The organism is Limnohabitans sp., from assembly GCF_046052765.1.
Taxonomy (GTDB): Bacteria; Pseudomonadota; Gammaproteobacteria; order Burkholderiales; family Burkholderiaceae_C; genus Limnohabitans.
Genome location: NZ_JAVLFQ010000066.1, coordinates 57,672 through 114,523, shown reverse-complemented (window position 1 = coordinate 114,523; position 56,852 = coordinate 57,672). Strand labels below are relative to the sequence as shown.

Here is a 56,852-nt window from a genome sequence, read left to right as displayed (position 1 = left end):
ATCAGGGTGCACAATCATTCTTCGATCAAATTCGCAAGCGTCCATAGAGACCACGATGATTGCAGCCATCCGCCAATGGGCGAAACGCGTCAAGGAAAATACCGTCATGCTGTGGTTTGCCCAACGCGACCCGCGCACACCTTGGTTGCCCAAAATCATTTGCATGCTGGCGGTAGCGTACGCCCTGAGTCCGATTGATTTAATTCCAGACTTTATTCCTGTGCTGGGGTTCTTGGATGATGCCATTCTGTTACCCGCCTTGATCTGGCTCGCAGTCAAACTGCTGCCATTGGATGTGGTTATCGATTGCAGACAACTGGCGCAAGATTGGATACACGCCAATGAGGGCAAACCCGTCACTCGCTGGGGTGTGCTGTTGGTTTTAATGGTGTGGGCTCTGTGCGCATGGATGCTTTTCTAATCTCCACTGGCGTGGTGGCACTGGCCGAAATTGGCGATAAAACACAATTACTGGCATTCATCCTAGCGACCCGTTTCAAAAAACCTATCCCTATCATTGCTGGCATTCTCATGGCTACTTTGGTCAACCACGGGCTGGCTGGAGCCTTAGGCGCATGGGTCACGGCCATGGTTGATCCTTTCATCATGCAATGGGTACTCGGTGTTTCATTCATTGCCATGGCTGTTTGGACATTGATTCCCGACAACATAGAAGAAGAAGAAACCCAGATTGCACTCAAACTTGGCGTATTTGGGGCAACGCTCGTCACCTTTTTCATTGCAGAGATGGGCGATAAAACACAAATAGCCACTGTCGCATTGGCAGCCCACTACGGCTCACCAGTGTGGGTGGTGGCTGGCACCACCCTGGGCATGTTGATTGCTGATGTGCCAGCCGTATTCATTGGTAACAAACTGGCTGACCGCATACCGATGACTGTGGTTCACCGCATAGCTGCCGCTGTTTTTGCGTTACTGGGCATAGCCACATTGCTGAATGCAAGTCAGGGGTTGTGGTCCTACTGATCAGGGTGGCGGGTGCAACTTCTAAATACTTCAGAGTACATACGCAAACGCTCTTTGTCAGAAGGTGCATTGTCTGAAATCAAATCGGCTATCTCGCTGGTGATACGCAAGAAATCCGGATGGCAGTGGTGCCTGATATTGTTTGTATAAATTGACTGCGCTGTCCACTGGTTTTCCTGCATCAACATGGCGTAATGGGTCAGTTCATGACCGAATGCCCAATTCACCATGGATCTGCTCCAAGATTGCAAGGTTCGTGGCGACACATTGATTTGTAATTTGTTTTCCGGTTGCTCTTCGGAAGGAAACTGAAACACCATGCGGGCATTGGTGGGTAAGTTCGGCTGAATCACCAAGCGAGGCATCGTTGCATCTTCAGGTGCGTCAGTTTGCGTTTTGATGTACCGCCAGATCTGCTCCAGCATGGCCACGTCAAAGCTATCTTGTCCCAGTGGCTCAGCAGATTTATCCATCTGTACTGCTTTTGAAAACTCAATCTCCAGCTCTTTGACTTTGACTTGTGCAAATTTGACGTTCATCATGCAAAACTCTACGTCCAAGCTCAGCGGAGGTACCATCAAATTTTTATGCCTAAGCAAATTTTCCTGCATCTGCTGATTGAATGCGTTCCTAAACTTTTGTTGCTGATTGACCGCCTGTTGTTGGGAAGCGCCTTGCTTGATACTCAAGAAATAGCCTATACGGGCAAACGTGTCGCTGCGGGCTAAGAACGTGTTCGCACTGCGACGTTGCTCTTCGTGAATAGGATGGGCGGCCATGTGGTTACCTATCAACTCAAACATGGTGGCGCAGTGGCTGGCTACGTAGGCCAGTTCTGTCTTATCTTGTTTCCATTCAGAATGTTCTTGCGCCCATTCAATCAAGTTTGGCTCTGTTTGCGCGTTTGCACTGAAGGTCGCGCCAAGCGCAATCAAAAATAAAGCGATGCAACGCATGGATATCAGCCTCGATTCTTCAAAAACGTCAAGCCATATTAAAGCAGTCATAAGGGCCGAACATCTGGATATTGAATCTACCCTAGGTTTAAAGGGTCAAATGGCTCAGGAAAGTAACCACCTGTTAACGCTCGTCATAGCTCAGGGTGAGCGATTCGCTGGTGGGTATGGACTGGCACGACAACACAAAACCTTGCTTGGTTTCCCAGTCTTCGAGTGTGAAGTTTTTTTCCATGGCCACGCTGCCTTGCATGACTTTGGCGCGACATGTGCAACAAACACCGCCACGGCAAGAATAGGGCAAGTCCAAGCCTGCGGCGAGACCGACATCAAGTATTTTTTGCCCTGCCGCCATGCGCAATGTATGCAACTTGCCGTCAAGCATAATATTTAATGCTATAGAACCTTCAGCAGCAAGTGGTAAGTGCTTGTCAGCTTTAGGCGCGGTACGAGAAGAACCAATGGACGATGCAAAGCGTTCACTGTGAATCACATCAGCAGACACGCCAGCTTTCAATAAGGCCTGCGATATATCTTCCATCATGCCCTCAGGGCCGCAGATAAAAACTTCTTCCATGCTGCTGACTGGCAAGACGGATTGCAGCAATGCAGTGACTTTGGCGGCATCCATGCGTCCTTGCCATAAATCTATTTCCTGTGCCTGACGCGACAGTATGTTGATCAATGTCAGTCGACCGGTATACCTGTCTTTCAAGTCTTGTAGTTCCTCATTGAACATGACAGAGGCCATGTTGCGATTGCCATAGACCAAAGTGAATTGATCGTCTGCTTGCTGCTGCAAGCTGCTGGCCATGATGGACAAGATGGGTGTGATGCCAGAACCTGCAGCAAATCCGACACGATGACGGGCAGAGGCATGTTGAACCACAAATCTGCCCTGCGGGGGCATCACAGAAACAGCCACACCTGCTTGAAAATGGGTCATCGCCCAGTTGGAAAAAATACCATCGGGCACGGCTCGAATGCCAATCTCCAGTTCAAGCTTGGCGTCAAAATCTGGGCGACTGCTACAAATGGAATAGCTGCGACGTATGTCTTCACCATCGATCATGGCTTTCAAGGTCAGGTATTGACCAGGTTGAAAAGCAAATACATGTTCAATGGCGGCAGGCACTGAAAAAGTGACCGCTATGGATCCAGTGGCCTGCGGGCGTACACGCAAGATTTTTAATTCATGAAATCTTTGAATATCGGACATCAGGCAATGCAATCAATAGGGTTTAAAGTAATCGAACGGTTCTAAGCAAGCCAGACATTTGTACATAGCCTTGCAAGCGGTCGAGCCGAAATGTGAAGTCTCGGTGGTATCGTCAGCCCCGCATTGAGGACAGACCACATGCAACACCGTTTTTTTTTGAACCAAACGAATGCGGTCTTGACCTGCTACGTTGGTCTGATGGTGTGGCGGCGCGATGCCGTAAGCCAACAACTTGCCTCTGGCCTCATCAGTGATCCAACTGCTGGACCAGGCGGGCGACAAACGCGTGATCACTTGGGCTTGCAAACCCGCCTGTTGCAAGCAGGTTTGTACATCGTCTTGCATTTGCGCCATGGCAGGACAACCGTTGTAGGTGGGTGTGATGACAATTTGCCACCCTTGACCAACGGGGTAGATCGCACGCAATACACCAATTTCACGCAGAGACAGCACTGGTATTTCAGGGTCGCACACTGACTCTAACATTTGCCATACGGCATAGGCTTCATCTTCCGTCGAAGGCATCGCCAAGGGTCCATCTGGCAAAGCCCTGTGAGTGTCTATCATTGGCCTTGAAAGATTCACCATGCAGCACCAGGAAATTGACGGGCCAGGCTTTGCATTTCCGCCAGCAAATAAGACATGTGCTCAGAATGCACACCTAAATGTCCTTGCGTGACATACCCCTCTGCTGATGGAAATTGCAAACCAGCTTGTGACACTGCATCTGAGACCATCGCTGTCCAATCTGCATGTAAGTGATGCAAGTCGCCCAATACCATTTCAGAACCTGGCCATGAGTTCCAAAACTCTTGCGTATAAGGCATCAAAAAATGAAGTGCCATCTGCGCTTTAAGGTGTGATTCGTCAGTGCCATCGCCAAAGCGCACCAACCAATCTGTGGCATGTTGGAAGTGATAGTCAACTTCTTTGATGGATTTGGATGCAATGGCCGCCAGTTGCGTGTCTGCATGATGTTGCAATTGCCGCCATACCAGCAACATATATGCGCTGAATAAAAAATTTCGGACTATGGTTACTGCATAGTCACGCTCGGTCTTAGCTGAAGGCGCCAATGCCGTGTTGTGTGGAAGCTCCAGCATGGTGAAATTCAGAAAATCTTGCTGGTCTCGAAAATAAGCCAATGCGTCTTCATGACTGCCATCGTTGCGCAATTGGGCGACATGCTGATACAGCAACCTGGCTTGACCAATCAAATCCAGTGAGTTGTTAGCCAGTGCTAAATCTTCCTCCAAAATAGGACCGTGTCCGCACCACTCCGCGTTGCGCTGTCCCAATATCAATGCGTTGTCTGCCAAATGCAGCACATAGTCGCTTAGTAAATTCACATATGCCCCACTTCGTCTGGAATCACAAAAAAAGTGGGGTGTCGATACACCTTGTCTTTGGCAGGTTCGAACATGCTGTCTTTATCGTCAGGGTCGCTGGAAGTGATAGAAGCTGATGGAATGACCCAAATGCTCACGCCCTCTTGTCGGCGCGTGTACACATCGCGGGCCATATGCAACGCCTGTTGCGCATCAGCAGCATGAAGACTTCCGCAGTGTTTGTGTTCTACGCCTTGTTTGCTTCGGATAAACACTTCCCACAAAGGCCACTCATTAGCAAGACTTGTTTCGGTACTCATGCAGCCTCCTGAAGCTGTGTTTGACGAAGTCGCTGTTTACGCGCATAGGCCATGGCAGCGTCCCGTACCCACTGGCCGTCTTCGTGCGCTTTGACACGCGTGGCCAGTCTTTCTGTGTTGCAAGGACCGTTTCCGTTGACTGTGGCCCAGAATTCATCCCAGTCAATTTGCCCGTAATCATGGTGTCCTCGCGCTTCGTTCCATTTCAATTCCGGATCTGGCAAAGTCACACCCAGCACTGCGGCTTGAGGCACAGTGGCATCAACAAACTTTTGGCGTAAATCATCATTGCTGACGCGTTTGATACCCCAGCGCATACCCTGAGTGCTGTTGGTACTGTCAGCGTCTGGGGGACCGAACATGGCCAAGCATTTCCACCACCAGCGATTGACCGCGTCTTGCACCATAGACTTTTGCTCCGCGGTACCTTGCATCATCACCATCAAAGACTCAAAGCCTTGGCGCTGGTGAAAAGATTCTTCTTTGCAGATGCGGACCATGGCGCGGGCATAAGGACCGTAACTGCAACGACACAGCGGAATTTGATTCATGATGGCCGCGCCATCCACCAGCCAACCGATCACACCTACATCGGCCCAGGTGAGCGTTGGGTAGTTAAATATTGAGCTGTATTTGGCGCGTCCCGTGTGTAACGCATCCAGCATTTGATCGCGGGTGGTGCCCAGCGTTTCTGCCGCGCTGTATAAGTACAAACCATGACCGCCCTCGTCCTGCACTTTGGCAATCAATATGGCTTTGCGTTTCAAACTGGGTGCCCGGCTGATCCAGTTGCCCTCGGGCAACATACCCACAATTTCGCTATGCGCGTGCTGACTGATCTGGCGAACCAAAGTTTTGCGGTAGGCATCCGGCATCCAAGCCTTGGGTTCGATTTTGCCGTCAGCATCAATGATTTGGTCAAAGTGCAACTGCGCCTTGGCCATGGATTCTTGTTCAAACTCAGTCAGAACAGGCTGAATGTCGCGATGCTCGGATTGGACGTTAGGTGCATCAGGCACATTGAAAGACTGTGTGTACATGGTCGTTTCCTTGTTCAAAGATGCCCGCATCATAATCGATACAAAAAAATATGCAAATCTATTTTTTATGTATCATATTTGAATGTCTGCTACCCCGTTTCAATCCAGCGCTTCGCTCACCCCTGTATCGGATAAACGCATCTTGCAATTCTGTCGACAAGACCGAATGCAAGCCGGATCCCTGATCATTTCTTTGTTCGGGGATGTTGTCTACCCGCGCGGGGGAAAGGTTTGGCTGGGCAGTCTGATCCAATTACTGGCCAACTTAGGGGTCAACGAAAGATTGATTCGTACGGCAATATTTCGCCTGGTTAAAGAAGATTGGTTGCAATCTGAGACGCTAGGCAGGCGCACGAACTATGCATTGAGTATCAATGGCATAAAGCGCATCGAGGAAGCATCTAAATACATTTATGCCCCAAGCTCCCCTGAATGGGACAACACATGGCGCATATTGATGTTGTCGTCAGCGATTCCTGTCAAAGAGAGGGAGCGCTTACGAAAAGCGCTGGTATGGCAGGGTTTTGGTCAATGGCCACCCCATGCTTTTGTTCACCCTGGTGCTGACCTGGCCGTGACCATGGCATTGCTCAAACGAGAGGGTTTGGGGCATTTGGAACCCTATTACTGGCCGCTGATGGCACAAAGTTTGGCCTTGGAAAAAAGTCAAACTGACCCAGAAGTGGTCGCACAAATTTGGGATCTCAAGCAACTCGCCCACAGTTACAAAGCGTTTTTCAGTACTTACCAACCTTTGCTTGACGAATGGTTTTCTGTAGAAGCCAAGCTCGACAAAGACCACACAGAAAAAGCTTTTTTATTACGTTTACTTCTGATTCATGACTTCAGACGTTTGTTATTGCGAGACCCTTCTCTGCCACTCAAGCTGCTTCCCACCCGCTGGCCTGGCCACGCTGCCAGACAAACCTGCCTGCAGCTTTATGACATGTTACGCCCAGCATCCGAAAAATATTTGGATATGCAATTGCAACTTGCGGATGGAAACATGACCAGAACTGGCAAAGTATTCGCAAAGAGGTTTAAAAATGCTGATAATCAACCCATCATAAAAAACCTCGGTCACAAGGTGCCTGGCCTTTGCTGACTCTATTGAAAGTAAGAGATGTCGTTTAATGTTGTGGGCTTGGCGCTTAAGCGTCCTTATACGTTTGTGGTGATGGCCTTATTACTGCTGATATTAGGGCCGCTGGCAGCACTCAAAACACCGACCGATATTTTTCCTGAAATCCGTATCCCTGTGATTGCAGTTGCATGGGCATATACAGGACTTCCACCTGACCAAATGGCTGGTCGGATCAGCACGCTATACCAACGTGTCCTCACCACCACGGTCAACGACATCGAACATATTGAAGCCAATTCCTATGCAGGTGTTGGCATTGTGAAAATCTTTTTTCATCCCGGTGTCAATATCGCTATTGCCAACGCTCAGGTCACTGCCATTTCACAAGTTCTGATTCGGCAAATGCCGCCAGGCACCCTGCCCCCTTTGATCGTCAACTACAACGCCTCCACAGTCCCCATTCTTCAACTCGCATTGGCGGGTCAGGGTTTATCAGAGCAGAATCTGGCCGATATTGGATTAACCCAAGTTCGAACACCTTTGGTGACTGTGCCTGGTGCTGCCATCCCTTTTCCATATGGCGGTAAATCTCGCCAAGTGCAAATCGATTTGAATCTGCCCCAACTGCAAGCACGCGGATTGGGTGCACAGGATGTGGCCAACGCATTGGCTACCCAAAACATCATCACGCCGGTTGGCACGCAAAAGATTGACAATCTGGAATACACCATCAGCTTGAACAACGCGGCTGTCACCATCAAAGACTTGGGTGATCTCCCCATCAAAACTGTCAATGGCGCCATGGTGTATGTGCGAGACGTAGCCAATGTGCACGACGGAAATGCGCCACAAACCAATATTGTTCACGTGAATGGCAACCGCTCGGTTTTGATGTCAGTACTCAAGAACGGCACAACCTCTACCTTGGCTATTGTTGATGGTGTTTTGGAAAAACTGCGCTCCATCAAATCTTCTTTGCCTGAAGCGCTGACAGTGCAGCCTATCAATGACCAATCTTTATTTGTTCGCGCAGCTATTCAAGGTGTTGCGTTTGAAGGCTTGATCGCAGCAGGGCTGACCAGCTTGATGATTTTTTTGTTTCTCGGTAGTTGGCGCTCCACCATCATCATCGCTCTGTCTATTCCTTTGTCCATCATGGGCGCGGTACTAGGTCTGTATGCATTGGGCGAAACCCTGAACATCATGACCTTAGGCGGTTTGGCTTTAGCGGTAGGAATTTTGGTCGACGATGCCACGGTCACGATTGAAAACATCAACTGGCACTTAGAACAAGGCAAGGATGTGGTCACCGCTATTTTGGATGGTGCTGACCAAATTGTTGCGCCTGCGTTTGTCTCACTGCTGTGTATCTGTATTGTTTTTGTGCCGATGTTTTTCCTAGATGGCGTTTCCCGCTTTCTGTTTGTGCCCATGGCCCTGTCGGTGATGTTGGCCATGACCTTTTCCTTCTTTTTGTCGCGTACCTTGGTGCCGACGATGGCGAATTACTTGTTGAAACCCCATGCACCGCATACCGACATGCATGGCAACAACACGAGTTTGCCACCCACGCGCAACCCCATCATGCGTTTTCAACGCAGCTTCGAATCCGCCTTCGAAAGTTTCCGCTCTGGCTACAAAGATATTTTGCAACTCGCATTGGTCAATCGCTGGCCTGTTGTCATAGGGTTCATGGGCTTTGTCATGGCCTCATTTGCTTTGGTCCCTTATTTGGGTACCAATTTCTTTCCCGACGTTGATGGCGGTCAAATCTTGATCCACGCCCGCGTACCCGTTGGCACCCGCGTTGAAGAAACGGCCGCGCGTTTTTCCGGCATAGAAAAAGCGATTCGTCAGGTTATCCCCGAAGAAGAAATCACTACCTTGGTTGACAACATCGGTTTACCCCCCAGTTGGATCAACCTCATCTACAACAACACGGGTGTGATAGGCACCATGGACGGGGATATTCAAATCGCCCTGCGCAAAGACCATCGCCCCACTGCAGAGTATGTGAGGGAACTGAGAAAAACCCTGCCCTTGGCTTTTCCAGACACGGTTTTTTCCTTTCCTCCTGCTGATATCGTCAGTCAAATTTTGAACTTCGGTGCACCTGCTCCGATTGATATACAAATTCGTGGCGCCAACCTAAGCGGTAATTTTGAATACGCCAATAAATTACTCAAAGAAATACGACGTATTCCCGGTGTTGCAGATGCACGCATTCAACAATCTGCCAAAAGTCCTGTGCTTGAAGTTAATCTTGATCGCAGCCAGGCGCAAGACATGGGTATCACGCCCAAAGATGTCACTAACAACCTGGTCGTCAATTTGGCCGGCAGCAGCCAGGTCGCACCAACCTTCTGGCTCAACCCCGCCAACGGCGTCTCCTACGGGGTAGTCATGCAAACACCACAATACAACCTAGACTCGCTGAATGCGCTGTCGAATCTGCCCGTAGGCGCCAGTGGCAGCAGCAACCAACCCGTGCTTGGTGCCCTGTCCACCATCAATCGCACAACAAGAAACGCCGTGGTCAGTCAATACGATATTCAACCGCTGGTCCAGATCAATGCAACCACACAGGATACAGATTTAGGCACCGTGGCGCGTGAGGTTCGACGGGTACTCGCTGCCACCGAAAGCGATTTACCCAAAGGCAGCAAAGTGTTTTTACTCGGTCAAGTCCGCACCATGGAAAAAGCTTTCTCAGGTCTGCTCTGGGGTTTGCTTGGTGCAGTCGTGTTGATTTATTTCTTGATTGTGGTTAATTTCCAATCGTGGCGCGATCCGTTCGTCATCATCAGTGCATTGCCCGCCGCACTGGCAGGCATCGTCTGGATGTTGTTTGCCACCCGAACTACTTTGTCTGTCCCTGCATTAACGGGCGCCATCATGTGCATGGGCGTAGCAACCGCCAACAGTGTGCTGGTGATCAGTTTTGCACGTGAACGACTGGATCAATTAGGTGACCCGATTGCTGCCGCGTTGGACGCTGGCTTTGTCCGGTTCAGACCGGTGCTCATGACGGCCTTGGCCATGATCATCGGCATGGTGCCCATGGCGCTGGGTTTGGGTGAAGGTGGTGAACAAAACGCCCCGCTAGGCCGTGCTGTCATCGGCGGACTGATGCTTGCAACTGTTGCCACATTGGTCATCGTTCCTCTTTTATTCAGTATGGTGCACGGACGCATACGCTCCGCTGCCTCAACAACGTTTTCTTCTGGAGTCAGTCATGTCTAAGCCGTCAGTTCCTTTCGTTTCACGTGGTTTTCTATGGACGTCATTGGCTGCAGCTGGCGTGTTGGCTGGCGCTGTCGTTTTCAATGGTTTGCAGGCGCGCGCCAAAGACGGCGCACAGCTCAAAGCACTGGCTGACAAACAGTCAGCAGTCACCGTCAGTGTCATCTCACCTGGCAGCAACACAGACGCAGTTGCGTTGAACCTACCCGGTCGGATCGAAGCCAATGCCAAAGCGCCTTTGTATTCGCGCATCAGCGGTTATTTAAAGAGTTGGAAGGCCGATATCGGTACGCCAGTCAAAGCGGGTCAGTTATTGGCAGAAATTGACACGCCAGATCTCGACCAACAAATATTGCAAGCCAAAGCGGAGCTAGCCAGTACTCAGGCCAATGCCGCGCTCTCCGAAAACACCGCCAAGCGTTGGAAATCGCTAGAAAGCGCAAATTTTGTATCTGGCCAAGCGGTTGAGGAAAAAATCGGGGACCTCAACGTCAAAATGGCGGTGGTCAACGCATCTCAGGCCAACGTCAACAGGCTACAGGCAATGAAAAATTTCGCCCGCATCGTTGCGCCCTTTGACGGTGTGGTCACTGCCAGAAACACAGACATTGGTCAATTGATCAATATCGGCGGCGCTCCTGGTAGCGAATTGTTCGTGGTCTCTGATGTCAAACGACTTCGCTTGTACGTCAACTTACCCCAAAATCAAATCGCTTTTATACAAAAAGGCACCGTGGCGAAATTCAGTGTGCCAGAACAACCTGGACAGGTTTTCACAGCGACCGTTCAATCTATGTCTCAAGCGATCAACAGCACCTCCGGCAGCATGTTGGTGCAACTGTCAGCCGAGAACAAACGCGGTGAGTTGTTGCCTGGCGGCTATGCCAGCGTCAGCTTCCATATCCCCGCTCAGGCGGATCGGCTCAGCGTACCACCCAGCGCCTTGGTGTTCACCAAGGCCGGCGTGCTTGTTGCAACCGTCAATGCAGAAAACAAAGTCGTCATGAAGCCAGTGGTGATTGCCAGAGACTACGGCAACCGCCTAGAATTACTTTCAGGCTTGCTACCCACAGACAGAGTGATCGAGAATCCACCCGATGGCGTCACTGAAGGTGACGTGGTTCAGGTCCGCACAGTTCAAGCAACGCATTAACTTTGACCTGCATCTCTTCGGCGTGTGCAAAACCCAAGTTGACGTGTCGTTGATTTGCAAATTTGCACAATCATCTAATTCAATAAATTAATCATTTCTTGACTCTATATGATAAATACCTTGATAATTCCAACAATTATTTTTTAGCGCTTGATGACACACCAACGTTTTTTTGAACTGATGGTCAACCCAGACGCACAAGCAGAGATGGAGATGCTGCGTGCTTTTTGACCACTGTGCGCAATGTCAACGATGCTGCAATGTGGAGGCGGGGTATCCGCCACTTGAAATCACATTAACTGATAGTGAGCAAAAGAAACTAGGCTCTGTTTGTATCGAAACCCGTTGCACGCACCTAGGCCCAACAGGCTGCACCATGGGCGACGACAAACCTTTCGGCTGCACGCTCTACCCCCTCAGTTACAACCCTCATAACAAAAGTTTTTACTTCGATACCGACTGTCCTTTGATGGACGATTACATACACGGCTTGTCAGAAGAAAACAGTGACGCGAACAAGCACCTAGGCAAGGTGCATGAAATGATTGTTCAATTGGAAAAGACAGATCCGGTTTTTTTACAAACCAACCACGAAGTAGATATTTCTTACTTTGATCTCAAGCGTATTCCTGCTGTACATTTCAACCCAAAACAAAATAAAAAAAAATCAAACATTTAAAGGCAACACTATGAATGGCATGCTCTATCAATTCAAACCAGCTCATCAGGTTTCTTCAGCCGCCAAGGTTCATGAAGTCGGTTACCAGAGTTGGACAGAAGACAACCTTCTGGTTGAAAGTGAGCACAACGACATTCTTTACTACACCACACGTTGGGATGCTCTGTGTCCCTACATCAATGTGACCAAGGAAATGCTGACTGCTGCACCACGGCCCTTTGTGGTTTACGCGCTGCCCCCAGACAGCCCTTTTGGCGTACCCATCAATGACAAGTACGGCTTGGTCAACACCATGGACGAAGCCTTTTGGTCAGAACCGCGCCGCGAACGTAAATTCCGCGAATACGACAAACAATATAAAAACTTTGTTTACACCGAACAAGTGATTTCTGGCTCTCAACTGACGGTTGAGGATATGTTTGAAATGGGTGGTGAGCACTTCGCCAACTACTATATTGATGACCGCGAAGTGGAGGGATTTGTTGACTATGTGCGCCACTTAGACGTACTGATTTTGCGTGTACACAGCCCCGAAGGCGAACTTGTGCTGACTGATGTATCCATCTTGTTACCCAAATACAACCAACTGTATGGCAGTTTTTGTCAGTGGAATCGTGATTACAAAAACCGTTCACCTGGCATATACGCCTGTTTACAAGCTTGCCGTTGGGCGCAGAAAAATGGCCTGCGCTATTACAACCTTGGGCCAGTCGATGACTATGGGTACAAAGCATTGTTTGTGACCGACTTTGAACCTATTTACGCATTGGCGCTGATTGATCCACAACACCCATTGGCAACAGACCCAACCTCACCTTTGATCACTGACTTCAAGCCGCACGAACTCAACCAGATTTACCGACATTCGCCGGTTGTTCAGCAGGTTGAGCGCCAAGAGCATATCTTGGCGATGGCTGGCTGATCAAAAGTAGTGCTTTTCGCCAAAACTGATGTCGTAATCGATAAACAGTTCTTCACCTTCGGCGATATTCATCAGGCTTATCAAAGTGCCATTTTTCTTGAAGCGCAAGTTGGGGCGTTTGGAATGGTTCAGATAAACAGCCAAATCAAATGAATTCAAGCCATTGACGGGAATACTGACACTGCGCCTGTCGTAATAACAAAACATATCTATTTGATTACGTACTCCTTTGGGTAAATGCTTGATATCTTTTTTGGATACATCAATTTCCCTAGAACGGATATAGCTTTTCAGGGGATTGATCCCTTTAGGAATCGGTTTGATTGCAAAAACCCCAATGCCATGGATGGGAGAAATACCAAGTTTGCAAAACACCTCTTCCTCAAGATGCTCGATGATTTTTTTCTTGGTGGTAGGCATGGCTATGACTTTCTCAGTTGGGCTTTACTATAACGAATAGACAAAGCCGTGAAGGCGACTGCTTACAATCGTTGCAATGATGCCGCTCACAAACGAACTACCTACGCGTCGCTTGCGCTTTGTATTACTTTTTTTTTCTTCTGCTTTTATTTTCGGTGGCGTGCTCTTATCAAAGACCGATGTGAACCAGCAGTGGATGATTGCTATCAATCAATCTGTGAGCGGCATCGACTCCTTGTGGTCAGTCCTGACCCAGTTTGGTGAAGGTGGTGTTGCCCTTTTACTGCTGCTGGTATTTGCCCGTTTCAGTCGCAACGGCACCGCATTAAGTTTGAAGTGTTTTTTGATCGGGTCTGTGCTGTCCCCTTCTCTCAAGGCAATCTTTGCCCACGCCAGGCCTTTGAGCGTTCTGGATGCTGGGTTAATCCACACCATAGGCTACCCTCCCACCGCGGCCAATTCCATGCCCTCAGGCCACAGCATGACGGTAATAGCTGCGGTCACGCTGTTATGTCTTTGCTTACCAGTCGGGTCAAAGTTCAAACCGGTCGCCGCCTTACTGGTGGTGTTCGGCAGTTTGGTAGCGTTGTCCAGGATCATGGTGGGTGCGCATTGGCCTTCAGATGTATTGGCCGGCGGCGGGCTGGGCATACTGATCGTTTGTCTGGCTGTGCAATGGGAACAGTTCCAACCCTGGAGCAATTACCTTAAGCAATCAAAATCCCAATGGGGTTTGATGTTGTGCGAGCTGGGATTGGTGATTTATTTATTCAGATTACATGCTGAAACACCTGCGTCACAATTGGCAATTGATGTGATTGCCACCCTAGGAATCGCTGGACTCATGTCTAGATTGAGTTTGTTGCGGAAAAAGGAGATGCCTTGAAAGCGCGATCTAGAGACTCTTTTTATGCTTTGTCCATGCTGGGTGTGAGCATGGTGTTTTTTTTAAGCTATCCAGACATTGATTTACAGGTCAGCAAGCTTTTTTATGATGCCAACACACTCAGTTTTCCGGGCAAGGAATGGCCATGGGTGAAATGGATTTATATCTACACACCCGAAATCAATAAATGGATATCGATTGGGGCAGCGATATTTTTATTGTTTAGTTGGATTCGACCCAACAAGGGCTACAACATACTGCGTCGACGTTGTATTACTTGGTTGTTGACGGTCATCATAGGCATTGGTTTTATCGTCGATTGGGTATTGAAAGACCATGTCGGCAGACCTCACCCTTACCAAACTGTCAATTTCAATGGCACGGACGCGTTTGTTCCTGTGCTGCACTACCAGCCATTGTGTGAGGAAAATTGTTCATTTGTCAGCGGCCACGCTGCTGGCGGTTTTGTATGGATGGCCTGGGGCATGTGGTCGCGAAGACAGACTCGCCGCCGATGGATATGGGCTGGCATAGGTGCTGGCAGCTTGATAGGCTTGACTCGCATGCTTCAAGGTGGTCACTTCCTAAGCGATGTGGTGTTTTCTGGCTGGTTTATCTGGTTAACTTACTGGCTTATTCGAAGTGTTTGGATACGCTGGCGTTGGTACCAAGTCCATCGCCTGCATCAACCCCAAAATCTCTAAGTTTGAAGCACATAGGCTACAGTCTCAGCTTTTCAATGATTCATCAAAAATATATATGGAATTACTGACCGACCCGCATATGTGGATGGCGCTGGCCACATTGACTTTGCTCGAGTTGGTGCTGGGCATAGACAACATTATTTTCATCTCCATTCTTGTCAGCAAACTCCCCAAAGCACAGCAAGAATTGGCCAGGCGGATCGGCTTGTTCATGGCCATGTTTTTGCGTATTGCTCTGCTGTTATTGCTGTCATTCATTATTGGACTGGTAGAGCCATTGTTTACAGTGATGACACAGCCCTTCTCTGGGCGTGATTTGATTTTGCTGGTCGGTGGATTGTTTTTGATCTGGAAAAGTACAGGCGAGATTCACCAATCACTCGAAGGCGAGGACGAAAGCGATGGTGCCCATGCCAAGCCCCAAGTCAACCTGATCGCCACCATTGCCCAAATCATCGTTATCGACTTGGTGTTCTCGTTGGACTCCATCATTACCGCTGTCGGCATGGTCGATGATGTGCGCATCATGATCACCGCTGTCATAGCTTCGTTGGGTCTGATGATGTTGTTTGCCCGAGCCATTGGAGAATTTGTCGACGCTCATCCTTCCATCAAAATGCTGGCCCTGAGCTTTTTAGTGGTGGTAGGAGTGGTCTTGATCGCAGAAGGATTTGGTCACCACGTACCCAAAGGCTATATCTACTTTGCCATGGCGTTCTCGTTTGGTGTTGAATTGCTCAACATCCGTTTTCGTCAATCGCGCAGTAAGCCAGTCAAGCTGCGCGACGCTGTGATTCCTGGTGACGACCCCCATTGAGTACCATTCATACCCACTCGAAATACCAAATCATTCGGCACAATCTGGCAAAACAGCTATTGCTATTGGTGCTATTGGGCGCGGGATTGTCAGTCCGTGCCAATGAGATAGATACGACTGCTCAAAACGCAGAATGCTCGCGCAGTGCCAGCTATTTCGCAGAGTTTTATGTCGGCTTACAAACCATGCACAGCCACGGATTGAAAAACTTTACGCCCGGCTCTGCTGATGCTAATGCTTATTTCATACAAGTTCAAAAAAACGGCGAAAAAGTTGAAATGAATGTATTGAAAAATTTACGCTCTGACGGTACGTTGAGCCCATCAGTCAAAGATTCATTGATCAAGCTGAACCAGTCAGTCGCTCAGAGCATGCGGCGAATGGCCGAACAGGATGCACTCGCCCAAGTGCTTCGCGATAAAGAGGTGGTGAAAGCTGACCTGACCAAAGTTTGCAGCCATTAAGCATTGCTCATGCATCAACACCCGCTGTCATTCAAAGAGCCGTCAGGCATGACAGTTTTGCAAAATTTCGCATCATCGAGTTTGGCACCATCCATTTTTGCGCCTTTCAGATTGGCGCCAGCCAGCACAGCACCTTTCATGTTTGAAAGAAGCAGCACTGCATCACTCAGGTCAGCGCCGGTTAAATTGGCTTCTCTTAAGTAAGCATTGGTGAAGTTTGCCAAGTGCAAATTGGCACCGCTTAAATCGGTACGACGCAAATTGGCGTCTTCAAAATTTGTCACCAAGGTGCGCTTTTCCATCGGACGCTCGGCCAAGTTGGACTTGGCCATGACCGCGCCTGACAGGTTGGCATTTTGAAAATCAGCACCTCGCATGTCGCGTCCACCCAACGGGGCATCACTCAAATCACAGTATTTGCAGACATTGGTGGTTTTGAAGTCTTCCATCTTGCCGGCGTCAAATGCCCCGGCGGCCCAAGGCCAGATACAGCAACCCGCAACCAGTACCATGGGTAACAGTTTGAAACTTTTGTGAATAACAGCCACTACCAACCCCTTTAAAACCCTAAGATTTACCATGGCTAATAATAACCAACTACTTGGAAATGAATTCCCATCCCGCCAGTACCCTTTTTGTCTCGACATGCGATGATCCGGGTATCGAAAGGCTGTCATGCATTTTTTGTACCCCATCGCTAACCCAGCGCGGCCAAGGATAAGCCTGATATTTTTGGCACTGGTTGCTTGCTTGTTAACCAGCCAAAGGGCTTTGGCCTACACATTGACCTGCGATGTCCAAGGGTCATTTCCCGAAATGGACAAAATCAGCGTAGAACCAGCCTCAGTCAAAGTTGACATCACCTCTATTGGAGACCATTTGTATATCAAGATGGATGGCCCCAAGCTGTACACTTTTTTCGTCAACACGCTCAGAACAGCTGAGTTTGAGGGAATGGATTTAACTTCCAAAACCAGTTTGTGGGTAAAACGCAAAAACCTGCAAACCATGGAAGAATCTGAGATCAAAATAAACCGTGAACCGGTGAATATCAAGGCCATCAAAGATGTTCAAAGATATGGCAAGAAGTTGAAGTTTTTCGTCACCGGTCCTTGTCAACTGCCACCAGGATGAACACCATGAGCCAACTTACGATCAGACAATTGTTAATTGATTTAGACCGTCCTTTTTCACTGCGATGGAACGGCGATGATGCATTCACGTCAGCTTTCTTTAATGCATTGTCCATGAGTTTTCCGGTGGGCGAGCAATTTTTTCTCGACAGTGTGCGCCAAGGGCTTTCGCGTCTAACGGCCGAGCAGCAAGCTTTGTACAAAGATGAGGTCAAAGGATTTGTCGGGCAAGAGGCCACACACCGCCGCTTGCATACCCTGTACAACCGACATTTGCTTGACCAAGGCATGGTTAATCATTGGGAAAAACGTGCACTCAAGCGCATAAGCTTCATCCAAAAAATCGATATCCGCCACTCTGTGGCAGCAACCGTTGCAACTGAGCATTTCACGGCTGTGTTTGCACATTGGTTGCTGTCTAACGAATGGTGTTTTGAACATGCCGATCCCCGCTTAAAAACCATGTGGTTATGGCATGCCAGTGAAGAAAGCGAGCATCGTTGTACGGCTTTTGATTTATACAAAGCGATGGGTGGCAATGAGGAATGGCGTTTGCGCTGGATGCGTCGCGTTACCTGGTTTTTCCTCACAGATTTGTTGCTCCAAACCGTCAACAACTTGTGGCATGAGGGAAGCCTTTTCAAAACATCCACATGGGCCAGCGCTTGGAAACATTTGTTTGCCAAGGGTGGGTTATTTCGGGCGAGTTTCAACCTATGGCGTGACTATTTCAAGCCCGAATTTCACCCCTCCCAACATCCTGATGATTTGTCTCGGGCGTGGTTACAAACACACCAAAACGCTTATGTGCCGGTGGGTCAGACCACGTAAGCTCGATGGGTGGGCCATTTTTATTGGAAAGCAGCATGCTAGATCCCCAAGCACAAACACTTTTACAACTGATGGTCGAACGAGGCGTACCTGCATTCAACGCCCAGACACCTATAGAAGCCCGACAAGCCTATTTGATGCGAAAAGGCTTTACCCAGCCTGAGCCTCCCGCTGTCTCACGTAGTCATGATCACCTGGTGTCACTCAATGGTGTACAGATCAAAATCCGCGAATTCAGGCCTCAAGCTGTTGCATCCACAGATGTACTACCCGCGCTGGTTTATTACCATGGAGGTGGTTGGGTCATAGGTGATATTGATACACACGATGTACTTTGCCGACAGTTATGCCAAGCCAGTGGCTGTGCAGTGTTCTCAGTGGATTACCGGCTTGCACCCGAGCATGTGTTCCCGGCTGCTTACGACGATGCACAGGCTGCTTTCCAATGGGCGGCTTCTCATGCGACCAGTTTGTCAATTGACGCGAAGCGCATTGCTGTCGGTGGCGACAGTGCCGGCGGCAATTTGGCCGCCGCAGTTTGTCTGGGCGCCAGAGGCGGCTCACATCAACCTGCTTTTCAATTGTTGATCTACCCTGCCACGCTGATGTACCCGGACACACAAAGCTACCGCGACAATGGCGAAGGTTACGCATTGACGGCCGAAGTGATGGACTGGTTTATGAACCATTACCTCCCTGAGCCTGAGGATGCGCACGATTGGCGTGCCTCACCATTGAAAGCCGGTTCTCATGCAAACCTGCCCCCAGCTTTGGTTATCACAGCCGGCTTTGATCCGCTGCGTGATGAAGGCCGCTTGTATGCAAACGCATTGTCGGCAGCTGGGAGCAGTGCCGAATACATTTGCTTTGAGCGACAAATCCACGGCTTCATCACCATGGGTCGTGTCATACGCGAAGCGCATACCGGTGTAGCCATTTGTGCTGATGCACTCAAACGTTACCTTTGTTAAGGATCAGTACCCATGAAATTGCATATCAACGGACAAAGCCATACGCTGGATGTTGAACCAGAAATGCCACTCTTATGGGCATTGCGCGATGAACTTGATATCAAAGGCCCCAAATACGGTTGCGGCATTGCCCAATGCGGCGCTTGTACCGTTCTACTCAATGGCGAACCGGTTCGTTCATGCAGTTACCCTGTGTCCTCTGCTGATGGACAGCAAGTAGTGAGCATTGAAGGACTGGCCGACAAAGGCAAGCTCCATGCTGTGCAACAAGCTTGGATTGACCATCAAGTGCCGCAATGCGGCTATTGCCAAGGCGGTCAAATATTAGCTGCAGTGTCTTTGCTCAAGAAAAAGCCCAAGCCCACTGACCAAGATATAGATGCTGCCATGACCAACATCTGTCGCTGTGGTACCTATGCTCGTATGCGCACGGCGATTCATGCTGCTGCGCGACAAGCTGGAGGCAAATCATGAGCTTGACACACCTGAATCGTCGTGTTTTTTTACAAGTCAACAGCGCCTCAGCAGCCGCCCTCAGTCTGGGGTTTTTGTGGCCTGATGCTGGCTTGGCAAACACCAACGCAGAAGTGAATGCGTGGATTGAAATCAATACCGACGAATCCGTTGTCATACGCTACGCCCGCACAGAAATGGGCCAAGGCAGTCGCACCTCCGCACCTATGTTGATCGCAGAAGAATTAGAAGCAGATTGGAAAAAAGTACGGGTAGTAGATGTGCCGGCACATGAGAATTTACGACGCAAACGCGTTTATGGTGACATGGCCAGTGTGGGTAGCCGCACCATACGCATGTCGCAAGAGTATTTACGCAAAGCCGGGGCCGCTGCCCGCATCATGTTGATCGAAGCCGCAGCCCAGCGCTGGAGCGTACCTGCCAACGAATGCAAGGCATCGCTGGGTGTGGTCTTTCATTCTGGCAGCGGTAAAAAACTCAGCTTTGGTCAATTGGCTGCAGATGCCGCCAAACTCACACCACCCAAAGACATTCCCCTGAAAGACCCCAAGACCTGGACCATCGCTGGCAAACCCATTCCGCGTCTGGACATCACTGACATCGTCACTGGAAAAATCCGCTATGGCGTGGATGTTCAATTGCCTGGCATGCTGCATGCTGCCATCGCTCAATCACCCGTCTTTGGCGGCAAAGCCAAATCAATCGATAGCAGCAAAGTCGACAACCGGCGCGGTATTGTGAATGTGATCAACCTCGGCGAATTTGTTGCCGTGGTCGCAGACAACTGGTGGCGCGCGAAGGAAGCTTTGCGCGACGTATCCATCGATTGGGATAACGGCAAAAACGGGGCAGTCAACAGCGCCAGCCTATTGCAGTATTACCGCGAAGGACTGACCCAAAAGGAACAAGCCGTAGCCCGCAATGACGGCGATGCAGTTGCCACGCTTGCCGCATCACAAGTGATCGAAGCGGATTACTACACCCCTTATTTAGCGCATGCCACCTTAGAGCCCATGGTTTGTACGGCCTTGCTCAATGGCGAAAAGCTTGACATTTGGGCATCGACGCAAAACCCTGAATCCACCCTCACCTCGGCGGCCTCTACAGCAGAAGTAGCGCAGGAAAACGTCCGAGTTTTTGCCATGCAAATGGGCGGCGGTCTGGGTCGCAAAAGTCCTCAAGATTTCACGCGTCAAGCAGTCGCCATCGCCATGCAGCTGCCCGGCAAGCCAGTCAAGTTGATGTGGAGCCGTGAAGAAGACACGCAACATGATTTGTATCGCCCTGCCAGTTTGGTGCGCGTACGCGCAGCCTTGGACGACAACGGCAAACCACACGCCATGCATATTCGAGTGAGTGCACCTTCCTTGTTTTCACAGTTATTGCGCATGCCATTGCAAAACGGGGTTGATCAACAAGCCGTTGCCTGTTTTAACGATCACCCCTATGCCATTCCCCATACCTTGGTCGACTTTGCCATGCGCAGTGCCCACGTACCTGTTGGATTTTGGCGCACAGTGGGTCACTCCCAAAATCCCTTTGTGCGCGAATGTTTTCTGGACGAACTTGCGCATGCTGCCAACAAGGACCCTTTAGCCTATCGTCTTGCCCTCTTACCGGACAATGAAAAAGCTAACCGCGATAAAGGCATATTGCAAGCTGTGGCCAAAGCGGCTGACTGGGGCAAACCGTTGCCTGCCGGTGTTCACCGCGGCATCGCCAGTGTGGACGGCTATGGCAGTTGGACCGCCTGTGTGTGCGAGGTGTCTGTCAGCCCACGCGGCGAAGTGAAGATTCACCGGATTGTGATCGGTATCGACCCAGGATACGCCGTCAATCCTGACAATATCCAAGCCCAATTGCAAGGCAGCGTGGTTCACGGATTGACTGCTATTTTCTGGGGTGAGATGACTGTGAAAGACGGTCGCGTTGAGCAATCCAATTTCCACGACTACCGCATGATGCGCATGAACGAAATGCCCAAAGTGGAAACGGTGATTGCACCCAGCGGCGGTTTTTGGGGAGGTGTGGGAGAACCCGCTCAAGCTCCGCTGGCACCAGCACTAGGTAATGCGTTGTTTGCTGCCACTGGCAAACGTATTCGCTCACTCCCCTTGAAAAACCATGGCCTGACTTTGGTGAAAGCATGAAACGCTTGTTGTTTTCTGCGGCTTTGTGTTGCGCTGCGGTGGTTGTATCAGCGAGGGACGGCATGCCGCCTACGCCTTCTGAACGTACCGCTGAAGTCGAACGCGGGCGCAAACTCCTACTCAACCGGCAAGAAACCGGTTGCGTTCTGTGCCACACCATTCCTGGTTTAAAGGATGGCGGCGAAATGGGGCCTAACCTCACTGGTCTGAGTCAGCGATTAACGGCAGATCAAATTCGCATGCGTATTGCCGACCCCAGGTTAATAAATCCACAGTCGTTCATGCCAGCCTACTTCAGCACAGAAGGATTGCATAATGTGGCCAAACCGTTGATCGGTAAAACCGTTCTCACCGAGCAAGGTCTGGAAGATATCGTGGCCTATTTGCTAGAAGCCACCAAAGGTCCTTGATGTTATTTTCATTATCCAGACGCGATTGGTTATCCCGATTTCTCAAAGCTTCTGTGGGTGTTTGGGGGATGGGCTCTGGTATGTCGCATGCGCAGGATATGTCTGTTTTAGGTCGAGTACAAGACATGACAGATGCACGACTGCGTCAATTTGACGAAATGATTGCGCCGTATGTCGTGCGCCAATCTGTCAAGCAAGGTGGCATTACCTTGTCATTGCCGATGCTGGCAGACAACGGCCACTTGGTGCCCTTGAGTCTGAAGGTCGACAGTCCCATGACGGAGGAATCCCACGTCACCCATATTTATGTGATTTCGCAACGCAACCCTGTTCCATTGATGGCCATGTTTGTGCTGGGTCCCTGGAACGGTAGGGCCGAACTGAGCATGCGCGTTCGCCTGTCGGGCACGCAAATGGTGGTGGTGCTCGCGCGCATGTCAGATGGCACTTTCCGATACGAAACGCAAGAAGTGGTCGTCACTGAGGCTGCCTGCATTGACAACGGATAAGCCATGACTACTGCACGTTTACAACTTCCCGCTCGCATTGTTGAAGGCGATGTGTTCAAGTTGCGCTTGCTGGTTCAGCATCCAATGGACAGCGGTTTTTTGCGTGACCTCGAGGGAGTTTTGGTTAAACGCAATGTCATCCGTCACCTGCAATGTATTTTTCACGACAAAGAAGTCTTTCGGGTTGAACCCACCACAGGCACGTCAGCCAATCCCTTGTTTGAGTTTTATCTGCGCGCCACCAAATCGGGCGAGTTGTATTTCAGATGGGTTGATGACAAAGGGTACATCGGAGAACTTCGTCAAAAATTGGTGATCGAACCTGCCAACCAGTCCAAAGCTTCTAAACCCTAAGTCATGCAGATATTGTTGAATTCACAGCCAATGTCTGGCCCGAAACTTTGCTTATGGGGACTGTCAAGATGTTTGATTTATTTTCTGTTGCTCAACGTGTTCGGCCTGTTGTTTCATCTTCCCATGGCTGTGGCGCAACAACGTTTGATTGCCTTGGACAAATTGCAATCCGGTTTGGCTTTCACTGGTCCTGAAATTCTTGATTTGCAAGGTGACGACTTCGCCAACCCTGGACTGCCTTTTTTGGAGAAAGGAGCCAAGTTGTGGAACCAAGTCTCAGGCAAGAACGATAAAAGCTGTCAATCCTGTCATGGCGAATTGAAAAGCATGAAAGGTGCGGCAACCCGTTATCCTGCCATCGATAAAGCCAGCGGACATTTGTTTAATTTAGAAGACCGTATTCGCCATTGCCGCCAAAAGCGTCAAAAAGCAGCTGAATGGCCGCTTGAGTCTGAGGAATTACTTTCAATCACGCTGTATGTCACCTCAGCCTCGAACGGCATGCCCATCAAGGTATCCATTGATGGCAAGGCACAATCACATTTTGAGGCTGGTCAGAACATATTCACTACCCGCCAAGGTCAGATGAATCTGGCGTGTACGCAGTGCCACGATCAGCGCTATGGCATCAAACTGTTCACAGACAAACTCAGCCAAGGGCAGCCTAACGCTTACCCGGCGTATCGGATTGAATGGCAACGGTTGGCATCATTGGAACGGCGCTTGCGTTTTTGTTACACGGGTGTCAAAGCAGAAATTCCAGCGTGGGGACACGAAGATATGCGCGATATCAGTCTCTATTTGATGTGGCGGGCTCAGGGATTAAAGATTGAAGTGCCCTCGGTACGCAAGTAGATTAAAGCGTAGCCAAAACTTTTCTCCATAAGTCAGGTGTGACCTCGGGCATCACACCAAACCATGCAGCAAACCCAGGACGTGCCTGATGCAACAACATACCCAAGCCGTTGACAACAGGATTTCCTCGAAGTTTGGCGCGTAACAACAAATCGGTTTCCAACGGTGTGTAAACAATATCAGAGACGACCGCGCGCGTGGGCAACGCAGATATATCGATGTCCAACGCCGGTTGACCTTGCATGCCTTGGGTGGTGGTGTTGACCAACAAAGCAGCATCGGCCAGGGCAGCGTGGCGTTGTGACCAGTCGAAAGCATGCACGGGTGAACCGAATTGTGAGGCCATGGCTTGCGCCTTTTCTGGGCTGCGATTGAGCAATCGTATCTCTTTGACGCCTGCATCTGCCAAGGCCCAGACAATGGCGCGCGCTGCACCCCCCGCACCCAACACCACCGCTGGCCCACTGTGTGCAAGCCAATCAGCTTGTGATTCGCGCAGACTTTGTATGTATCCAAAGGCGTCCGTGTTCGTACCACTCAAACTGCCATCAGCTTGCACGATGACCGTGTTGACCGCACCGATGTGCTGTGCCACATGGTCTATGTGGTGGACAAACGGCAGTGCATCAACCTTATGAGGCAAGGTGAGGTTACAGCCAGCAAATCCCAATGCTGACAGCCCTTCAAGCGCATCAGCCAAGTGCGCGGGGTTGACAGCCAAGGGGACATAATTGCCACGCAAACCCATCTGCTCTATCCAGTGACCGTGTATCACTGGCGAGCGAGAGTGTGTAATGGGCCATCCCATGACCCCGGCGAGAACGAAAGTATGTGAGACTTTTTGAATCATCGTTTGACAAGCATAGCGTTTTTGCAAAGGCAGGGGAAATAGATCAGCAAGAGCTTGTTAAAAAATCCTGCATTACTGTGAAACAATTGCCACTTCATTTGAAATGCGCTCTGATGTACGAAGCAAACAAGACTAACAGTCAAACACTGCACCAGTTTCTGGCCGCTATGACCAGATTGGTAGATAGTGCCCCCGCCGAGCAAGCCTTGATCGCGCAGGTGCAAGTATTGATGGAACCCTTGTTAATCGATGATGACTGGCTGCAAGCCGAATTGACGCAGGCACACCCGCTTCATCCGCAACAATTTTTAATTTATGCCGATCCGCAAGCCAGATTTTCAGTGGTAAGTTTGGTTTGCGGCCCCGGACAAAGCACGCCCATCCATGATCACACTGTCTGGGGGGTAATGGGCTTATTGCGTGGTAGCTTATCCTGCCAGCCCTATAGCCGAATGTCTGATGGACGCTGGGTGCCCGCTGGTTTTCAAATCGATATGCTGCCGGGCGACATGGAATCAGTATCGCCGCGCACTGGCGATGTGCATAAAGTTTGGAACCCCCTGCCAGACCAGGTGACAGTCTGCATAGAAATATACGAAGGTCATATTGGTTTGATCGAGCGCCACAGCTACCGAGAGGACGGTTCGCGTCAAATGTTTGTTGACGGCTATGCCAATGTGCATTTGATTTCCAGCCCTGTTCAATCAACTGCTCCGCTTGTCACATCTGCTACTTCGGTTTCTGTGACCGTACCAACAACGCCCATGTCTGACCCAGCAGCCCAGATTAAACCAGCTGATGCATCTGTGCGACTCGAAGAAATCGGATTGCCATCTTTGCACCATGAACATCAAGGTATAGGACCCCGTTTTGCGGTCTGCACATATTCACAAGTTCGCAAAGCCTTATTAGAAAAACAAGAAATCGCACTGGTTGATGTACGTGAAGAACATGCCTATGCACAAGGTCACCCATTGTTTGCGATTCATTTGCCGTATGGCCGCATAGAGGCCGACAGCGCACGCCGTATTCCGCGTCTGGACACGCCCATTGTTTTGTTTGACCAAGGTGGCGTATTGGCTGAGCGCGCGGCAGAAATTTTCCAACGCATGGGTTACAGCAACATCAGCATCTTCCAAAATGGTCTGTCCGGTTGGGCTGCTGCTGGCGGCGAATTATTTAGAGACATCCATGTCGCAAGCCAAGCTTTTGCAGAGTTGGTAGAGCACCAGCGAAAAACGCCCTCTTTCTCAGCGCAAGAAGTCAATGCATTAATGGCTAGCCAATCAGACATGGTTTTGCTCGATGCCAGACGCTTTGAAGAATACCAAGCCCTCAGCATCCCTGGCGCTATCCATATCCCTGGTGGTGAATTGGTGTTGTGCGCCAGAACTCTGGCTTCGGACGCCATCACGCGCATAGTGGTGAGTTGTGAAGGTCGTGCACGCAGCATCATTGGTGCGCAATCATTGATCAATGCAGGCATACCCAATCCAGTGTGTGCATTGCGAAACGGTCTTTTAGGCTGGAGCCTTGCGGGTTACGAGTTGGAGCAAAAGGCCGACAAATGCTTTAACGCGGTTGACGAAGATGACCGCAAGAAAACCGCTGCCTCCGCCCTCGCTCTGCTTTTTCGTAGCGGGGTTCAACGCATAGACCGAGACACGCTGGCGCAGATGATGGCTGAGACCAGCCGCAATACCTACTTGTTAGACGTTCGCAGCTTGCAAGAGTATGCGCATGGCCATTTCGAGGGTGCGCGCCATGCGCCAGGTGGACAACTGATCCATCAAACCGATCACTACATAGGTGTTCGGGGTGCCCGCGTGGTCGTGTACGACGATGATGGGGTACGTGCCTCTATGGCGGCCTCTTGGCTGGTGCAAATGGGGTGGGAAACCTATGTACTGAAAGATGTTGCGATTGAAGATTTGCAGCAAACAGATGAACCGATAGACGACTTGCCCGACACTGTAGATCAGGTCGCTGAGGTTGATCCGGTCACACTCAAAGAATGGTTGGCAAACCGCAGCAATCTAAGCATGGTCATAGATGTAGGCGACAGCAGTACTTATGTCAAAAAACATATCCCAGGTGCGTGGTGGTTGTTGCGTTCACAAATGGCCGAGGACTTCTCGAGGGTTCATAAAGCCAACCGGTATGTCCTGACTTGTGCGGATGGTCGCGCCTCGAGGTTTGCTGTTTCAGAACTTCGCGCATTGGTCAGACCAGGGGTAGAAGTTTTCTGGTTGCCGGGAGGAAATGCCGCCTGGATAGCCAAGGGATTCAGTACACAGCAAGGTGAATCTTATGTGGCCAGTCCGCGCATAGACCGCTACCTCCGCCCTTATGAAGGAGCGAATTACTCCGCACAAAACCTGCAGGCTTATCTTGACTGGCAATCGGGTTTGGTGGAGCAACTGCGCAGGGATGCGACGCATTTTTTCAAAGTCATTTAAAACTCAACAGTCTTTATCCAAAGCAAGACCTCAAAGCTCATAGGCTCGCCAGTTTTTTGACCCATTGCAACTGTCTAGGCAAGCAAACGGATTGCAAGTCATAGTGCTCGACAGCTCGTTGTCGGGCCTGAGCGCCCAACCGCACTATGTCGGCTGGATCATTCAACAATGTATCAATGCCATGGGCCCAAGCTTGAGGGTCGAAGAAAGGCAATAAACGTCCGGTGACCCCGTCTTCAATGGCCTCGAGCACCGGGGCCGTGTTGCTGGCCAAAATTGCGCACCCACTGCTCATGGCCTCTATCAAGCTCCAGCTCAATACAAACGGATAAGTCAAATACACATGTACCCTGCTGACTTGAAGCATGGTCAAGAATTGGGGATAGCCAAGCCGTCCCAGAAAGTGCACCCGCTGCCAGTCACTGTCGGAAATTTGCCCGCGCACTTCATCAATGAACATTTGTTTCCAAGTTTGGTTGGCGGGTGGTTTAGCGCCATAACTGACCCCGTCTGAGCCAACGATTAACACCTGCACGTGCGGGCGCAGTCGCAGCAATTGAGGCAATGCCCGCATGAAAACATGGTAGCCGCGATAAGGCTCCAGATTGCGACTGACAAAAGTCACCACCTCATCGTCGCGGGACCAACTTAGCCCGTTATCCAATGTCAGTCGTGCAGCTGCATCTGGTCGAATACGACTTGTGTCAATGCCGTCGTGTATGACAGTGATTTTTTCACGCACCACTGGCTCATAGCTAGCTGCTTGCCAATGGGTGGGAGATATGGCAGCGTCAGCAAATGGATCTTGCAAGATTTGTACTGAATTTTTCAACAACAACCTGCTCTCGGTACTCACCTCAGGTTTTGAGAATTCCGGATCAAAATGCACGTCTTGGCCATTGACCTGGTAATACATTTCGTAAAACAAGCCTAATTTTGTTTCAGGCCACACATATTTGATGAATAGGCTTTCCCCCCATGAGGGGTGGGCAATCACCACATCAGGGGAAAAGCCACGCTGCTTGAATTCTTGCGCCCACCTTAAAACAGTTTCACCCCTGATCACTTTGGCTTCAATATCAATAAGCCACGGGTGAATGTTTGGCGTACTGCCACATTGAGGGTGATACGTATGGACTTTGACTCCCTGCCACTCGTAGGCAGGATTTTTTGTGAGCACTAAGGCATGTACATCATGACCCAAGCCAGCCAACGCGGGCGCCAAGTGTTTAAACTGGCCCGGGAAGTTTTGATGCAGAAAAAGTATCTTCAATCTGTGCTGGCACGACCCCAGGTCATGCGTTTCAATAGCCCATCATGCTTGATCAACACATGCCATAACACCGCAGCAAAATGAAGCGCCATCAAGCACATGAATATATCGGCGGAAGTCTCATGGACTTCAGAAAAAATGGATTTCAACTCAGGATCTGGAGCCCATAACTTGGGTAAAGGCCATCCGAAAAATTTGACTGGATAAGCAGAGAAACTGGAACCGATAAAACCTGTGATGGGCATCAACAACATGCACAGGTACATGAGCCGGTGGTTCCAAGTGGCCAATTTCTGTTTCCATACTTCCACGTGGTCGAGGGATGCGGGTACAGAATGTGTCACTCGCCAGCCCAATCGCCACAAAATCAACAACCCAAGACACAAACCTATGGACTTATGGATATTGAACCACTGAGCCCGGTAACCCACGGGCTCTTTAGGCAAGTCTGCCATCCACAAACCCAGCCCCAGTTGAGCAATCAAACCAACAGCTAACACCCAATGCAAAATGACCATCATTCGGTCGTATTGCAAAGGCAAAGTCGCGGGTAATGTCTGATCATCAACCAGATTATTGTTATCAGTCATATGCACTTTCTTTCAGAGAATCTTCAGTGTGCCACGACACCCCAGGGCAATTTACCCACAGGAATTTCAGACACCATTTTTCGACTTGCCACATCAATCACGCTGACTGAACCGCTGCGCCCGGCAGCCACGTACAACTTGGTGGCATCTGGGCTGAAAGTCATGTTCCACGGGCGTTGTCCAATGGCAATGTTGTCAACCAGTTCGAAGGTTTTGGTATCGACCATAGAAACATTGGCGTCTCCGCCATTACTGGCAAACACATAGGCGCCGTCGGGTGACACAATCACGCCCGCAGTGCGTTTGCCGACAGCTTGTTTACCTACGACTTCTCGCTTGACCATATCGATGGCTACCAACAGACTGGCGCTTTCAACCGCTACATAAGCGCGTTTTCCATCTGGACTGAAAGCAATACCACGTGGTCTTTCGCCTACTTTGATGGAACCGATTTGTTTGCGTTTGGTCAAATCAATCAGATCCACTTGGTCGGCTTCTTCTGCAGACACCAGCATGAACTTTCCATCCGGACTGAACACCCCGTGCTCTGGATTTTTTCCTTTGACACGAATAGAAAATTTCACAGCCATGCTTTTGACGTCTATGAAGCTGATGCTGTTGGTTCCTTCGTTGGCTACCCCCAACCATTTACCGTCAGGTGAACAATAAAGCGCCTCAGGAGACTCGCCAAGTTGTACACGTTGCTCTATTTCACCTTTGTTTGGATCAATCATCCACAACTGTGCTGAATTTTGTTCGGTGACAAATAATTTTTTACTGCCTTTACAAACGGCCAAACCTCGCGGCTTTCCCCCCGTATCTATCGTCGAGATCACGGTATCTGTGTCAATATCAATCACAGACACAGAACCGCCACCTTCATTGGTTGCATAAGCACGCGATTGTGCAAAAGCAGAAAAATCCAGTAAAGACAAGCCAAGGCAAAACACAAAAGAAAACTTTTTCATTTCAATCCCATCTCATCTAAAAAAACAAAAGTCACACTACGCATCTTAGAGCAGGCCATCAACCCTTAAAAGTCAGGGGAGAAGGACTCTGCTTTCGTCAGTTATTATCCGAGGCTTGCGATGGTTGGCACTCTTGCATTATTTGATTTAGCGGCCAACTTTTTAACTATTTCCTTAGGTGAAATGTTTTGAAATCTTTTTTTTCGCGCCTCAAGGCCAATCACCCCCATTGGGATGTTGAACCCTTGTGGTTTGAATGGTTGATATTGGTTGGACTTTTTATTTTTTCTACTTGGCTGCTGGGTATCAAAGGTGTTTGGCATTTATTGCTCAGCTCCGACCCTACCGGTATTACCTTGGTCATCATCATTATTTTTGCCGTCTCCACCATGTGGTGCGGTGTGCGCTCCAAAGAATTGGCCTACCAGCGCGACTTGCTTGACAAAGCGTCTGTTCAAGGCTTGCAAGGTTTGATACATGCCCAAGGCTGGGCGGCTGATTATTGGTCTGCACTTGCCGCCAACCCGCAGGACTCAACTGCGCCGCTGGATTTACTGATGGAGAAAACCCATGGTCCGCATTCCACCGCTTGGTGGGTCAACGGGGTTCAATTGAAATTGGGCTTGCTGGGCAAGGTCATCGGATTTTCCGTGCTGGCAATGCAAATTGGTCAAATCCAAAACTTTGACCCTAGCCAAGCGCAGGAACTTTTACGCAACCTGACCTCTGGACTAGGTGTTGCCTTGCTCACCACCATGGTTGGCTTGGTTGGCAATATTTTGCTAGGGCTTCAGTTGACCAGAATGGACCGGTTTGCAGATCAATTGCTGTCACAGGCGCAACGCCACGGATTGGTCATCGGTCGCTGAGGCGATTGTTACGCCATGCGCAACAACCGTTTTTCCCGCGAGCCTGAGGTCGATCCTTTTTATGACATGCTTTTTAACATGCTGATCGCGTTTGTGTTTTGTTTCATCATCGCTTTGCTGGCCATGAACCCTAAGGCCACCAAAAGTGGAGATATTCCTGCCAAAGCAGAATTCATCATCACATTGTCTTGGCCAGACATGGACCCCAATGATCTGGATTTGTGGGTACAAGGTCCGTCTGGCGAAAGCGTTTGGTTCCGCAACCGTGAAGCTGATCTGATGCATTTAGACAGAGATGACAGAGGAAATTCAAACAACACCATCATGATCAACGGGCGTAAAGTGGTGAACCCTTTGCGTCAGGAAGTGGTCACCATTCGCAGCATTGTTCCGGGTGAATATGTAGTCAACGCTCACTACTACGAAACCAAGGATATTGACAACAGCGACCCCAAGGCTGGCCAAGCGGTACAGGCAACCGTGTCAATCATCAAGGTCAATCCCAAAGCCGAGGTGGTTTTTTACGGTCAAGCCATGCTGGAAGCCCGCGGCAAAGAAGTGACCATGGCCCGATTCACAGTCACCCCCGAAGGTGGTGTTGACAATATCAACACCATCCCCAAAACCCTCATCAAGTCTTTTTGATATGACGCTTACTTTGATTATTGTTTTTGCACTGGTCGCTCTGCTGCTTGCATTGGCACTGGTTTATTCCAACTGGCCCCGCTGGCTCAAAGGCTTGCTGGCTGTTGGCATCACAGGTTTTTATTTTTTCGGTTTCTCTTCTGTGCATTCGCTTTTGGGCATACCAAGCACAGATGCCCTTCCGGAAAGATTTGTCATGCTCGCTGCTTTGGTAGAAGAACCCACCAGCAAGCATCCAGGAGCCCTGTATGTTTGGATCACGCCCATTGAGGAGGGCAAAGGTTTTTTGCAACCTCGTGCTTATAAATTGCCCTATACACGCTTGGGACACGAACAAATCGTTTCTGGCATGCGCAAAGGCCGTGAAGGCATCCCTCAAATGGGAACCGCAGAAATCAAGCCAGGCAATGGTAAGGGCAGCAGTTGGTTGAACCCAGGCAGTGACGAGCAGGAAGTCAAAATCATGGACCTGCCAACACCTCAGGTGCCTGAAAAATGAAAATACGCATCAACGTTATTTTTTTAATCACTTTGTTTTTTATCGCCGGTTGCGATCAACCGGCGAAAGAAAATCCTTTGTTTCCATTGGCCGCTGGAAAACGTTGGACTTACCTTATTGAAACGGTGTATGACGCGCCGGATGCCAAGACAACATCCCACAAACTGGAGATCAAAAACCTCGGCAGTGCTGAACTCAGTGATGGCAGCAAAGCATGGGTACGCCTTAGCAGCAATGGCCATGAATACTGGTTGACGACAGATGACAATGGCATTCAACGGGTAGCGTTGAAAAGTCCGACAAGAGATCAAGCGGAGATGGATGTGGAATCTCGCACCGTACTTCCCCACCCTTTGAAGGTTGGCAGTACCTGGACTGTTCCCACGGTTCCCTATTTTTTACGGCGCCGCAATGAAAATCCATCAGAATTTCGATATATCAGCAAATACCAAAATATGCCCATGGTTTTTACAGTTGCGGACATGAATGTCAGCATATCGACGCCCGCAGGTAATTTTGAACATTGCACGCGCGTAGATGGCACCATGGAAATGATGCTTTGGAACGATGTGGTGTTCGCGTACAAACCCATCCCCATTCTTTCTCGAGAATGGTTTTGTCCTGGGGTGGGATTGGTGCAAGTGGAACGCGATGAACCGACCACTGCAAAGTTTTTCCAAGGTGGTACCTTGCGAATGAAATTGATAGATTTTCAATAAACCGAAATTTTCTATTTCTCTAGCCCCTATAGGCCAGCCAATTCACACCTTTACTGCCCCCCACCTCGAGGCAGATGTTTTTGTTTGTCATTGCCAAAATAGATTCTTTACTCGTACCTGACATCGCCATGGGTTGACGGTGTCTCTTTTTGAGAAATTCCATAGTTTTAATACCCCAACTAGGGTTTGCGCTAGTCTTGGTCTTATACAAGTCAGGGAAAATTTCGTTGTTAGTTGTTTTCCCTTTGTTAAACCCTGAAGGATTTTTTTATGAAACTATTGATCAAATCAGTTGCACTGGCAGCTGCTTTGGGCGCAGCCTCATTGGCAAGTGCTCAAAGTTGGCCTGTCTATGGTGGCGACACCGGCAACACGCGTTACAGCGAAGGTACCCAAATTACCGCAGCTAACGTGAACAAGCTGAGCGTTAAATGGGCCCTCCAATTAGGCTCAAACCGTTCACAAGAATCTAGCCCCATTTTGGTTGGCGACACTTTGTATGTGACATCATCTTTCGGCCCGAAAAATGTCTTTGCTGTGAACGCAAAAACAGGTGAAGTTCGCTGGAAGTGGTCCCCTGAAATGCCTAAAGCTGTTGACCAGTACGCATGTTGCGACGTGAACAGCCGCGGTGTTTCCTATAACGACGGCAAATTGTTCGTCGGCCGTTTGGATTCCAAAGTCACTGCACTTGATGCAAAAACTGGTAAAGAGCTCTGGACAACCGCAGTGGTGGATTACACCCAAGGTTCAGTCATCACTTCACCTCCCACATTGGCTAAAAATCTGGTCATCACAGGCTTTGGCGGTGGTGAATACGGCGTACGCGGTGCTTTGGTTGCTTTAGACCAAGCCACTGGCAAAGAAGTTTGGCGTACCCACACCGTTCCTGTTGGCAACGAAAAAAATGCTGACACATGGAAAGGTGACTCTGGCAAAACAGGCGGCGGTGCAGCTTGGAACGTTGGTTCATATGATCCCAAGTTGAACTTGGTTTACTACGGCACCAGCAATCCTTCACCATGGTCAGCTTCTGTCCGCGGCAATGACTCTTCAGACGTCGGCAAGTTCACCAACTTGTACACAGCGTCTGTGGTTGCTCTGAACCCAGACACTGGCAATATCGTTTGGCATTACCAGTTCACACCCCATGATGCATGGGATTACGACGGTGTCAACGAATTGGTTTTTGCTGACCTGCCTGTCGACGGTAAAAAAGTACCAGTCATCATGCAAGCAAACCGTAACGGCTTCTTCTATGTGATCGACCGTGCGAATGGTAAGTTGATTTCTGCCAAGCCGTTCGTCAATGGCGTGAACTGGGCGACTGGTATTGACCTGAAAACAGGCGCACCTATCGAAACAGCCAACAACGAAAAACGTCCTCGCCTGAAAAAGTGGGCCAAAGACATTTGCCCCAACTTGCTCGGCGGCAAAAACTGGATGCCTATGTCCTACAACCCCAACACTGGTTTGGTTTACATCCCAACCATGAATCTGTGTATGGACTTGGAAGGTATTCAAGAAGAGTACAAGCGCGGCCAGTTCTTCCTTGGCGTCAACTTTGACCTCAGCAAAGTGGGTCCTGGCGGCCACGGCGGTGGTTTGAAAGCTTGGGATCCAGTGGCTCAAAAAGAAGTCTGGTTCAACAAGGATGAACTGCCTTTCAACGGCGGCACGATGACCACCAAAACAGGTCTGGTTTTCGCTGGTGACATCAAAGGTACATTCCGCGCTTTGGATGCCAAAAATGGTAAAGAGCTTTGGAAATTCAACTCTGGCTCAGGCATCAGCGCTGCACCTATCAGCTACACCTTAGACGGCAAGCAGTACATCGCTGTGGTTTCTGGTCGCACCCAATCTATCCCTGCGTTCTTGGGCGCATTGGGCGAGAAAATGGTGGCAGCCAGCCCAGAAGGCGGCACCTTGTTTGTGTTCTCACTGAACTGATTTCCACTTTAGTGGTTATCTAGGCACCGCCCTTCGGGGCGGTGTTTTTTTGTCAATTTTTTGTATTTGTAACCCTGCGTTAAGGGTGTACTCTGAAAATAATGTGTGAGAAATGTCTTGTTGGTTAACAATATAGCAAGTCACATTATTTTCATCGTACTTTCAAAATAGAGGAGATTTCGATATGTCCAAGTTGTTCCAAAGTGCACTCAAGACTTGTCTGAGTTCTACTGCACTTGCAGTTGCTGCATTGGCCAGCACTGGAGCTTATGCAGACCCTTTGCGAGTTTGCTCTGATCCTGACAACCTGCCTTTCAGCAAAGCCGATGGTCCTGATAAAGGGCTGTATATTGAATTGGCTGAGAAAGTAGGACAACGATTAGGAACGACAGTTGAATACGTTTGGTGGTTGTCTTTCAATCAACGTCGCGCACTGCGCAACACCATGGACGGCTGTGATGCTTATTTTGCGCTTCCCGCTGATGCTGAATACCGAGTCAAGGGAATTGAGAAAAGTAACCCCTTTCTGAATGTCAGTTACGCCATTGTCAGCCCCATAGGTCAAGTATTCAAAGGACTAGATGACCTCAAGGGAAGAAACATAGGTGTTTTGTATGGTTCCCCTCCTTTGATCATGCTTTCAACCCGCGAAGGTTTTACCTGGACCACCTTCCGTTCGCATGATGAATTGTTTGCTGCGATGAATAAGGGAGAACTAGACGTAGGCTTGATGTGGGGACCAAGCGCTGGTTTTGACAATATCAAAAATTTCAATAGCCGCTGGCAAGTACTCCCTATCAAGGGAGAAGGTTTAGGCGGTGAAGTTGCAGTTGCTGTTTCAAAATCCAAGCCCGCGTTGAAAGAGCAGATCAATCAAGCCTTAGACTCGTTGAAGCCTGAGATTCAACAACTGGTTAAGAAATACGGTTTTCCATCACAAGCTCCATTGCTGATCAACAGCGCAAGCAAGTCACAGATGGCTAAACCTCACATGGTTATGGCTCAATCGTCAGCCAATAAGTCAACTGGCTTCATCAAAGTGGGAACCACTCAGACACAACAACGCGAATGGTTGGTTGCCAGCGATGGTGATTCCATTGCTGAAGCCAAATCCAATTTCAACAACAAATGCTCACATTGCCATGGCTCCAATGGTGCATCACCTGTCAGTGAGCGTGATTTGCGTAAACTCAGTATGCGTTACCAGAGCGAATGGAAAGATGTGGCCTACACCACCATCACCAAAGGTCGCCCAGATTTAGGCATGCCGACGTGGGGTGGCATATTGCCTGACGCGGAGATCAAAGCAATCATTGAATTTTTAGTCACCGTACAAAAGAACTGACCTTCGCGGTTCTCAATCTCTGACCGACTGTCTGATGCAGTCGGTTTTTTTTATACTTTGCCCACAGATTAATTAGCTTTACCTGTCAGGGAATGCTTATCTCTTTGACAGGATAGCCCTGCGCATTGGACAGATGTCAGTGTGAAATAAAGATACTTCTGAGCTATTGTCTAAAGATAAATTTCAATAGGTCAGATGAAGGACATACAGACGAAAAAAAGAGCGGGGTAACCCGCTCTTTTTGTCGTATCAAAAAACCCCTCTTGAATAAGAAGGGGATTTGATTAGGCTTGCTGAATCGCTTTGCCAGTGATTGGCAATGTACGCACACGCTTGCCGGTCAACTTGGCAACTGCGTTAGCCAAAGCTGGCACGATAGCCGCTGTGACTGGTTCGCCGATACCGCCAGGCTTTTCGCTGCTCTTGACCAACACAATATCCACCAAAGGCGATTCGTTGGTACGAACCATAGGGTAGGTATTGAAGTTGGTTTGCTGAACGCGACCATTTTGCAATGTGATCGAGTGCTTCAGAGTTGTTCCCATGCCCATGATGATGCTGGACTGGATCTGCTGCTCAACGATTTCAGGGTTGACAATCATGCCCATGTCAGCAGCCACTGTGGCTTTGACCACTTTGACTTCGCCATCAGCACCCATGGACACTTCAGTAACCACTGCTACATAAGTGTCGTAGCCTTCCATGATGGACACGCCCATGGCATTGCCTTTGGCAGCGCCTTTTTTGTAACCGGCTTTTTCTGTCGCCAGTTTCAAAACGTTTTGGAAGCGAGGCTTACCATCAAGCATGGCCATACGGTATTCCACAGGATCCTTACCAGCTGCCAGAGCCATTTCATCCATAAAGCTTTCGTTGGCGAAAACGTTCATGTTGTGGCTCACACCGCGCCAGTAACCTACACGCAAACCAGCATCATGGATGACCAGATCGTGTTGTGTGTTGGCAATGTTGTAAGGAGCAACAGCGGCTTCAACCATGAACGGATCCATGGTGTCTTTTGGCAAACCAAAAGCGCGTTGTGTGATGGACTGTGAAGTCAGCTTGAAGTGCAAACCAACTGGCTTGCCGCTAGCGTCCAAGCCGGCGTGGATCTGGTTGTAACCGATAGGACGATAGAAGTCATGCGTCATGTCATCTTCGCGTGACCACACCAATTTCACAGGCAGTTTGACTGCTTTTGAAATTTGAGCGGCTTGAACCACGAAGTCAAGTTCGATACGACGACCAAAACCACCACCTAAGTAGGTTGTTCTGACATCCACATCTTCAGGCTTGATACCTAAGGCTGCAGCAGTGGCGCCTTGAGCACCTTGTTGGAACTGGGTAGGTCCAATCAACAATGCTTTACCGCCAGTGACGTGCGCAGTGAAGTTCATTGGCTCAAGCGGAGAGTGTGATTGCAAAGGCGTGATGTAGGTGGCAGACAATTTTTTGGCTGCACCGCTAATTGCACCGCTTGCATCGCCTTTGGCAGGCTGAATAGGCAGAACTTTGCCAGACGAAGAAGCCTGCTTGTGGCCGTCGATCATGGCGTCAGAAGACAAGGTTGCGCCTTCGCCCAGGTCCCACTCGATTTTGAGAGCGCGACGGGCTTTTACAGCACCCCAATAAGTGTTGGCAACCACTGCCACACCATCAGGAATTTGAACCACATCAACCACGCCAGGCATGGCCTTGGCTGCATCGCTGTTGACACTGGCTACTTTGCCGCCAATAACGGGAGACTGTTCCAAGCTGGCGTAAACCATGCCTGGGAGGCGAACGTCGATACCGAATTCAGCAGTGCCGTTGACTTTGGCAGGCACGTCTGTACGAGGGATACGCTTGCCGACAACGCGGAAGTCTTTGGCTGCCTTGATAGAGGGCTTCTCAGGCACTGGCTGCTTAGATGCAGCTTCAGCCATTTGGCCGTAAGTGGCTTTTTTGCCGCCAGGACCGGTCAACATGCCGTTGGCTGCTTTGACAGCGCTGGCAGGAACTCCCCACTCAGCAGCAGCGCCGGCGACCAGCATCTCACGTACTTGAGCACCAGCGATACGCAATTTTTCCCAGCCTTCACGAACGGAGGTAGATCCGCCTGTGATCATGGCGCCGAGGAAAGCGTTGGCGTAAACCGCTCCGGGAGGAGCAGCGGCAACAGTGACTTTGGTCACGTCAACATTCAGCTCTTCTGCAATCAACATGGGCATAGAGGTGTAAACACCTTGGCCCATTTCTGAACGAGCAGAAATCAGGGTGATGCTGTTGTCGTCTGCAATGTGAACCCATGCGTTGGGTGTGTGCAAAGTGCCAGCAGCCATGGTTTCAGCCACGGTACCAGGCAGAACAACACCCATCATCAGACCGCTGGTAGCGATACTGGTGGTTTTGATAAAGTCGCGGCGATTTGTTTCTGTGCTTATCATGATGTATTTCCTTTGAAATTAAGCAGCACGCAACTGAGCAGCAGCGTCTTTGACGGCTGCACGGATACGAGTGTAAGTACCGCAACGGCAAACGTTGCCAGCCATGGCTGCGTCGATGTCTGCATCGGAAGGGTTCTTGTTTTTGCTGAGCAATGCTGCTGCGCTCATCAACTGGCCAGATTGGCAATAGCCGCACTGTGGCACTTGGTGCTTGACCCAAGCTTTTTGCAGAGCGTGTGAACCGCCCAGGCCTTCAACGGTGCTGACGCTAGAGCCAGCCACGTTACCAACCTGAGTTTGGCAAGAGCGAACGGCTTCGCCATTGACGTGAACTGTGCAAGCACCGCACAAGGCAGCGCCACAACCGAATTTGGTGCCGGTCATGCCAAGTTCATCACGGATAACCCAAAGCAAAGGCGTGTCAGCCTCGGAGTTGGACGAAACGGATTTACCGTTAACTTTGAATTGAAGACTCATAGAAACTTCCTTGATTGATGGGATACGGAACCCAGTCATATTAATGATTTCCAACCTAACGACACCCTAGGGAAACCCCTTGTATGGGTAATTTAATTCTCGATTTGAAACACAGGTGACAAGGTTATTTTCAATTCTTACTGGCAGTTGACCAGATATTCATAAAGTTTTCATGATTCATCAGGCAAAAAAAGGATTTTTTCCCTATTCAAAGCTAAATCCCTCGGCATTATTGAAGGTTTTTCAACGTCATTCTCAACGTCATGTCTAAAAGCTACAAGTCCACACACATCATATCTATCGTTTTGCTCCATTTTTCAGCCATCAGTTTGACTTGGGCGCAAACGGCTTCCAATGAAGCGGCTGTGCTCAAAGAGGTGCAGGTAATCAATACATCACCTTTGCCTGGCATTGGCATTGAAAAGAACAAGCTTCCCTACGAAGTGCAATCGGTAGACAGTCAGACCATTCGCAAATCTGGCGCTATCAATATGTCTGAGTTCATGAATGAAAATTTGACGGGCGTGAACGTCAACGACATTCAAGGCAGTCCTTATCAGGCAGACGTGACCTACCGTGGCATGCGTGCATCCGCCACACTGGGAGCTTCACAAGGTTTATCCATTTACATGGACGGTGTACGCTTGAACCAACCGTTTGGTGATGTGGTGAATTGGGACATGTTTCCAGAAGCGGCGATTGACACCGTCACACTGGTACCGGGCTCTAACCCGATGTACGGACTCAACACCCTTGGTGGTGCATTGGCGTTCACGACCAAATCCGGATTAACTACGCAGGGCAATGAAGTGGTGTCCACCCTCGGTAGTTTTGGACGCATCAAACTTGACACAACGCACGGCAGCAAGTCTGCTGACGGCTGGCATAGATTCATTGCTTTGACCGCCTTCGATGAAAAAGGGTGGCGGGACCACTCAGATGGCAGTCTTCAAAACGTGTTTGTCAAAGTGGGTAAAACCCAAGAAGACACCAACTGGGATGTGTCTTACATGTTCGGTAACAGCAAACTCGTGGGCAATGGTTTGACGCCAAGTACCAACTACGGCAGCTTGACAAGCCCTTCCTTCACATCCACATCCAAGGGCTACTACGACACCAACAGAGCATCGGTATACACATGGCCAGACCAAACCGTTAACAAAGCGCATATATTGAGCTTCAATCTGCAACATGTGTTGGACGCAAATACAGAGTTGGCGACCACCGCTTATGTGAGATACGGCACACAAGGCCGCAAAGGCGGTGATGTTGAATGGGACACTAGCGCTGAATATGTCATCAACAATTCCAGCACCACTGAAAAAACCATTGGTTTGGCGACGAACCTCACAAAAATATTAGACGCGCATCAACTCACCAGCGGTGCCACCATCGAGCGAAACACCATGAGTTACGGCGCAACACAATCCCAAAATTGCAGTTTGTCTTCTAGCAGGGAAGTATCGGGCTGCGACAGCACCATTGACACAGCTGGTGTGAAGGGAACCACAACGGCCTTCGGTACTTACCTGGCAGACACCTACAAATTAAGCGACAAATCCTATGTGACGGTGGCTGGTCGGTTTAACCAAACCACGGTTAAAAATACGCTATTGACTTATAACGCTGAAGACCTTACAGGAACGGGTGACGGAGTACTTGATTCCACTGCAAGCGAGTCTTACACCTACCGAAAATTCAATCCCTCATTGGGAATGACGCATCAACTTGGTTCAAATTTGTCGGTCTTTGGTAACTGGGCGCAAAGTAACCGCGCACCCACCATACTTGAGTTGGGTTGTGCTGACAGTGCCAAACCCTGCTCGCTACCCACAGGACTTCAGTCTGATCCCTACTTAAAACAAGTGGTGTCTCAAACCATAGAGGCTGGAATGCGCTGGAAAAACGACTATGACTACAACCTCAGTGTGTCAGCATACCGAACGATCAACAGAGACGATATTATTTTTACCGCCATCTCAACCACTCAAGGATATTTTCAAAATTTTGGGAAAACCCAGTACATGGGCCTGGATATCCATGCCAACAAAACGTGGGGAACTTGGAGCCTAAACACCACCTACAGTTACTTAAGAGCGACTTACCAATCCACAGCGGAGATACTGGGTGCAGAAAGAGAAATGGACATCACACCTGGCACTCGCATGGCAGGCATGCCTTTAAATAAACTCAAGGTTCACTTAGATTGGACTGCCAATGAGAAATGGAAGTTCGGGACTTCCATGATGGCCAGTTCAAGCACAGTGACACAAGGAAACGAAGATGGCAATATTTACTCTGGTGTCAGTGGCAATGCCAAAGTCAAGGGCTATGCCTTATTCAATTTGAGCACCACGTATACCGTTCAAAAAGGCTTTGAGGTGTTTGGGAAAATAAATAATGCGTTCAACAAACGTTATGAGACCTACGCTATGTTGGCGGCTGACAACCTTTATGACAGCACCAGTCAAACCCTTTCTAAATTTGTTGCTCCAGGCGCTCCTCGTACTTTCATGGCGGGACTGCGTTATAGATTTTGATAGCGCTCAGCAACACACACAACTACTTTCCCTGCCAAGCGATTGGCAGGGATTTTTTTAAAAACCACCGCCGCCAATCACACCATGCCGCTGTGCAAAATGAACCATGGCGGCCAAGGTCTGCATATCTAGTTTTTCTTTCACTTGTGTTTGATGGTTAGAAACTGTTTTCTGACTTAAGTTCATGCGTTTCGCGCATTCGGACACGGTATGTCCTTGTGTCAACATGCGCAATATTTCATACTCTCTGGGTGTCAAACTGGCTAAACGCTGTAATTCCTCTTGCATATTGATGACATGCGCATGTTCAATGGTTGATTCGCTGTTGAAAATACGTCCGGCATACACCTCATGCACACCCAGTAACAGTGTTTCTGGTAAAGCATTTTTTGACACAAAACCTTTGGCACCCGTTTGGAAAACACGCTGAATCAACTGTGGCGAATCATGCATGCTGCAAACCAATAATTTGGCATCTGGCTGACGAAGCAGTATTTTTTGCACCAATCCCAGACCGCCTACGCCTGGCATGGACAAATCAGTCACTGTGACATCTGGTGAATATTCAACAAACGCTTGGTAAGCAGCGTCCGCAGACCCTGCATCAGCAACCACCTGCAACTTTTCATCTTGTGCCAACAATCGAACATAACCAGCCCTGACAACAGGATGGTCATCTACCAAAAGAATCTTTATCATGAGACTACCAAAGGTAATGCAATGCGGATATTGACACCTAGACCGGTTTGACCTTCGATTTGAAATATTCCCTTCAAACTGGCCACCCGCTCTTGCATGCCTAGCAATCCAAAGCCACGCCGTTCAGAATAATTGTCAATTAAACCTTGGCCATTGTCCGACACCGACAACACCAGTAAATCATCGTTAGACAGTCGAATAGAAATTTTGACCATGGTGGCACGCGAATGGCGCGCAACATTGGTCAAAGCCTCCTGAACCAATCGGTAAACAGTCACACTGAGATAGTCTGATAGGTTGTCAGGCAGTGCTGTGACCTCACACACGCAGGCAATTCCACTGCTATTTTCCCATTGGCTGCACAAGGCCATGACTGCTTCAGCTGTACCCATGCTATCGAGCACCATGGGTCTCAGTTGTTGCAGCATTTGACGGGTGATCGCTGACAGTTGTTCGGCCGATTGAGAAATGCGAAACGCACTTTTCTTCACTTCCTCAATATTCAAACTAGACAAAGACAGTACAGTAGCCTCGGTTCGAATCGCTGTACAAGTCTGCCCCATTTCATCATGCAGTTCGCGCGCCAACAAGCGCCTTTCATCCTCTTGTGCAGTAAACAAGCGCTGCGCTAAGTCACTGTTATGCTGAAGTAATTCTTGAACTCTGTCTTGCGAACGAATTCGCATTTGTATCTCTTTGATCGCATCCTTATTGCGTCGCCAAGAATACCAAGCCAAGCCCATCGACAATACAAGCAAGGACAAAGGTAATTCGTCTAACTGTATTCCCTCATAAATCGTACTAAAAGCAAAAATCTGCTCAGACAATTCCCAATGCGTTGCAAGCAGCCAAAAAAATACAAAGCTCAAAATAACAACTGCCAAATCTTTGTCTGATTGATTGAGTTTCATACCGATAGAAATTTTTAAAATCGCATTGATTTTTTTATTGCCCATAAACTTGAATGTCTTTTCACCAATGATTTCTTAATTCTCGTAATTTTGAAAATACAATTTCCTCTTCCATATTCAGGGGTAAATCCGAAAATGAAGTCCTTAATCTTGACTGAATGCTAACGCTGTCGAGTCGGAAAAAAGTATTTACCTGACGCTCAATTTGCATTGAACTTGTATAGGCCGTATGGACATCCTGACCTGTGACTTGTTGCAATAACTCAGCTGCATATGTATTTTCAGGTTCTCTATCCAAGGTAAAACGAAGATTATTTTCAATATAGTCATGTCCAGGATAAATCCATGTGTTGTCAGGCAATGCGTTCAACTGGCGACTGAATGTTTGATACAGCAACTTTAGATTGCCACCGTTATGACAGTTACCCGCCCCCGCGTTAAATAAAGTATCTCCTGAAAACAGCGCGGGTTCATCGGTATGAGAGAGTAAGCAAATATGGCACATGGTGTGACCTGGTGTGTCCAAGGCTTCAAGCTCTACTGTTTTGCCCACCTTGATGACATCGCCAGCGATCAATCCACGAAACATGCCTTTGATTGATCGTCCTGCATTGGCATGCGCTAGCACTTTTGCACCCGTGGCTTTTACAACCGCTTCATTACCGCCAATATGGTCATGGTGTTCGTGTGTATTGAGTATTTGTGTGATCTGCCAACCCTGATTTTTAGCCTCCTCTATACATTTCACACTGTCTAAAGGATCGATGGCCAGCGCTTCACCAGTCTCGCTGCAGGCGATCAAATAGTTGAAATTCCGGTAAGAATTGGCTGTCCAAATTTGTTTGACAATCATGCTCATAGCTTCAATACCATCCTGTATGTTTTCATATTGCAACAAACTCATATTGTTTCATCAATTAGTCACATAGCCAATTTAAGCTAAATACATACCAGCGCATAAGTCATGCGTTGCCTCACACATTCTTATAAATTGGGGAATGCATGCATTACAGAGCCGTATTTATCTCTGACTTGCACCTGGGTACACCAGGTTGTCAGGCTGAAGCTTTATTGGATTTTTTGAAATCACATACCAGCGACACCCTTTACTTGGTTGGAGATATTGTTGACGGTTGGCAACTTAGACGCAAATGGTATTGGCCGCAAGCACATAACGATGTTGTACAGAAATTACTTCGGCGCGTACGCAAAGGCAGTCGCGTTGTTTATATTCCAGGCAATCATGACGAGTTCGCTCGTGATTTTGTCGAGCACCATTTTGGCGGGATCGAAGTTTTAGAAGAGACCACGCATACCCTGCTAGACGGAAGAAAACTTTGGCTGATACATGGCGACTATTTTGATGCGGTGGTTCAATATGCCAAATGGTTGGCTTATGTAGGCGACAGCTTGTATGAATTGACTTTGCGATTAAACAGACATTTCAATCGACTCAGAGCCAAGCTTGGAATGCGTTACTGGTCATTGTCTGCATACCTCAAAGGCAAAGTGAAAAAAGCATTGAACTTTGTCACTGATTTTGAGAATGCAGTTGCCAGCGAAGCAGCTAAACGCGGCTACCAAGGCGTAGTTTGCGGTCATATCCATCGTGCCGAAATTCGTATGATCAATGGGATTCTTTATTGCAATGATGGAGATTGGGTAGAGAGCAGGTCCGCATTGGTAGAGCATGTGGACGGACACCTTGAGTTGATATTTTGGGATCAAGAATTAGACTTCACCCCTGCCAAAGTGCTCATTAACGACTCCATCAAATTACCCGAGCCTGCCAGTTTGGTCTCCTAAAAGGATTTATATTTTGCAGCGTGGTTTTTATACCTTGATTGCTGCACAGTTTCTTTCAGCGCTGGCTGATAATGCGCTGTTGCTTTTGGTCATATCTTTATTACAAATGCAACAACAAGCTGCATTCTGGATTCCTTTGATCAAGGTAATGTTCACTTTGTCTTATGTCATTTCTGGTCCTTGGGTGGGTGCTTGGTCAGACAATCAGCCCAAACATAAAGTAATGATGCAAGCAAACGGTATCAAAATCGTCGCTTGCATGGCTTTGCTTACTGGCTTAGACCCTATCATTTCATTTGCAATCACTGGTCTTGGCGCAGCCATTTATGCACCTGCCAAATATGGTCTGGTGACAGAATTGGTTTCTTCAGATCAGTTAGTGCATGCCAATGCTTGGATTGAAGTCAGTGCAGTTTGTGCAGCCTTAATTGGCTTTATGCTAGGTGGTTCACTGGTAGCCGATTTATGGCTTCATTCTGATGCTTATCAATATCTAGATAAATTACTTCCATTTAATCAATTATTGTCCTTATCGATATTCATCGTCCTCATTCTCTACAGTATTTCTGCGCTCATCAACCTACTGATACCAGACAGCGGAAAACGTTATGAGCCGTCTAATTGGAACTTAAAAAATGTTTGGCAAAGTTTTAGGGAAGACCAGCGAAAGCTGTGGTCCGACCCGCTTGGCAGTATCAGTTTGACTGTGACGTGTTTGTTTTGGGGTGTTGGTGCAATCATGCAATTACTGGTTTTGGTATGGGCGCAATCTATGCTCGATTTGAACTTGACACAATCAGCCTACCTACAAGCATGCAGCGCTATCGGAGTGGTAATCGGTGCCACCTTGGCTGCACGTTATGTTGCTATAAATCATGCCCCAAATGTTTTGATTGCTGGCATTGGTTTAGGTGTGTTGCTTCCTTTGATGACCATAGTTTCTGATTGGTACTTGGCCGTATTACTGACCATTGGACTTGGTGTATTGGGCGGTTTTTTCGTTGTTCCAATGAATGCCTTATTGCAAGCACGCGGAGTGAAACTACTGAGTGCAGGTCGATCAATCTCAGTACAAAATTCATGTGAAAACAGCAGCGTTTTAATCATGCTGTGCGGTTATAGCTTGCTTGTTTTTTTGAATATTCCCGTAGAGGGCTTAATTTGGTCACTTTCAATACTGATCGTGACTGGAATGGGATTGACTACCTGGCGTCATCTTCGAATTTCAAACAGTATTTTCATCAGGCGGTAGGTTTATCAAAGATTCACCCATTTTCAAAATTTTCCCTTCGTGAATATGGGGGGGAATACTGAATGATTCAGGAACAAATAGAAGAATGGTTGAGCCGTGTTGAAACCAGCCTAGTTCCTCACCTTTTTTAAACGCCACATCGCAATCGATAGTATTGTTAACTTCGCATATTTTGCGAATTAACCCATCCAAAGCGTGCAGTCGAATGCTCGCAACCAATACTGCGGCTACCGGTACCAATGCAACCGGATATGCCTTTTCACCAATCTCTAGCTTCAAAAACGCGCGCTCATTTTTACAAAAAAGTTTTTCTACACGCTTTAAAGCAATGGGGTTGACATTCCAAGTATCACCAGAAAAATACTGTACTTGTTTTAATTTTCCATCATAGGGCGCATGGAAACGGTGATACATAGACGAAGTGATGCGAATCGTCATGAACCAGCCGTTCTCCCAGTTTTCCAGACCAGCTTGCTTGCCCAGCAAATCTTCGATGGTGTAAGGGAAACCTTTGGCTTGATATACCTGACCATCATGAACACGACCTATTGCTCCCACTATTCCATCACAAGGACTGGTTAACACATGTGTTGCGCTGTCTATCTGCCTGGCGCCAGGCTTGAGCTCACGGATAAAGCAATCGTGCAAACTGTCAAAGTCTGTTTTCAAAGCGTCAGACAAATCTAAATCTGCCAAACTTCTCCATATGCCTATAGAGGTATTTTTAATAAATGGTTGTCGTATGCGACTGAACCAACCCATGAATCGCGTCAAAGCCAATCTAGGTATACGGTTGGTGAACAAAAAGTTCAAGTCTTCATTGGCACCTATTTTTTGAAATATTTCACGAATAGTCATCATTTTTTAACTCAATCTTCATACAAAGGAGGTTTTGAAAAGGAAATCATTGATGGAGACATTCAATACGTTGACTCTGACCGCCACTGCATTGGCATGTGGACTGTTGCTCAAGAAGTTGCATCAACGTTTGCAACTTTCGATGGCCAAACACCCGTCTCTCGGAGGTCATTTGCGCATGTCTAAGCGTGTAGCGGCATGGATACCTGCCTACAGCTATCAAAAAGATACCTGGTTTGCCGTTGATAACGCCCCTCAACATATTGAACTTCAACGCCAACAAGGCCTGCAAGCCCTTGCACATCGTTTGACGTCGAGCAGTCCTCAGACATTGGCTATGTCGAGCAAAGTCAAGCCCATGATTTCTGATTTGCAACTCATCAGTCAATACCGTGTTCCTTATCAATTTCGGGAAGAACTCAGCAGACATATCAGCTTGGGCAGTTTTTGGCGAGAGAGTACGGGTGAGTATTTGGTCGATATGGATGGCAACAGATTCTTTGATGTCACTGGATCGTATGGCGTTAACGTGTTTGGCTTGGATTTTTACAAGCAATGTATTGCGGAAGGTGCTTTGCGTGCACAACAGCTCGGTCCGGTATTGGGTTCTTATCACCCTAGCGTGCTTGATAACGTGACACGTTTGTGTGAAATCTCTGGCATGCAAGAAGTATCGTTTCACATGTCCGGCACTGAAGCTGTCATGCAAGCTGTACGCCTGGCCAGGTACCACAGCCGTAAAAAGAAAATTGTCAGGTTTACTGGCGCTTACCATGGCTGGTGGGATGACGTTCAGCCTGGCCCTGGCAATCCCATGCCACCTTCTTCTGACACGCTGACGTTGAGTGACATGCATCCCAACACGCTTCGTGTTTTGCGAAATCGAAATGACATTGCCTGTGTGCTGGTTAACCCACTTCAAGCCATGCACCCCAATAAAGCTGCACCCACTGATTCGACAATGGTAGATGGAAGTCGCAGTATTTGCTATGACCGCAAAGCCTATACCGAATGGTTGCAGCAATTGCGCCAAGTTTGCACCGACAAAGGAATTGCGCTCATCATGGATGAAGTTTTTCTGGGTTTTAGGCTCGCACAAGGTGGCGCCCAAGAATACTTCAATATCAAGGCCGACATGGTAACTTACGGTAAAACGCTTGGCGGTGGTTTGCCAGTAGGTGTGATTTGTGGTTTGTCTAAATGGATGAAGCGTTTTGATGAAAACCGTCCTGCTGATCTGTGTTTTGCAAGAGGGACTTTCAATGCGCACCCCTACGTGATGGCCACTATGCAAGTATTTCTGGAAAGATTGAAATCCGATGCAATCCAACAGATATACGCGCAAAGTAGCCAGCGCTGGAGTGAACGTATGCATTTGCTCAATGAAAAATTGAATGCTGCCAGTGTCCCAATTCAAGTCATGGGCATGGAAAGTATTTGGTCGATTGTGTATTCGGTAGCTGGTCGCTACAACTGGATGTTGCAGTTTTATTTGAGAGACCAAGGTATCGCGCTCAGTTGGGTCGGATCAGGCCGCATGATTTTCAATTTAAATATCGATGACAATGAATTTGAGATTTTCATGCAACGTTTTATTCGTGCTGCACAGCAAATGCAAAATGACGGTTGGTTCTGGACTTCATCCGAACAAACCAACCGCCAAATCAAACGAACACTGTTGAAAGAGTTAATCAGAAAAAAATGGATGCACGCTTAATGCACTGAAGTTCTGACATGGTCCATGGGATCAATCCACTCACCGCGCATTAAGTACAAAGGTGATTTGTAGTACATCTTTATGTCGTGCAGTGGATCGGTGATGATTTTCATTGCCCACGCCAAACCTGCAAGCAAGCTTTGCTGGTGCCAGAGTTGAAAAACTCTAAACAACAGGCCTGCTATGCCTAAAAACAACCATAACATGCCAGTGATACGTACGGGGGTATCCTCATAGTTTGCAGGCACCGCCCAAGTTAAATACTCTGGCATCCAATAAGCCAATACTGGAATCATGGCGCAAATTGTCAATAAGACAATTTTTCGTTTCAAGTTGTAGCCAATTTTTATGTCTTCCTTGTGCTCATGGGTTGCCAAATTAACCTCGTCATAACCTTTGGGTTCAAAGAAAAAATGTCCAATTTGGCGGGTGCTCATTGAAAACAACCAAGCGATCAATGCAGACACGACAGGATCGATAAATAAATAAATATATGCAACTAAAAATGATAAGGCGCTGATTAAATGCAGTGTTTGATTCACACGGCTATGGTGATAATAGCGGTGATCATCCCAGCGTTGGATTTCAAGCGTTTTCAATAATTCTTTCATATCTGTTCCTTTAGTGAAAGTGGTCGGGCAGATGTATCAATCTGTCCGTCTTTCAACTGTCACAGTTTCTAATGAAATTTTCATGACATTTTCGAAATTTCTTATTCGTCATTTAATTGACATTATTTATTCACTAATCTGTATTAATTTATTGTCACATTACAGGGTATGAATACACACATTATTGTCGAACGATTCGGCCAAACAAAAAGCCCATTGAATATTTCAGTAGTGACTGAAACATTTCCTCCTGATATCAATGGTGTTGCGCATACCTTGTCGAAAATGGTCAACGGCCTACAGTTGAATGGACACAACATTTGGTTAGTGCGGCCACGAATAGAAAAAAAAGAGCTCGCACAAAATCGCCAAGGTTTTAACGAATTACTTGTGAAGGGAATGCCCATACCCTTTTACAAACAGCTGCGCATGGGCTTGCCCGCTAAAAAAGAATTACACCGTTTATGGTCACACAAACGTCCCGATGTTGTTCACATTGCAACTGAAGGACCACTTGGTTGGTCAGCACTTCAAGTCGCAAAAAAATTGAAAATTCCAATCAGCACCGACTTTCGCACCAACTTTCATGCGTACAGCAGTCACTATGGCATTGGTTGGCTCAGCGGCGCTATATTGTCATACATGAGGAAGTTTCATAACTCTGCAGACGCGACGATGGTACCTACCGAACAACTTGCGCAGACTCTGTCCAGTGCTGGATTTGAAAGACTTCATGTCGTGCCACGTGGAATCGACACTCAACTGTTTTCTCCAAGTAAGCGAGATCCAGCTCTAAGAGCCAGTTGGAAGGCTGATTCAGATACTATCGTGATGCTTTATGTTGGAAGGTTGGCTGTTGAAAAGAATCTCGAACTTGTGTTGCAAACTTATGCAATGGCCAAGCAACAAAGTGTCAAAGCCAAACTCGTATTGGTGGGCGATGGCCCTATGCGTCATGAATTGGAACAATCATTTGCTGATGTGATATTTGCAGGTTTCAGAACCGGAGAAGATTTAGCTGCTCACTATGCAAGCGCTGATATGTTTGTATTTGCCAGTCAAACTGAAACTTTCGGAAACGTCACGCTAGAGGCCATGGCGTCTGGTTTGGCAGTGGTGGCATTCAATCATGCCGCAGCAGGTGAGTTAATACAAAATGGTGTCAATGGTATGTTGGCTGCCCACGCATCTGATATCCATTTTGAAATGGCAGCGCAAACCTTGCTCAACAGACCTGAACTTATGGCTTATGTCAGACAACAAGCTTGTATCAGTGCTCAATCTATGGGTTGGGACACCATTGTCAAGAAGACTGAATCGGTTATTTACGATGTTCTGGATCAACGCGAGTTTTTTTCTGCTGCCCGTACAACAATAGCTAGCCCGTTAAGTCTGGTCTGATCGAGGAATCAAAATGGAAGATAAACAAACCATTGATAAACAACTGTTACAACGAGTTCGTGAGGATCTTCTGGATAACCTTGATGAAGAACTCGAGATGGAGATGGATGAATACCAAGACTATGAGGAAAATTCGACGCTGAAACAACGTCAAGATCGAGTAAGTTACTTTAAAAACTTACTTCGATTACAAGGTGAGCTCGTCAAGTTGCAAGATTGGGTAGTCGCAAATAAACGCCGTGTTGTGATTATTTTTGAAGGTCGCGACGCGGCTGGCAAGGGTGGCGTCATTAAACGCATCACACAAAGACTCAATCCACGTATTTGCAGAGTTGCTGCCTTACCAGCCCCTAACGATCGTGAACGTACACAATGGTATTTCCAACGCTATGTTGCACACTTACCTGCTGCAGGCGAAATTGTCTTGTTCGATCGTAGTTGGTACAACCGAGCAGGTGTTGAACGTGTGATGGGTTTTTGCAGTGACGAAGAATATGAAGAATTCTTTCGCTCAGTTCCTGAATTTGAAAAAATGCTTTCACGAAGTGGTATTCAAGTAGTGAAGTATTGGTTTTCCATCACCGACGATGAACAACATGCACGTTTTTTGGGACGCATTCACGATCCCCTGAAACAATGGAAACTAAGTCCTATGGATTTAGAGAGTCGCAAGCGGTGGGAAGCGTATACACATGCCAAAGAAGCCATGATTGAACGGACACACATTGCAGAAGCTCCTTGGTGGGTAGTACAAGCCGTAGATAAAAAGAAAGCTAGACTCAATTGCATTCACCATCTACTGTCATTGATGCCTTATTCTGAAATTGAGCATCCCATCATAGATTTGCCTGCACGTGTTCGCAATCCAGATTATTTAAGACATCCAGTACCTGCTGAAATGTACGTACCAGACGTCTATTAAGTATCAGCGACCAATACCTTTATAGGTAAACCCTTTCTCTTTCATTCGGGCCGGATCAAATAAATTACGTCCATCAAAGATGACGGGTTGTTTAAGTGTGTTTTTCAGCAACTCAAAATCTGGTGCTTTGAATTGACGCCATTCTGTCATTATGATCAGCGCATCTGCATTATTCAATGCTGCTTCTTTGGTTCCACACAGTTGAAGCAATGGCTGCTGACCATAAATATGTTGAGTTTCTTCCATAGCTGCAGGATCGTAAGCTTGAACTTTTGCACCGGATTGCCATAATGCTTCCATCAATACCCTGCTGGGTGCCTCACGCATATCGTCGGTATTAGGCTTAAAAGATAAACCCCAAAGCGCAAAAGTCCTACCTTTCAAATTATGTTGGAAATGCTCATTTAATTTATCAAAAACCACACGCTTTTGAGCTTTGTTTCGCGCTTCAATCGCATTCAACAGCAAAGGGTCAAAGCCCATTTGTTCAGCTGTTTTGACCAAGGCGCTCACATCTTTGGGAAAACAACTTCCACCATACCCAGCGCCCGCATATATAAAGTGATATCCAATCCGTTGATCACTGCCGATACCCTGCCGCACTGATTCGATATCGGCACCCACAGCCTCAGCTATGTTGGCCATTTCATTCATGAAACTGATTTTTGCAGCCAACATACAGTTGGCTGCGTATTTGGTCATCTCCGAGCTGCGTACTCCCATGACAATGATTTTGTCGTGGTTTCTATTGAACGGCTCATAGAGTTCCCTCAACACCTTTTCCGCTCTGGCACTGCCTGTACCAATCACAATTCTGTCAGGTCGTTGACAATCAGCAACCGCAGCACCTTCCTTCAAAAATTCCGGGTTTGAAACCACATCGAATTCAATCTTGCTGCCTCGATTTACTAATGTTCTGGTGATCGCATCCTTCACTTTGTCTGCGGTTCCTACAGGTACAGTAGATTTATTGACAACGACTGTGTATTCATGCAAGTATTGTCCGATGGTTTCTGCAACTTTTAATACGTGTTTCAGGTCAGCACTGCCGTCTTCATCAGGAGGTGTACCGACTGCAATGAACACCACGTCACTCTGGCTCAGTGCTTGCTCAGCGTCTGAAGTAAACATAAGCCGTTTCTCTGCGTAGTTACTTTTAACTAAAGCCTCTAATCCTGGCTCGAAGATGGGTATCTCACCCTCTTTTAATTTATCTAATTTCGCCAAATCAATGTCAACACAAGTGACGGAATGGCCTGCGTCAGCTAAAACAGCGCCTTGAACTAATCCTACATAGCCTGTTCCAAATACAGTGATTTTCATAAGAGTTGAAACCTTTGTTTTTTTCTATCTTATGAATAATTAATGACATTTATTTTTCTATTTCATGAATATTTGATGAACACGAGTCACCGATTCGTCATTCTGTGAATCTACATTGTTTCGATTGTGCGCATAAATTTCAATGGATTGATTTTTAAAAATGGATTTGATATTTTGGCGTCATGCTGAAACCACAGAAGCGGTTGAAGGTCAATCAGATATTGACCGTCAACTTTCTGCGCGTGGTGAACGACAAGCGCAGCGCATGGCGCAATGGCTTGAACGACAGTTACCAGAAAGCACGAAGATTTTATGCTGCCCTAGTTTGCGTGCAGAGCAAACAGTCATTCCCTTAGGGCGAAAATACAAGTTGAGAGATGAATTGTCACCCAATGCTTTGGTAGACGATGTGTTGACTCTGGCGCAATGGCCTACAAACAAGCACAGTGTTTTGTTAATCACACATCAACCTTTGATTTCAGATACTGTCAAACGGCTATTGCATATCCAAATCCCAGAATTGGTAATTAAGAAGGGATCCATTTGGTGGTTACGTTCGCGCGTCAAGGATGACCAAATTCAAACATTGCTGGTGACGGTTCAAACACCTGAGTTGATGTAAATCATATTTACAAATAGATCCAACCTCATTGTTATTATGTCGTGGATCATTGAACCTTGAAAAGCTATCTCTTAGCTTTCATACCTTTACCCAAGTCAAAGGATTACCTTGCCAAGCTTTACTGTTTCAATAGCTTTTATTGATTGCATTTTGTTATTCACTCTGACCGAATGGCTGGTGTTGTGCATGCGATATCGAATTTTTAAAAATGGCTTAAACGTAGCCGACATCAGCTTAGGCTTGCTTCCAGGTTTTTTCCTGATGCTAGGAATCAGAGTCGCCGCTGGCAATGAAGTGCCCATAGAAGTATTTGTTTTTCTGGCTTTATCTGGTTTGACTCATGCGACTGACTTTTACCGCCGTTACAGACTCTGCGAGTAAGTCAATTTCATCGATTTACAATGGTCCATGAAGTTTCAAATTACACCTGAATTTGTATTGGTCTTGTTTTGTGGCGTATCTATTTTGGGACTTATATATATATTGAATGTACTGACCAAAGGAATCCCCAAAAGACTTTATATTCTTGTGCCGATACCACTTTATTTGCTTATACTTTTTTTGTTAGCTGCAGTTTATTTTCTTCTAAAGTAATTCTCGATTCTCTTGCAATATTTCGCCAGTTCGGCAAACAGTGCCAACCATGGCTGTCTGCAAAATAGTTGCGTGATGCATTAGCTCGATATTTGGCGGAAAGAGAGGGATTCGAACCCTCGGTACAGGAAAACCTGTACGCCGGATTTCGAATCCGGTGCATTCGACCACTCTGCCATCTTTCCTGACTCTTGAATGAAGTGGATAAGGTTTTATCCATTCATTTTATAAAATTATCAAGGCTTTGAAGGAATATCCACCACTTTAGGCAAATCAGATTTTGCAGCAGCAGGCGTTAAATCGTTGGCATTCAGCGGTGCTCTTGTGAGAATGGCTATGGCAGCGCCCGCTGTCATCAAGTTGCCTTCTTGAATCTCAATGGTCACATTGTGTTCCTGTTTGGTAAAAACCAACACACTGGTTTTTGCTCTCACAGCCGATAACAACGTCCATCCTTGGGCGGGGTAATTTTCTAAAAAATAACTGAATGCTGCGGCTGGTTCGCGGGCTGAATCAATCACTACCCTGCCCACCCAGTTATTCCCTGAGCCAATCACCGTTGATTGCTCATGCAGAATTCGTGCACCAGGTGGTAATTGGGTTTGAGCCAGTAAATCTGTACCGTTCATATCTATGCTGGATGCAGTTCTTCCTGCGCCCATTGGCATACTCGTACAACCTGCTATCAGCAAAAACGCTGAACTTGCAATCAACATATGCTTGATCATGGGATTTTCCTTTTGGGTTAGGGTTTCAAAAATTCAAGTTGACCCATGTAGGGACGTAATGCTTCCGGTATGCGTATGCTGCCATCAGCCTGTTGATAGTTCTCCAATACGGCCACCAAAGTTCGACCCACTGCAAGTCCAGAGCCATTCAATGTATGCACCAATTCATTTTTACCTTGGGCATTCTTAAATCGTGCTTGCATACGCCGCGCTTGAAATGCCTCGCAATTAGAGCATGAACTGATTTCTCTGTAAGTGTTTTGCGCTGGCAGCCACACTTCTAAATCGTGCGTGCGTGCTGCACCAAAGCCCATGTCGCCCGTGCATAGCAACATGACGCGGTAAGGTAACCCTAGTTTTTGCAATATGGCTTCTGCATGACCCGTCATTTCGTCCAATGCTTCATTGCTTCGATCAGGATGAACGATTTGCACCATCTCCACTTTGTCAAATTGATGCTGACGAATCATGCCTCTCGTGTCTCTACCATGACTGCCAGCCTCAGACCGAAAACAAGGGGAATGTGCAGTCAGCTTTATGGGTAACTCACTTTCAGCCAGCACTTTGTCGCGCACATAATTTGTCAAAGGAACTTCACTGGTTGGAATCAAATACAGTGCTTGCCCATCGATTTCGCCGTCCTGTCCACCTTTTTTGGCCGCAAACAAGTCCTCTTCAAACTTGGGCAGTTGTCCAGTTCCCCGTAGAGTCTCAGCATTCACAATATAAGGCGTGTAGCACTCGGTATAACCATGTTCTTGTGTTTGTACATCCAGCATAAATTGTGCAAGCGCTCGGTGAAGTCTTGCAATCGGACCTTTCATGAATGCAAAACGCGAACCTGATAAAGCCACGCCTGTTTCAAAATCCAATCCCAGCGGTTCACCTAAATCCACATGATCTTTGGCCGTGAAATTCAAAGGGATGGGATCTTTTCCCGTGAGGCTCCAGCGCCTCAATTCAATATTGCCGTGTTCATCTAGACCTAAAGGAACACCTGCTTGGGGTAAATTGGGTAAAGCCAATAAAAGCTGCTGTAAATCAGATTGGAGCGCTTCTAGCCTGTGTGCAGATGCATCGAGTTCATCTTTCAACTGCGCAACTTCTGTCATCAAGGGCTCTGTGGGTTCACCCTTTGCTTTGAACTGTCCTATGCTTTTGGACAAACTGTTGCGTTTTGCTTGCAACTCCTCTGTGCGAGTTTGTAGAGTCTTACGTTCGCTTTCCATTGATTGGAAAAGTTCAACATTCAAATAGGGTTGCGGTTGCTTGCGGGTTTGCAAACGCTCTATCACTTGATTGAGATCACGTCGAATAAATGCAATATCTAACATAGCAGTTGTTTGAAAAAGTTAATCGTTGCGCAAGCCCTTGGGCAGCGGGAATTTCACGGTTTCTTGAATGCCTTCAAGGGTTCGCACGGATAGCGCACCAAGTTCACGCAATCGCGCAATCACTTGCTGTACCAATATATCCGGCGCAGATGCGCCTGCTGTCAATCCAATTTTGTTTTTTCCTATGAACCACTCAGCTTGAAGTTCATCGGCATTGTCAACCATGTAACTTGTTGTCCCGTAATTGGCTGCCACGTCCCGCAATCTATTGCTGTTTGAACTGCTTGGACTGCCCACCACAATAACGATATCAACCTGAGGACTCAACACCTTGATGGCATCTTGACGATTTTGTGTGGCATAACAAATATCTTGCTGCTTGGGTTCACGAACCATGGGGAAATGACGTTTGACTGCCGCCATGATTTCTGCCGCATCATCCACACTTAAAGTGGTTTGCGTGACCACGGCCAATTTATCTGTTTGATTGGGTTTGACATTGACAACATCGTCTGCGTCTTCAACCAAATGAATCCCCGAAGGTAACTGACCCAT

59 protein-coding genes and 1 tRNA gene (2 of these 60 cut by a window edge) are annotated in these 56,852 nt (G+C 48.0%); 35 read left to right on the top strand and 25 right to left on the bottom strand.

What is annotated here, in order from left to right; genetic code table 11:
* The 3 genes in view from AC9UG7_RS10305 to AC9UG7_RS10295 are tightly spaced (at most 8 nt apart) and all read left to right on the top strand, a layout consistent with a single transcriptional unit that may run on beyond the window.
* Window positions 1-47, top strand: partial view of a hypothetical protein gene (locus AC9UG7_RS10305; RefSeq protein ID WP_509587344.1) — the 3' end only. 313 nt of this gene lie to the left of the window's left edge; the window shows 47 of its 360 coding nt (coding positions 314-360); its start codon lies off the left edge, out of view; it ends in the stop codon at window positions 45-47.
* 8 nt (window positions 48-55) lie between these two features.
* Window positions 56-421 (top strand): YkvA family protein, encoded by a 366-nt coding sequence (locus AC9UG7_RS10300; RefSeq protein ID WP_509587341.1) that lies wholly within the window; start codon window positions 56-58, stop codon window positions 419-421.
* On the top strand, window positions 406-987 hold the full coding sequence (locus tag AC9UG7_RS10295; protein ID WP_509587338.1) for a TMEM165/GDT1 family protein: 582 nt from the start codon (window positions 406-408) through the stop codon (window positions 985-987). Before AC9UG7_RS10300 ends, AC9UG7_RS10295 begins: the two co-directional genes overlap by 16 nt.
* Here the strand turns inward: AC9UG7_RS10295 and AC9UG7_RS10290 are convergent.
* The 6 genes from AC9UG7_RS10290 to paaA form a co-directional block, all read right to left on the bottom strand.
* Window positions 981-1,943: a hypothetical protein gene (locus AC9UG7_RS10290; protein ID WP_509587336.1), complete on the bottom strand. Its 963-nt coding sequence runs from the start codon at window positions 1,941-1,943 to the stop codon at window positions 981-983. The genes AC9UG7_RS10295 and AC9UG7_RS10290 overlap by 7 nt on opposite strands.
* A 124-nt stretch (window positions 1,944-2,067) precedes the next feature.
* Window positions 2,068-3,162 carry a 2Fe-2S iron-sulfur cluster-binding protein gene (locus tag AC9UG7_RS10285; protein WP_509587333.1) on the bottom strand — a complete coding sequence of 365 codons (1,095 nt, stop codon included), beginning with the start codon at window positions 3,160-3,162 and terminating at the stop codon, window positions 2,068-2,070.
* Window positions 3,163-3,174: 12 nt separating this feature from the next.
* Entirely contained in the window at window positions 3,175-3,687 is a 513-nt protein-coding gene (gene paaD / locus AC9UG7_RS10280; protein WP_509587331.1) for a 1,2-phenylacetyl-CoA epoxidase subunit PaaD, read from the bottom strand.
* Window positions 3,688-3,743: 56 nt separating this feature from the next.
* Window positions 3,744-4,511: a 1,2-phenylacetyl-CoA epoxidase subunit PaaC gene (paaC, locus tag AC9UG7_RS10275; RefSeq protein WP_509587329.1), complete on the bottom strand. Its 768-nt coding sequence runs from the start codon at window positions 4,509-4,511 to the stop codon at window positions 3,744-3,746.
* Complete coding sequence (paaB, locus tag AC9UG7_RS10270; RefSeq protein WP_509587327.1) at window positions 4,508-4,810, bottom strand: 1,2-phenylacetyl-CoA epoxidase subunit PaaB; 303 nt, start codon at window positions 4,808-4,810, stop codon at window positions 4,508-4,510. The genes paaC and paaB overlap by 4 nt, the downstream gene beginning before the upstream one ends.
* A complete protein-coding gene (gene paaA / locus AC9UG7_RS10265) occupies window positions 4,807-5,850 on the bottom strand; it encodes a 1,2-phenylacetyl-CoA epoxidase subunit PaaA (protein ID WP_509587325.1) in 1,044 nt (347 codons plus the stop codon). Before paaA ends, paaB begins: the two co-directional genes overlap by 4 nt.
* Before the next feature lie 82 nt (window positions 5,851-5,932).
* Here paaA and AC9UG7_RS10260 point away from each other — a divergent pair, with 82 nt between their 5' ends.
* The 5 genes from AC9UG7_RS10260 to AC9UG7_RS10240 all read left to right on the top strand — a co-directional run bounded on the left by AC9UG7_RS10260 (window position 5,933) and on the right by AC9UG7_RS10240 (window position 12,931).
* Window positions 5,933-6,955, top strand: a complete 1,023-nt coding sequence (locus AC9UG7_RS10260; protein ID WP_509587322.1) for a PaaX family transcriptional regulator — start codon at window positions 5,933-5,935, stop codon at window positions 6,953-6,955.
* An 18-nt stretch (window positions 6,956-6,973) separates the two neighbouring features.
* Entirely contained in the window at window positions 6,974-10,177 is a 3,204-nt protein-coding gene (locus AC9UG7_RS10255; RefSeq protein WP_509587319.1) for an efflux RND transporter permease subunit, read from the top strand.
* On the top strand, window positions 10,170-11,330 hold the full coding sequence (locus AC9UG7_RS10250) for an efflux RND transporter periplasmic adaptor subunit (protein ID WP_509587316.1): 1,161 nt from the start codon (window positions 10,170-10,172) through the stop codon (window positions 11,328-11,330). The genes AC9UG7_RS10255 and AC9UG7_RS10250 overlap by 8 nt, the downstream gene beginning before the upstream one ends.
* 376 nt (window positions 11,331-11,706) lie before the next feature.
* Window positions 11,707-12,009: a hypothetical protein gene (locus AC9UG7_RS10245; protein ID WP_509587313.1), complete on the top strand. Its 303-nt coding sequence runs from the start codon at window positions 11,707-11,709 to the stop codon at window positions 12,007-12,009.
* 10 nt (window positions 12,010-12,019) lie between these two features.
* Complete coding sequence (locus AC9UG7_RS10240) at window positions 12,020-12,931, top strand: hypothetical protein (protein WP_509587310.1); 912 nt, start codon at window positions 12,020-12,022, stop codon at window positions 12,929-12,931.
* Here the strand turns inward: AC9UG7_RS10240 and AC9UG7_RS10235 are convergent, their stop codons facing one another.
* Complete coding sequence (locus AC9UG7_RS10235; RefSeq protein WP_509587308.1) at window positions 12,932-13,351, bottom strand: SET domain-containing protein-lysine N-methyltransferase; 420 nt, start codon at window positions 13,349-13,351, stop codon at window positions 12,932-12,934.
* A 79-nt stretch (window positions 13,352-13,430) separates the two neighbouring features.
* Here AC9UG7_RS10235 and AC9UG7_RS10230 point away from each other — a divergent pair, with 79 nt between their 5' ends.
* The 4 genes from AC9UG7_RS10230 to AC9UG7_RS10215 are packed head-to-tail and all read left to right on the top strand — an operon-like array spanning window position 13,431 to window position 16,222.
* Complete coding sequence (locus AC9UG7_RS10230) at window positions 13,431-14,237, top strand: phosphatase PAP2 family protein (protein WP_509587306.1); 807 nt, start codon at window positions 13,431-13,433, stop codon at window positions 14,235-14,237.
* A complete protein-coding gene (locus tag AC9UG7_RS10225; RefSeq protein WP_509587304.1) occupies window positions 14,234-14,941 on the top strand; it encodes a phosphatase PAP2 family protein in 708 nt (235 codons plus the stop codon). Before AC9UG7_RS10230 ends, AC9UG7_RS10225 begins: the two co-directional genes overlap by 4 nt.
* 55 nt (window positions 14,942-14,996) lie before the next feature.
* Window positions 14,997-15,758, top strand: a complete 762-nt coding sequence (locus tag AC9UG7_RS10220) for a TerC family protein (protein WP_509587302.1) — start codon at window positions 14,997-14,999, stop codon at window positions 15,756-15,758.
* Window positions 15,755-16,222, top strand: coding sequence for a hypothetical protein (locus AC9UG7_RS10215; RefSeq protein ID WP_509587300.1), 468 nt, complete (start codon window positions 15,755-15,757; stop codon window positions 16,220-16,222). Before AC9UG7_RS10220 ends, AC9UG7_RS10215 begins: the two co-directional genes overlap by 4 nt.
* Window positions 16,223-16,236: 14 nt before the next feature.
* On the opposite strand, the gene AC9UG7_RS10210 is transcribed toward AC9UG7_RS10215, so the two are convergent.
* Window positions 16,237-16,770, bottom strand: a complete 534-nt coding sequence (locus AC9UG7_RS10210) for a pentapeptide repeat-containing protein (protein ID WP_509587298.1) — start codon at window positions 16,768-16,770, stop codon at window positions 16,237-16,239.
* A gap of 127 nt (window positions 16,771-16,897) precedes the next feature.
* On the opposite strand from AC9UG7_RS10210, the gene AC9UG7_RS10205 reads away from it, so the two are divergent.
* The 9 genes from AC9UG7_RS10205 (at window position 16,898) to soxA (ending at window position 23,909) form a co-directional block, all read left to right on the top strand.
* Complete coding sequence (locus AC9UG7_RS10205) at window positions 16,898-17,356, top strand: hypothetical protein (RefSeq protein WP_509587296.1); 459 nt, start codon at window positions 16,898-16,900, stop codon at window positions 17,354-17,356.
* Between the two features lie 5 nt (window positions 17,357-17,361).
* Complete coding sequence (locus AC9UG7_RS10200) at window positions 17,362-18,186, top strand: metal-dependent hydrolase (RefSeq protein ID WP_509587293.1); 825 nt, start codon at window positions 17,362-17,364, stop codon at window positions 18,184-18,186.
* A 35-nt stretch (window positions 18,187-18,221) separates the two neighbouring features.
* Entirely contained in the window at window positions 18,222-19,157 is a 936-nt protein-coding gene (lipP1, locus tag AC9UG7_RS10195; protein WP_509587291.1) for a LipP1 family hormone-sensitive lipase, read from the top strand.
* Window positions 19,158-19,169: 12 nt separating this feature from the next.
* The gene (locus tag AC9UG7_RS10190; RefSeq protein WP_509587289.1) at window positions 19,170-19,631 is read left to right on the top strand and encodes a (2Fe-2S)-binding protein; all 462 of its coding nucleotides are present in this window, start codon (window positions 19,170-19,172) and stop codon (window positions 19,629-19,631) included.
* On the top strand, window positions 19,628-21,781 hold the full coding sequence (locus AC9UG7_RS10185) for a xanthine dehydrogenase family protein molybdopterin-binding subunit (RefSeq protein ID WP_509587287.1): 2,154 nt from the start codon (window positions 19,628-19,630) through the stop codon (window positions 21,779-21,781). Before AC9UG7_RS10190 ends, AC9UG7_RS10185 begins: the two co-directional genes overlap by 4 nt.
* Window positions 21,778-22,191: a sulfur oxidation c-type cytochrome SoxX gene (gene soxX / locus AC9UG7_RS10180; RefSeq protein WP_509587285.1), complete on the top strand. Its 414-nt coding sequence runs from the start codon at window positions 21,778-21,780 to the stop codon at window positions 22,189-22,191. The genes AC9UG7_RS10185 and soxX overlap by 4 nt, the downstream gene beginning before the upstream one ends.
* Window positions 22,191-22,700: a thiosulfate oxidation carrier protein SoxY gene (locus AC9UG7_RS10175; protein WP_509587282.1), complete on the top strand. Its 510-nt coding sequence runs from the start codon at window positions 22,191-22,193 to the stop codon at window positions 22,698-22,700. Before soxX ends, AC9UG7_RS10175 begins: the two co-directional genes overlap by 1 nt.
* A 3-nt stretch (window positions 22,701-22,703) precedes the next feature.
* Complete coding sequence (locus tag AC9UG7_RS10170) at window positions 22,704-23,054, top strand: thiosulfate oxidation carrier complex protein SoxZ (protein ID WP_509587280.1); 351 nt, start codon at window positions 22,704-22,706, stop codon at window positions 23,052-23,054.
* A gap of 72 nt (window positions 23,055-23,126) precedes the next feature.
* Window positions 23,127-23,909, top strand: coding sequence for a sulfur oxidation c-type cytochrome SoxA (gene soxA, locus AC9UG7_RS10165; protein WP_509587278.1), 783 nt, complete (start codon window positions 23,127-23,129; stop codon window positions 23,907-23,909).
* A 1-nt stretch (window position 23,910) separates the two neighbouring features.
* Here soxA and AC9UG7_RS10160 read toward each other — a convergent pair whose 3' ends face one another.
* Window positions 23,911-24,759, bottom strand: coding sequence for a shikimate dehydrogenase (locus AC9UG7_RS10160; RefSeq protein WP_509587276.1), 849 nt, complete (start codon window positions 24,757-24,759; stop codon window positions 23,911-23,913).
* Between the two features lie 113 nt (window positions 24,760-24,872).
* On the opposite strand from AC9UG7_RS10160, the gene AC9UG7_RS10155 reads away from it, so the two are divergent.
* Window positions 24,873-27,218 carry a rhodanese-like domain-containing protein gene (locus AC9UG7_RS10155; RefSeq protein WP_509587273.1) on the top strand — a complete coding sequence of 782 codons (2,346 nt, stop codon included), beginning with the start codon at window positions 24,873-24,875 and terminating at the stop codon, window positions 27,216-27,218.
* Window positions 27,219-27,255: 37 nt separating this feature from the next.
* On the opposite strand, the gene AC9UG7_RS10150 is transcribed toward AC9UG7_RS10155, so the two are convergent.
* Genes AC9UG7_RS10150 through AC9UG7_RS10140 form a run of 3 tightly spaced genes read right to left on the bottom strand, consistent with a single transcriptional unit; the run spans window position 27,256 to window position 30,049 of the window.
* Window positions 27,256-28,443, bottom strand: a complete 1,188-nt coding sequence (locus tag AC9UG7_RS10150; protein WP_509587270.1) for a glycosyltransferase — start codon at window positions 28,441-28,443, stop codon at window positions 27,256-27,258.
* 44 nt (window positions 28,444-28,487) lie between these two features.
* Window positions 28,488-29,081 (bottom strand): cytochrome b, encoded by a 594-nt coding sequence (locus AC9UG7_RS10145; RefSeq protein ID WP_509587268.1) that lies wholly within the window; start codon window positions 29,079-29,081, stop codon window positions 28,488-28,490.
* A 23-nt stretch (window positions 29,082-29,104) separates the two neighbouring features.
* The gene (locus tag AC9UG7_RS10140; RefSeq protein WP_509587266.1) at window positions 29,105-30,049 is read right to left on the bottom strand and encodes a YVTN family beta-propeller repeat protein; all 945 of its coding nucleotides are present in this window, start codon (window positions 30,047-30,049) and stop codon (window positions 29,105-29,107) included.
* A gap of 188 nt (window positions 30,050-30,237) precedes the next feature.
* Between AC9UG7_RS10140 and AC9UG7_RS10135 the strand changes: the two genes are divergently transcribed.
* The 6 genes from AC9UG7_RS10135 to AC9UG7_RS10110 all read left to right on the top strand — a co-directional run bounded on the left by AC9UG7_RS10135 (window position 30,238) and on the right by AC9UG7_RS10110 (window position 36,076).
* The gene (locus AC9UG7_RS10135; RefSeq protein ID WP_509587264.1) at window positions 30,238-30,918 is read left to right on the top strand and encodes a hypothetical protein; all 681 of its coding nucleotides are present in this window, start codon (window positions 30,238-30,240) and stop codon (window positions 30,916-30,918) included.
* Window positions 30,919-30,933: 15 nt separating this feature from the next.
* Window positions 30,934-31,563 (top strand): DUF2135 domain-containing protein, encoded by a 630-nt coding sequence (locus tag AC9UG7_RS10130; RefSeq protein ID WP_509587261.1) that lies wholly within the window; start codon window positions 30,934-30,936, stop codon window positions 31,561-31,563.
* Between the two features lies 1 nt (window position 31,564).
* Window positions 31,565-32,062: a hypothetical protein gene (locus AC9UG7_RS10125; RefSeq protein ID WP_509587259.1), complete on the top strand. Its 498-nt coding sequence runs from the start codon at window positions 31,565-31,567 to the stop codon at window positions 32,060-32,062.
* Entirely contained in the window at window positions 32,059-32,781 is a 723-nt protein-coding gene (locus tag AC9UG7_RS10120) for a hypothetical protein (RefSeq protein ID WP_509587257.1), read from the top strand. The genes AC9UG7_RS10125 and AC9UG7_RS10120 overlap by 4 nt, the downstream gene beginning before the upstream one ends.
* Before the next feature lie 270 nt (window positions 32,782-33,051).
* A complete protein-coding gene (locus AC9UG7_RS10115; RefSeq protein ID WP_509587255.1) occupies window positions 33,052-34,731 on the top strand; it encodes a PQQ-dependent dehydrogenase, methanol/ethanol family in 1,680 nt (559 codons plus the stop codon).
* 184 nt (window positions 34,732-34,915) lie between these two features.
* On the top strand, window positions 34,916-36,076 hold the full coding sequence (locus AC9UG7_RS10110; RefSeq protein ID WP_509587253.1) for a c-type cytochrome: 1,161 nt from the start codon (window positions 34,916-34,918) through the stop codon (window positions 36,074-36,076).
* Between the two features lie 284 nt (window positions 36,077-36,360).
* Here AC9UG7_RS10110 and AC9UG7_RS10105 read toward each other — a convergent pair whose 3' ends face one another.
* Window positions 36,361-38,502, bottom strand: coding sequence for a xanthine dehydrogenase family protein molybdopterin-binding subunit (locus tag AC9UG7_RS10105; RefSeq protein WP_509587251.1), 2,142 nt, complete (start codon window positions 38,500-38,502; stop codon window positions 36,361-36,363).
* Window positions 38,503-38,520: 18 nt separating this feature from the next.
* Window positions 38,521-38,979: a (2Fe-2S)-binding protein gene (locus tag AC9UG7_RS10100; RefSeq protein ID WP_509587249.1), complete on the bottom strand. Its 459-nt coding sequence runs from the start codon at window positions 38,977-38,979 to the stop codon at window positions 38,521-38,523.
* 263 nt (window positions 38,980-39,242) lie between these two features.
* On the opposite strand from AC9UG7_RS10100, the gene AC9UG7_RS10095 reads away from it, so the two are divergent.
* The gene (locus tag AC9UG7_RS10095) at window positions 39,243-41,519 is read left to right on the top strand and encodes a TonB-dependent receptor (RefSeq protein WP_509587246.1); all 2,277 of its coding nucleotides are present in this window, start codon (window positions 39,243-39,245) and stop codon (window positions 41,517-41,519) included.
* A gap of 57 nt (window positions 41,520-41,576) precedes the next feature.
* Here AC9UG7_RS10095 and AC9UG7_RS10090 read toward each other — a convergent pair whose 3' ends face one another.
* The 3 genes from AC9UG7_RS10090 to AC9UG7_RS10080 all read right to left on the bottom strand — a co-directional run bounded on the left by AC9UG7_RS10090 (window position 41,577) and on the right by AC9UG7_RS10080 (window position 44,033).
* Window positions 41,577-42,218, bottom strand: coding sequence for a response regulator (locus AC9UG7_RS10090; protein ID WP_509587244.1), 642 nt, complete (start codon window positions 42,216-42,218; stop codon window positions 41,577-41,579).
* A complete protein-coding gene (locus AC9UG7_RS10085; protein ID WP_509587242.1) occupies window positions 42,215-43,129 on the bottom strand; it encodes a histidine kinase in 915 nt (304 codons plus the stop codon). Before AC9UG7_RS10085 ends, AC9UG7_RS10090 begins: the two co-directional genes overlap by 4 nt.
* Before the next feature lie 61 nt (window positions 43,130-43,190).
* Complete coding sequence (locus tag AC9UG7_RS10080; protein WP_509587239.1) at window positions 43,191-44,033, bottom strand: hydroxyacylglutathione hydrolase; 843 nt, start codon at window positions 44,031-44,033, stop codon at window positions 43,191-43,193.
* A 98-nt stretch (window positions 44,034-44,131) separates the two neighbouring features.
* Between AC9UG7_RS10080 and AC9UG7_RS10075 the strand changes: the two genes are divergently transcribed.
* Window positions 44,132-44,935, top strand: coding sequence for a UDP-2,3-diacylglucosamine diphosphatase (locus AC9UG7_RS10075; RefSeq protein ID WP_509587237.1), 804 nt, complete (start codon window positions 44,132-44,134; stop codon window positions 44,933-44,935).
* Between the two features lie 13 nt (window positions 44,936-44,948).
* Window positions 44,949-46,187 carry a lysophospholipid transporter LplT gene (gene lplT, locus AC9UG7_RS10070; RefSeq protein ID WP_509587234.1) on the top strand — a complete coding sequence of 413 codons (1,239 nt, stop codon included), beginning with the start codon at window positions 44,949-44,951 and terminating at the stop codon, window positions 46,185-46,187.
* On the opposite strand, the gene asd is transcribed toward lplT, so the two are convergent.
* The gene (gene asd, locus AC9UG7_RS10065; RefSeq protein ID WP_509587232.1) at window positions 46,161-47,045 is read right to left on the bottom strand and encodes an archaetidylserine decarboxylase; all 885 of its coding nucleotides are present in this window, start codon (window positions 47,043-47,045) and stop codon (window positions 46,161-46,163) included. The genes lplT and asd overlap by 27 nt on opposite strands.
* A 52-nt stretch (window positions 47,046-47,097) precedes the next feature.
* Here asd and AC9UG7_RS10060 point away from each other — a divergent pair, with 52 nt between their 5' ends.
* Window positions 47,098-48,762, top strand: coding sequence for an aminotransferase class III-fold pyridoxal phosphate-dependent enzyme (locus AC9UG7_RS10060; protein WP_509587230.1), 1,665 nt, complete (start codon window positions 47,098-47,100; stop codon window positions 48,760-48,762).
* On the opposite strand, the gene AC9UG7_RS10055 is transcribed toward AC9UG7_RS10060, so the two are convergent.
* Window positions 48,759-49,373: a hypothetical protein gene (locus AC9UG7_RS10055; RefSeq protein ID WP_509587227.1), complete on the bottom strand. Its 615-nt coding sequence runs from the start codon at window positions 49,371-49,373 to the stop codon at window positions 48,759-48,761. The two genes, AC9UG7_RS10060 and AC9UG7_RS10055, sit on opposite strands and share 4 nt — an antisense overlap.
* Window positions 49,374-49,541: 168 nt before the next feature.
* On the opposite strand from AC9UG7_RS10055, the gene AC9UG7_RS10050 reads away from it, so the two are divergent.
* Window positions 49,542-50,774, top strand: a complete 1,233-nt coding sequence (locus tag AC9UG7_RS10050) for a glycosyltransferase family 4 protein (protein ID WP_509587225.1) — start codon at window positions 49,542-49,544, stop codon at window positions 50,772-50,774.
* Window positions 50,775-50,787: 13 nt separating this feature from the next.
* Window positions 50,788-51,696, top strand: a complete 909-nt coding sequence (gene ppk2 / locus AC9UG7_RS10045; protein ID WP_509587222.1) for a polyphosphate kinase 2 — start codon at window positions 50,788-50,790, stop codon at window positions 51,694-51,696.
* Window positions 51,697-51,699: 3 nt separating this feature from the next.
* On the opposite strand, the gene AC9UG7_RS10040 is transcribed toward ppk2, so the two are convergent.
* Window positions 51,700-53,019, bottom strand: a complete 1,320-nt coding sequence (locus tag AC9UG7_RS10040) for a UDP-glucose dehydrogenase family protein (RefSeq protein WP_509587220.1) — start codon at window positions 53,017-53,019, stop codon at window positions 51,700-51,702.
* A gap of 160 nt (window positions 53,020-53,179) precedes the next feature.
* Between AC9UG7_RS10040 and AC9UG7_RS10035 the strand changes: the two genes are divergently transcribed.
* Window positions 53,180-53,641 carry a SixA phosphatase family protein gene (locus tag AC9UG7_RS10035; RefSeq protein WP_509587218.1) on the top strand — a complete coding sequence of 154 codons (462 nt, stop codon included), beginning with the start codon at window positions 53,180-53,182 and terminating at the stop codon, window positions 53,639-53,641.
* A gap of 95 nt (window positions 53,642-53,736) precedes the next feature.
* On the opposite strand, the gene AC9UG7_RS10030 is transcribed toward AC9UG7_RS10035, so the two are convergent.
* The 5 genes from AC9UG7_RS10030 to ispH form a co-directional block, all read right to left on the bottom strand.
* Window positions 53,737-53,943, bottom strand: coding sequence for a hypothetical protein (locus AC9UG7_RS10030; protein WP_509587216.1), 207 nt, complete (start codon window positions 53,941-53,943; stop codon window positions 53,737-53,739).
* Window positions 53,944-54,328: 385 nt separating this feature from the next.
* A tRNA-Ser gene (locus tag AC9UG7_RS10025) sits at window positions 54,329-54,420 on the bottom strand.
* A 51-nt stretch (window positions 54,421-54,471) separates the two neighbouring features.
* Window positions 54,472-54,963, bottom strand: a complete 492-nt coding sequence (locus AC9UG7_RS10020; protein ID WP_509587214.1) for a hypothetical protein — start codon at window positions 54,961-54,963, stop codon at window positions 54,472-54,474.
* Between the two features lie 17 nt (window positions 54,964-54,980).
* On the bottom strand, window positions 54,981-56,297 hold the full coding sequence (gene serS, locus AC9UG7_RS10015; protein WP_509587212.1) for a serine--tRNA ligase: 1,317 nt from the start codon (window positions 56,295-56,297) through the stop codon (window positions 54,981-54,983).
* Window positions 56,298-56,315: 18 nt separating this feature from the next.
* Window positions 56,316-56,852 carry the 3' portion of a 4-hydroxy-3-methylbut-2-enyl diphosphate reductase gene (gene ispH, locus AC9UG7_RS10010; protein WP_509587210.1) on the bottom strand. The gene runs 408 nt beyond the window's last position, so 537 of the gene's 945 nt are visible here — the last part of the coding sequence; its start codon lies off the right edge, out of view — the gene reads right to left on this strand; the stop codon is at window positions 56,316-56,318.

Coding starts and splice junctions, on each gene's coding strand:
- AC9UG7_RS10300 (WP_509587341.1), top strand. CDS start 56: ATGATTGCAGCCATCCGCCAATGGGCGAAACGCGTCAAGGAAAATACC.
- AC9UG7_RS10295 (WP_509587338.1), top strand. CDS start 406: ATGGATGCTTTTCTAATCTCCACTGGCGTGGTGGCACTGGCCGAAATT.
- AC9UG7_RS10290 (WP_509587336.1), bottom strand. CDS start 1,943: ATGCGTTGCATCGCTTTATTTTTGATTGCGCTTGGCGCGACCTTCAGT.
- AC9UG7_RS10285 (WP_509587333.1), bottom strand. CDS start 3,162: ATGTCCGATATTCAAAGATTTCATGAATTAAAAATCTTGCGTGTACGC.
- paaD (WP_509587331.1), bottom strand. CDS start 3,687: ATGCCTTCGACGGAAGATGAAGCCTATGCCGTATGGCAAATGTTAGAG.
- paaB (WP_509587327.1), bottom strand. CDS start 4,810: ATGAGTACCGAAACAAGTCTTGCTAATGAGTGGCCTTTGTGGGAAGTG.
- paaA (WP_509587325.1), bottom strand. CDS start 5,850: ATGTACACACAGTCTTTCAATGTGCCTGATGCACCTAACGTCCAATCC.
- AC9UG7_RS10260 (WP_509587322.1), top strand. CDS start 5,933: ATGTCTGCTACCCCGTTTCAATCCAGCGCTTCGCTCACCCCTGTATCG.
- AC9UG7_RS10255 (WP_509587319.1), top strand. CDS start 6,974: ATGTCGTTTAATGTTGTGGGCTTGGCGCTTAAGCGTCCTTATACGTTT.
- AC9UG7_RS10250 (WP_509587316.1), top strand. CDS start 10,170: ATGTCTAAGCCGTCAGTTCCTTTCGTTTCACGTGGTTTTCTATGGACG.
- AC9UG7_RS10245 (WP_509587313.1), top strand. CDS start 11,707: ATGGGCGACGACAAACCTTTCGGCTGCACGCTCTACCCCCTCAGTTAC.
- AC9UG7_RS10240 (WP_509587310.1), top strand. CDS start 12,020: ATGAATGGCATGCTCTATCAATTCAAACCAGCTCATCAGGTTTCTTCA.
- AC9UG7_RS10235 (WP_509587308.1), bottom strand. CDS start 13,351: ATGCCTACCACCAAGAAAAAAATCATCGAGCATCTTGAGGAAGAGGTG.
- AC9UG7_RS10230 (WP_509587306.1), top strand. CDS start 13,431: ATGCCGCTCACAAACGAACTACCTACGCGTCGCTTGCGCTTTGTATTA.
- AC9UG7_RS10220 (WP_509587302.1), top strand. CDS start 14,997: ATGGAATTACTGACCGACCCGCATATGTGGATGGCGCTGGCCACATTG.
- AC9UG7_RS10205 (WP_509587296.1), top strand. CDS start 16,898: ATGCATTTTTTGTACCCCATCGCTAACCCAGCGCGGCCAAGGATAAGC.
- AC9UG7_RS10200 (WP_509587293.1), top strand. CDS start 17,362: ATGAGCCAACTTACGATCAGACAATTGTTAATTGATTTAGACCGTCCT.
- lipP1 (WP_509587291.1), top strand. CDS start 18,222: ATGCTAGATCCCCAAGCACAAACACTTTTACAACTGATGGTCGAACGA.
- AC9UG7_RS10190 (WP_509587289.1), top strand. CDS start 19,170: ATGAAATTGCATATCAACGGACAAAGCCATACGCTGGATGTTGAACCA.
- AC9UG7_RS10185 (WP_509587287.1), top strand. CDS start 19,628: ATGAGCTTGACACACCTGAATCGTCGTGTTTTTTTACAAGTCAACAGC.
- soxX (WP_509587285.1), top strand. CDS start 21,778: ATGAAACGCTTGTTGTTTTCTGCGGCTTTGTGTTGCGCTGCGGTGGTT.
- AC9UG7_RS10175 (WP_509587282.1), top strand. CDS start 22,191: ATGTTATTTTCATTATCCAGACGCGATTGGTTATCCCGATTTCTCAAA.
- AC9UG7_RS10170 (WP_509587280.1), top strand. CDS start 22,704: ATGACTACTGCACGTTTACAACTTCCCGCTCGCATTGTTGAAGGCGAT.
- AC9UG7_RS10160 (WP_509587276.1), bottom strand. CDS start 24,759: ATGATTCAAAAAGTCTCACATACTTTCGTTCTCGCCGGGGTCATGGGA.
- AC9UG7_RS10155 (WP_509587273.1), top strand. CDS start 24,873: ATGTACGAAGCAAACAAGACTAACAGTCAAACACTGCACCAGTTTCTG.
- AC9UG7_RS10145 (WP_509587268.1), bottom strand. CDS start 29,081: ATGACTGATAACAATAATCTGGTTGATGATCAGACATTACCCGCGACT.
- AC9UG7_RS10140 (WP_509587266.1), bottom strand. CDS start 30,049: ATGAAAAAGTTTTCTTTTGTGTTTTGCCTTGGCTTGTCTTTACTGGAT.
- AC9UG7_RS10130 (WP_509587261.1), top strand. CDS start 30,934: ATGCGCAACAACCGTTTTTCCCGCGAGCCTGAGGTCGATCCTTTTTAT.
- AC9UG7_RS10125 (WP_509587259.1), top strand. CDS start 31,565: ATGACGCTTACTTTGATTATTGTTTTTGCACTGGTCGCTCTGCTGCTT.
- AC9UG7_RS10120 (WP_509587257.1), top strand. CDS start 32,059: ATGAAAATACGCATCAACGTTATTTTTTTAATCACTTTGTTTTTTATC.
- AC9UG7_RS10115 (WP_509587255.1), top strand. CDS start 33,052: ATGAAACTATTGATCAAATCAGTTGCACTGGCAGCTGCTTTGGGCGCA.
- AC9UG7_RS10110 (WP_509587253.1), top strand. CDS start 34,916: ATGTCCAAGTTGTTCCAAAGTGCACTCAAGACTTGTCTGAGTTCTACT.
- AC9UG7_RS10105 (WP_509587251.1), bottom strand. CDS start 38,502: ATGATAAGCACAGAAACAAATCGCCGCGACTTTATCAAAACCACCAGT.
- AC9UG7_RS10100 (WP_509587249.1), bottom strand. CDS start 38,979: ATGAGTCTTCAATTCAAAGTTAACGGTAAATCCGTTTCGTCCAACTCC.
- AC9UG7_RS10095 (WP_509587246.1), top strand. CDS start 39,243: ATGTCTAAAAGCTACAAGTCCACACACATCATATCTATCGTTTTGCTC.
- AC9UG7_RS10090 (WP_509587244.1), bottom strand. CDS start 42,218: ATGATAAAGATTCTTTTGGTAGATGACCATCCTGTTGTCAGGGCTGGT.
- AC9UG7_RS10085 (WP_509587242.1), bottom strand. CDS start 43,129: ATGAAACTCAATCAATCAGACAAAGATTTGGCAGTTGTTATTTTGAGC.
- AC9UG7_RS10080 (WP_509587239.1), bottom strand. CDS start 44,033: ATGAGTTTGTTGCAATATGAAAACATACAGGATGGTATTGAAGCTATG.
- AC9UG7_RS10075 (WP_509587237.1), top strand. CDS start 44,132: ATGCATTACAGAGCCGTATTTATCTCTGACTTGCACCTGGGTACACCA.
- asd (WP_509587232.1), bottom strand. CDS start 47,045: ATGACTATTCGTGAAATATTTCAAAAAATAGGTGCCAATGAAGACTTG.
- AC9UG7_RS10060 (WP_509587230.1), top strand. CDS start 47,098: ATGGAGACATTCAATACGTTGACTCTGACCGCCACTGCATTGGCATGT.
- AC9UG7_RS10055 (WP_509587227.1), bottom strand. CDS start 49,373: ATGAAAGAATTATTGAAAACGCTTGAAATCCAACGCTGGGATGATCAC.
- AC9UG7_RS10050 (WP_509587225.1), top strand. CDS start 49,542: ATGAATACACACATTATTGTCGAACGATTCGGCCAAACAAAAAGCCCA.
- ppk2 (WP_509587222.1), top strand. CDS start 50,788: ATGGAAGATAAACAAACCATTGATAAACAACTGTTACAACGAGTTCGT.
- AC9UG7_RS10040 (WP_509587220.1), bottom strand. CDS start 53,019: ATGAAAATCACTGTATTTGGAACAGGCTATGTAGGATTAGTTCAAGGC.
- AC9UG7_RS10035 (WP_509587218.1), top strand. CDS start 53,180: ATGGATTTGATATTTTGGCGTCATGCTGAAACCACAGAAGCGGTTGAA.
- AC9UG7_RS10030 (WP_509587216.1), bottom strand. CDS start 53,943: ATGGGCACTTCATTGCCAGCGGCGACTCTGATTCCTAGCATCAGGAAA.
- AC9UG7_RS10020 (WP_509587214.1), bottom strand. CDS start 54,963: ATGATCAAGCATATGTTGATTGCAAGTTCAGCGTTTTTGCTGATAGCA.
- serS (WP_509587212.1), bottom strand. CDS start 56,297: ATGTTAGATATTGCATTTATTCGACGTGATCTCAATCAAGTGATAGAG.